Source organism: Kitasatospora sp. NPDC058032 (assembly GCF_042885845.1).
GTDB lineage: Bacteria > Actinomycetota > Actinomycetes > Streptomycetales > Streptomycetaceae > Kitasatospora.
The window spans coordinates 1-57,671 of the sequence record NZ_JBHVRK010000018.1; the positions used below are offsets into that span (position 1 = coordinate 1).

The 57,671-nt window shown below is 74.2% G+C and carries 42 protein-coding genes and 1 rRNA gene (1 of these 43 running past the window's edge); 32 read left to right on the forward strand and 11 right to left on the reverse strand.

All coding sequences use genetic code 11. The annotated features are described in order from the left end of the window. A 5S ribosomal RNA gene (gene rrf, locus ACFVUH_RS25900) occupies positions 1–92 on the forward strand; the annotation flags it as partial. A gap of 95 nt (positions 93–187) precedes the next feature. Then, positions 188–1,024 carry a phosphatase PAP2 family protein gene (locus tag ACFVUH_RS25905; protein ID WP_355365239.1) on the forward strand — a complete coding sequence of 279 codons (837 nt, stop codon included), beginning with the start codon at positions 188–190 and terminating at the stop codon, positions 1,022–1,024. A gap of 81 nt (positions 1,025–1,105) precedes the next feature. Here ACFVUH_RS25905 and ACFVUH_RS25910 read toward each other — a convergent pair whose 3' ends face one another. Both ACFVUH_RS25910 and ACFVUH_RS25915 read right to left on the reverse strand, forming a co-directional pair. Next, a complete protein-coding gene (locus ACFVUH_RS25910; RefSeq protein ID WP_380685960.1) occupies positions 1,106–1,669 on the reverse strand; it encodes an acetate uptake transporter in 564 nt (187 codons plus the stop codon). Between the two features lie 299 nt (positions 1,670–1,968). Next, entirely contained in the window at positions 1,969–4,527 is a 2,559-nt protein-coding gene (locus tag ACFVUH_RS25915; protein ID WP_387915584.1) for a SpoIIE family protein phosphatase, read from the reverse strand. 572 nt (positions 4,528–5,099) lie between these two features. On the opposite strand from ACFVUH_RS25915, the gene ACFVUH_RS25920 reads away from it, so the two are divergent. From ACFVUH_RS25920 to ACFVUH_RS25960, 9 genes are all read left to right on the forward strand, one after another. Then, the gene (locus ACFVUH_RS25920; RefSeq protein ID WP_387915712.1) at positions 5,100–9,671 is read left to right on the forward strand and encodes a HAMP domain-containing protein; all 4,572 of its coding nucleotides are present in this window, start codon (positions 5,100–5,102) and stop codon (positions 9,669–9,671) included. Between the two features lie 344 nt (positions 9,672–10,015). Next, entirely contained in the window at positions 10,016–10,654 is a 639-nt protein-coding gene (locus tag ACFVUH_RS25925) for a response regulator (protein ID WP_344332370.1), read from the forward strand. Between the two features lie 121 nt (positions 10,655–10,775). Continuing rightward, positions 10,776–13,469, forward strand: a complete 2,694-nt coding sequence (locus ACFVUH_RS25930) for a DNA translocase FtsK (protein WP_387915586.1) — start codon at positions 10,776–10,778, stop codon at positions 13,467–13,469. Between the two features lie 283 nt (positions 13,470–13,752). Beyond that, entirely contained in the window at positions 13,753–14,625 is an 873-nt protein-coding gene (locus ACFVUH_RS25935) for a RodZ domain-containing protein (protein ID WP_355365226.1), read from the forward strand. Between the two features lie 95 nt (positions 14,626–14,720). Continuing rightward, positions 14,721–16,193, forward strand: coding sequence for a 30S ribosomal protein S12 methylthiotransferase RimO (gene rimO / locus ACFVUH_RS25940; RefSeq protein ID WP_355365223.1), 1,473 nt, complete (start codon positions 14,721–14,723; stop codon positions 16,191–16,193). Further along, positions 16,190–16,828, forward strand: a complete 639-nt coding sequence (pgsA, locus tag ACFVUH_RS25945) for a CDP-diacylglycerol--glycerol-3-phosphate 3-phosphatidyltransferase (RefSeq protein ID WP_355365220.1) — start codon at positions 16,190–16,192, stop codon at positions 16,826–16,828. The genes rimO and pgsA overlap by 4 nt, the downstream gene beginning before the upstream one ends. 94 nt (positions 16,829–16,922) lie before the next feature. Continuing rightward, positions 16,923–17,447 (forward strand): CinA family protein, encoded by a 525-nt coding sequence (locus ACFVUH_RS25950; protein WP_355365217.1) that lies wholly within the window; start codon positions 16,923–16,925, stop codon positions 17,445–17,447. 387 nt (positions 17,448–17,834) lie between these two features. Further along, positions 17,835–18,203: a helix-turn-helix transcriptional regulator gene (locus tag ACFVUH_RS25955; RefSeq protein ID WP_350551437.1), complete on the forward strand. Its 369-nt coding sequence runs from the start codon at positions 17,835–17,837 to the stop codon at positions 18,201–18,203. A gap of 103 nt (positions 18,204–18,306) precedes the next feature. After that, the gene (locus tag ACFVUH_RS25960) at positions 18,307–18,558 is read left to right on the forward strand and encodes a hypothetical protein (protein WP_355365213.1); all 252 of its coding nucleotides are present in this window, start codon (positions 18,307–18,309) and stop codon (positions 18,556–18,558) included. 96 nt (positions 18,559–18,654) lie between these two features. Here ACFVUH_RS25960 and ACFVUH_RS25965 read toward each other — a convergent pair whose 3' ends face one another. Next, positions 18,655–23,367 (reverse strand): ATP-dependent helicase, encoded by a 4,713-nt coding sequence (locus ACFVUH_RS25965; protein ID WP_387915589.1) that lies wholly within the window; start codon positions 23,365–23,367, stop codon positions 18,655–18,657. A 232-nt stretch (positions 23,368–23,599) separates the two neighbouring features. On the opposite strand from ACFVUH_RS25965, the gene ACFVUH_RS25970 reads away from it, so the two are divergent. The 7 genes from ACFVUH_RS25970 to rny all read left to right on the forward strand — a co-directional run bounded on the left by ACFVUH_RS25970 (position 23,600) and on the right by rny (position 31,435). After that, positions 23,600–25,174, forward strand: coding sequence for a S8 family serine peptidase (locus tag ACFVUH_RS25970; protein ID WP_387915591.1), 1,575 nt, complete (start codon positions 23,600–23,602; stop codon positions 25,172–25,174). 56 nt (positions 25,175–25,230) lie between these two features. Then, on the forward strand, positions 25,231–25,779 hold the full coding sequence (locus tag ACFVUH_RS25975; protein ID WP_387915593.1) for a GNAT family N-acetyltransferase: 549 nt from the start codon (positions 25,231–25,233) through the stop codon (positions 25,777–25,779). Between the two features lie 43 nt (positions 25,780–25,822). Then, positions 25,823–26,017 carry a DUF3046 domain-containing protein gene (locus ACFVUH_RS25980; protein WP_350551423.1) on the forward strand — a complete coding sequence of 65 codons (195 nt, stop codon included), beginning with the start codon at positions 25,823–25,825 and terminating at the stop codon, positions 26,015–26,017. Between the two features lie 78 nt (positions 26,018–26,095). Continuing rightward, positions 26,096–27,400, forward strand: a complete 1,305-nt coding sequence (locus ACFVUH_RS25985; RefSeq protein ID WP_387915596.1) for an AI-2E family transporter — start codon at positions 26,096–26,098, stop codon at positions 27,398–27,400. A gap of 244 nt (positions 27,401–27,644) precedes the next feature. Continuing rightward, entirely contained in the window at positions 27,645–28,760 is a 1,116-nt protein-coding gene (recA, locus tag ACFVUH_RS25990; RefSeq protein ID WP_387915597.1) for a recombinase RecA, read from the forward strand. A 4-nt stretch (positions 28,761–28,764) separates the two neighbouring features. After that, complete coding sequence (recX, locus tag ACFVUH_RS25995; RefSeq protein ID WP_387915599.1) at positions 28,765–29,763, forward strand: recombination regulator RecX; 999 nt, start codon at positions 28,765–28,767, stop codon at positions 29,761–29,763. 220 nt (positions 29,764–29,983) lie between these two features. Beyond that, a complete protein-coding gene (gene rny, locus ACFVUH_RS26000; protein WP_387915601.1) occupies positions 29,984–31,435 on the forward strand; it encodes a ribonuclease Y in 1,452 nt (483 codons plus the stop codon). Positions 31,436–31,464: 29 nt separating this feature from the next. Here the strand turns inward: rny and ACFVUH_RS26005 are convergent, their stop codons facing one another. The 5 genes from ACFVUH_RS26005 to ACFVUH_RS26025 form a co-directional block, all read right to left on the reverse strand. After that, a complete protein-coding gene (locus ACFVUH_RS26005) occupies positions 31,465–33,201 on the reverse strand; it encodes an FAD-dependent monooxygenase (protein ID WP_387915603.1) in 1,737 nt (578 codons plus the stop codon). A 134-nt stretch (positions 33,202–33,335) separates the two neighbouring features. Next, positions 33,336–34,187 carry an amino acid ABC transporter permease gene (locus tag ACFVUH_RS26010; RefSeq protein ID WP_355365188.1) on the reverse strand — a complete coding sequence of 284 codons (852 nt, stop codon included), beginning with the start codon at positions 34,185–34,187 and terminating at the stop codon, positions 33,336–33,338. Beyond that, positions 34,184–34,834 (reverse strand): amino acid ABC transporter permease, encoded by a 651-nt coding sequence (locus tag ACFVUH_RS26015; RefSeq protein WP_355365185.1) that lies wholly within the window; start codon positions 34,832–34,834, stop codon positions 34,184–34,186. Before ACFVUH_RS26015 ends, ACFVUH_RS26010 begins: the two co-directional genes overlap by 4 nt. Positions 34,835–34,880: 46 nt before the next feature. Next, complete coding sequence (locus tag ACFVUH_RS26020) at positions 34,881–35,786, reverse strand: glutamate ABC transporter substrate-binding protein (protein ID WP_355365182.1); 906 nt, start codon at positions 35,784–35,786, stop codon at positions 34,881–34,883. A 118-nt stretch (positions 35,787–35,904) separates the two neighbouring features. Continuing rightward, positions 35,905–36,678, reverse strand: a complete 774-nt coding sequence (locus ACFVUH_RS26025) for an amino acid ABC transporter ATP-binding protein (RefSeq protein ID WP_355365179.1) — start codon at positions 36,676–36,678, stop codon at positions 35,905–35,907. Positions 36,679–37,141: 463 nt separating this feature from the next. Here ACFVUH_RS26025 and ACFVUH_RS26030 point away from each other — a divergent pair, with 463 nt between their 5' ends. Then, positions 37,142–37,891: a response regulator transcription factor gene (locus ACFVUH_RS26030; protein ID WP_387915606.1), complete on the forward strand. Its 750-nt coding sequence runs from the start codon at positions 37,142–37,144 to the stop codon at positions 37,889–37,891. 6 nt (positions 37,892–37,897) lie between these two features. Then, complete coding sequence (locus tag ACFVUH_RS26035) at positions 37,898–39,337, forward strand: ATP-binding protein (RefSeq protein ID WP_355365173.1); 1,440 nt, start codon at positions 37,898–37,900, stop codon at positions 39,335–39,337. Between the two features lie 28 nt (positions 39,338–39,365). Here ACFVUH_RS26035 and ACFVUH_RS26040 read toward each other — a convergent pair whose 3' ends face one another. Then, entirely contained in the window at positions 39,366–40,373 is a 1,008-nt protein-coding gene (locus tag ACFVUH_RS26040; RefSeq protein ID WP_387915607.1) for a TAXI family TRAP transporter solute-binding subunit, read from the reverse strand. Between the two features lie 73 nt (positions 40,374–40,446). Between ACFVUH_RS26040 and miaB the strand changes: the two genes are divergently transcribed. After that, positions 40,447–41,949, forward strand: a complete 1,503-nt coding sequence (miaB, locus tag ACFVUH_RS26045; protein ID WP_355365167.1) for a tRNA (N6-isopentenyl adenosine(37)-C2)-methylthiotransferase MiaB — start codon at positions 40,447–40,449, stop codon at positions 41,947–41,949. 95 nt (positions 41,950–42,044) lie between these two features. Further along, complete coding sequence (locus tag ACFVUH_RS26050) at positions 42,045–42,743, forward strand: class III extradiol dioxygenase subunit B-like domain-containing protein (RefSeq protein ID WP_355365165.1); 699 nt, start codon at positions 42,045–42,047, stop codon at positions 42,741–42,743. An 81-nt stretch (positions 42,744–42,824) separates the two neighbouring features. Here the strand turns inward: ACFVUH_RS26050 and ACFVUH_RS26055 are convergent, their stop codons facing one another. Beyond that, a complete protein-coding gene (locus ACFVUH_RS26055; RefSeq protein WP_355365162.1) occupies positions 42,825–43,112 on the reverse strand; it encodes an antitoxin in 288 nt (95 codons plus the stop codon). Between the two features lie 138 nt (positions 43,113–43,250). Here ACFVUH_RS26055 and miaA point away from each other — a divergent pair, with 138 nt between their 5' ends. The 5 genes from miaA to hflX all read left to right on the forward strand — a co-directional run bounded on the left by miaA (position 43,251) and on the right by hflX (position 50,150). Continuing rightward, positions 43,251–44,210 (forward strand): tRNA (adenosine(37)-N6)-dimethylallyltransferase MiaA, encoded by a 960-nt coding sequence (gene miaA, locus ACFVUH_RS26060; protein ID WP_387915610.1) that lies wholly within the window; start codon positions 43,251–43,253, stop codon positions 44,208–44,210. 228 nt (positions 44,211–44,438) lie between these two features. Beyond that, positions 44,439–44,993: a hypothetical protein gene (locus ACFVUH_RS26065; protein ID WP_355365157.1), complete on the forward strand. Its 555-nt coding sequence runs from the start codon at positions 44,439–44,441 to the stop codon at positions 44,991–44,993. An 80-nt stretch (positions 44,994–45,073) separates the two neighbouring features. Beyond that, positions 45,074–45,985, forward strand: coding sequence for a diaminopimelate epimerase (gene dapF / locus ACFVUH_RS26070; RefSeq protein ID WP_387915612.1), 912 nt, complete (start codon positions 45,074–45,076; stop codon positions 45,983–45,985). A gap of 205 nt (positions 45,986–46,190) precedes the next feature. Next, positions 46,191–48,431, forward strand: a complete 2,241-nt coding sequence (locus tag ACFVUH_RS26075; protein WP_387915614.1) for a RelA/SpoT family protein — start codon at positions 46,191–46,193, stop codon at positions 48,429–48,431. A gap of 210 nt (positions 48,432–48,641) precedes the next feature. Next, positions 48,642–50,150, forward strand: coding sequence for a GTPase HflX (hflX, locus tag ACFVUH_RS26080; protein WP_355365148.1), 1,509 nt, complete (start codon positions 48,642–48,644; stop codon positions 50,148–50,150). 104 nt (positions 50,151–50,254) lie between these two features. Here the strand turns inward: hflX and ACFVUH_RS26085 are convergent, their stop codons facing one another. Next, positions 50,255–51,445, reverse strand: coding sequence for a trypsin-like serine peptidase (locus ACFVUH_RS26085; protein ID WP_380684127.1), 1,191 nt, complete (start codon positions 51,443–51,445; stop codon positions 50,255–50,257). 329 nt (positions 51,446–51,774) lie between these two features. Here ACFVUH_RS26085 and ACFVUH_RS26090 point away from each other — a divergent pair, with 329 nt between their 5' ends. The 5 genes in view from ACFVUH_RS26090 to ACFVUH_RS26110 are tightly spaced (at most 15 nt apart) and all read left to right on the forward strand, a layout consistent with a single transcriptional unit that may run on beyond the window. Continuing rightward, positions 51,775–53,610, forward strand: a complete 1,836-nt coding sequence (locus ACFVUH_RS26090) for an IucA/IucC family protein (RefSeq protein ID WP_387915617.1) — start codon at positions 51,775–51,777, stop codon at positions 53,608–53,610. Continuing rightward, positions 53,502–54,230, forward strand: coding sequence for a GNAT family N-acetyltransferase (locus tag ACFVUH_RS26095; protein WP_387915714.1), 729 nt, complete (start codon positions 53,502–53,504; stop codon positions 54,228–54,230). The genes ACFVUH_RS26090 and ACFVUH_RS26095 overlap by 109 nt, the downstream gene beginning before the upstream one ends. Positions 54,231–54,245: 15 nt before the next feature. After that, complete coding sequence (locus ACFVUH_RS26100) at positions 54,246–55,634, forward strand: lysine N(6)-hydroxylase/L-ornithine N(5)-oxygenase family protein (RefSeq protein ID WP_387915618.1); 1,389 nt, start codon at positions 54,246–54,248, stop codon at positions 55,632–55,634. Further along, positions 55,612–57,438, forward strand: a complete 1,827-nt coding sequence (locus ACFVUH_RS26105; protein ID WP_355365133.1) for an IucA/IucC family siderophore biosynthesis protein — start codon at positions 55,612–55,614, stop codon at positions 57,436–57,438. Before ACFVUH_RS26100 ends, ACFVUH_RS26105 begins: the two co-directional genes overlap by 23 nt. 12 nt (positions 57,439–57,450) lie before the next feature. Beyond that, a protein-coding gene (locus ACFVUH_RS26110) for an ATP-dependent DNA helicase (RefSeq protein WP_355365130.1) crosses the window boundary here: on the forward strand, positions 57,451–57,671 show its start. Its footprint extends 1,912 nt past the window's final position; the window shows 221 of its 2,133 coding nt (coding positions 1–221); the start codon lies at positions 57,451–57,453; its stop codon lies off the right edge, out of view.

Genomic DNA, 57,671 nt, shown 5'->3' on the forward strand with positions numbered 1-57,671 from the left:
CGCCCGGTTACATTCCGAACCCGGAAGCTAAGCCTCACAGCGCCGATGGTACTGCAGGGGGGACCCTGTGGGAGAGTAGGACGCCGCCGAACAATCATTCCAAAAAGACCCCCTCCGGTTCAGGAGGGGGTCTTTTTGCGTTAACGTCTCCCCACCACATCGGAGCTCGGTGGAGAGGCGCGAACCGTTGCAGAACCTGACCCTGACCTGGCAGTCCGCCGGGGGTACCGCTGTCGCTCTCTACGGCGGCGCGTACGCGGCCGCCCGGGTGCGGCGGACGGGTCTCTCGGCGATCCTGCGGGAGGCCGGCACCCTGCTGGCACTGTTCGCGCTCTGGCAGCTCGTCGGGCGGCTCTCGCTGATGAGTACCGAGCACGCGCTGGACCGGGCGCGCTGGATCCACCGGACGGAGTTGGCGGTCGGACTGCCCGACGAGGCCTCCTGGCAGGCCGCGGTGACGCCGTACCCGGCACTGGTGAAGCTGGCGAACTACTACTACGCGTCCATGCACTTCACGGTGATGATCGCGGTGCTGCTCTGGGTCTTCCTGAGACATCGCGAGCGGTACGCGTGGGTGCGGACCACGGTGGTCGTCACGACGGCGGTCTGCCTGGCCGTCCAGTTCCTGCCGGTGGCGCCGCCCCGGATGCTGCCGGAGAACGGGTTCGTCGACGTCGCGGCGGAGTACGGGCAGTCGGTGTACGGCAACGCGGTCGGCGGGGTGGTCAAGGCGGCGCAGCTGTCGGCGATGCCGTCGGTGCACGTGGCCTGGTGCGTGCTGGTGGCGGTCGCGGTGGTGCGGGTGTCGAGGAGCCCGCTGCGCTGGCTGATCGTGCTGCACCCGGTGCTGACGATCACGGTGGTGGTGGTGACGGCCAACCACTTCTGGGCGGACGGCCTGGTCGCGGTGGCGATCCTGCTGCTGGCCTACGCGGCGCAGAGCGGCGTCGCCCGGTGGCGGGCCCGGCGCGCGGGGGACGTCCGGCCGGCGGAGGAGCAGGAGCGGCTGGCCGTTCGCGGCTGAGGAGTGCGGGGGACCGGCGCACGGCATGCCGGTGGGCCGGGCCCCGTGGGGGGAGGGTCCGGCCCACCGGTGTGCCTGCCGTTACTTGACCGGCAGGGCTTCGCGGCCCCACGCGCTGTTGGTCAGCGACGCGGTGGCCCAGTACCAGGCCGCCAGGCCGGAGGCGGCGGCGATCCAGCCGGCCGTCTTGGCGAGGCCGCCGGAGGTGCTGAAGGTCGCGATCGCGGAGAGCACCAGGGAGAGCGTCAGCAGCCCGTAGACGGCGCGGCTGAACAGGCCCGCGTTCCAACTGGCCGCGGTCAGGGTGAGGGCGAGCAGGGCCCACAGGAGCAGGAACAGGCCGGCCGCGTTCTTGCCGGCGCCGGAGGCCGTGGACCAGGTGGCCCAGAAGGCGCCGAGGCCGGTGAAGGCGGTGCCGGTGAAGCCCTCGCCGCCGCGGAACTGCCAGAGGCCCGCGATGAACAGGGTCAGGCCGCCGAGGATGTGGGCGAGGTGGGCCGAGTTCCCGGCGGCGGTGCCGCTGAGAATGCCGGTCGAGAGCAGACCGTAGGCGAGGAGGGTCAGGCCGAGTGCGAGGTAACCGAGGTTACCCGCGTCGGCGCCGGTGGAGCGGGCGTTCAGTGCCCCGGTAGCTTCGTTGCTCACCGGAGGCTCCTTTCACTCATGGGCGCGCGCAGGGCGCAGTGAACGCGGGTGAGTGTCGATGAGGTGAAGGCGCGTGACCGCTCCGGGCGCGCACGGCTGGAGCGTGCGACGGCTGCGGTCGGAATGCTGGGCCAGCGGGAGAGCCGCTGGTCACGTCCCTGCCGGGGGATTCCCCGGTGAGATCGGTGTACCCAGGGTGAGCGGGCTTGTACCCTTGTGAATAGCACATTTTGTGACGGCGTCCGACACGGTTCGGTCAGGCTCGGACAGCCGGAGCGACAGCGGTCGCACCGATGTGCTCAGACGGTCCGCTGGGTCGGCACCCGCAGGGTGAGGATCGCCATGTCGTCGGAGGGCGGCTCCGGGGCGAACCGCTCGACCGCCCGCTGCACGCGCAGCGCGACCGCTCCGGCGGTGAGTCCGGTGCAGCCGGTGAGCACCTCGGCGAGGCCGTCGTCGCCCAGCATCCGGCGGCCCTCGCGGCGTTCGGTGACGCCGTCGGTGACGCAGAGCAGGACCTCGCCGGGGTTGAGCACCAGGCGCTCGGCGGTGAGGTCGAGGTCGTCCATGACGCCGAGCAGCGGCTGCGGGGTGGCGGCCCGGTCGACCTGGCCGTCGGTGCGCAGGCGCAGCGGCAGCGGATGGCCGGCGCAGACCAGGGAGAGTTCGGTACTGCCGTCCGGACGGGGTGTCAGTTCGCCGTACAGCAGGGTGAGGAAGCGGCTGCGGGCGCCCTCGTCCAGGATGGCGGTGTTGAGCCGGCTGAGGACCTGTGGGGCGTCCAGGCCCTCGCGGGCGAGCAGTCGCAGCGAGTGCCGGGCGAGGCCGGTGACCGAGGCGGCTTCCGGGCCGGTGCCGCAGACGTCGCCGATGGCGAAGCCGTAGGTGCCCTCGCGGATCGGGAAGAGGTCGTAGAAGTCGCCGCCGACCTCGTTGCCCTCGCCGGCGGCCTGGTAGAAGACGTCCACCTCGACGCCGGGGATGTCGGGCAGGTCCGGGGGCAGCAGGCTGCGCTGCAGGGCCTGGCTGGTGGCGGTGCGCTCGGAGTAGAGGCGCGAGTTGTCGAGGGCGAGGGCGGCCCGGCGGGAGAGGTCCTCGGCGAGCTCCAGGACCTCCTGACGGAACCGCACGCCGGCCGCGGTGCCGAGGGCGAGCAGGCCGATCACCCGGTTGCGGGCGGTCAGTGGCAGGACGACGGTCTCGCCGAGCAGGCCGGTGAGGCCGGGGTCGTCGGTGAAGCCGTTGCCGTCGGCGGTGTCGGACGGGGCGTCCCAGAAACGGGTGCCGTGGGTGGGGCCGGACTCCGGGGCGGGCGTCTTGTCCAGCAGGGCGCGCAGCGGGTCGATGAGGTCCTCGTCCTCGTGCAGGACGAAGGCGAGCGAGGCGGGGGCGCCGTGGTCGCCGTTGGTGTAGACGGCGCACCAGGAGGCGAGGGTGGGGACGGCCATCTGGGCCATCAGGGCGAGCGTCTGCTCGTGTTCGAGGGTACCGGCCAGCAGGTCGGAGGCCTCGACGAGGAAGGAGAGCGAGCCCCGGCGCAGTCGTTCGAGTTCGGCGAGCCGGGTGGACTCGACGGCCAGGGCGAGCCGGTCGGCGGCGAACTGGAGGCGCAGCGCGTCCTCGTTGTCGTAGCGGCCGGGGGCGCCGGTGGCGATGCCGAGCGAGCCGATCAGCCGGCCCTCGACCTTGAGCGGCACGGTGAGCAGCGAGCGCAGTCCGCTGTTGTCGAGGACGGGCAGGCCGGTGGGCCGGGTGGCGAGGTCCTCGTGGACGGAGGGGAGTCGGGGTGAGTCGTAGCGGTTGCCGGTGTCGACCGGGAAGCGGCTGTGCGGGCGCGGCGCGGTGGGCAGGCCGGTGCTGGCGCGCAGTTCGAACTCGGCCTCGTCCTCGGTGGTGAGCAGCAGGTAGGCGGCGTCGGCGTCGAGCAGGTCGCGGGCGCGTTCGACGGTGTGCTGCAGCAGGGTGTCGAGGTCCTCGCCGGCACCGAGGCCGGCCAGCAGGTCGAGCCGGGTGCCGGGTTCGCCGCGGTCGCCGGGAAGGGCGCGGGCGGGGGAGCGCAGGACGGCGCGGTCCTCGTCGAGGACGAGCAGGCAGAGCGTGCTGGGGGTGCCGTCGGTGTCGCGCAGGCGGACCTGGACGCCGTAGACGTCGACGGTGGTGCCGTCGGCGCGGCGCAGCGCGTAGCCGCCCTCCCAGCGGGCGAGCCGCAGGACGGCGGAGAGGCCGAGGCCGCCGTCGGCGGGCTGCGGCCAGAGGGCGAGGTCGGCCCAGGGGCGGCCGAGCACGGTGTCGGCGGGGTGCTGGAAGAGGGCTTCGGCGTCGGGGTTCCAGGCGAGCACCCGGCCGTCGTCGTCGAGCTGGACGACGGCAACGTGGACCGGGCCGTTGCTGCGCGGCAGTTCGCCGCCGGGGGCGGCGGGCAGGGCGTAGCGGGTGCCGGCGGTGTGTGCGGGCAGGGCGAGCCGGAACCAGACGGTCTTGCGGCCGGAGCCGTACTCGACGCCCCAGCGTTCGGCGAGCGCGGCGCACATCAGCAGGCCGCGGCCGCCCTCGCCGTCGGCGTCGGCGTAGTGGTCGGAGGCGGTGGCGGGGACGTCGGCGAAGCTGGGCAGGCCGCGTTCGGGGTGGTGGTCGGTGACCTCGATCCGGACGGTGCCGTCCTCGCGCAGGCAGCACACCTCGGCGGCGGTTCCGGCGTGCACGACCGCGTTGGTGACGAGTTCGCTGACCAGGACCACGGCGTCGTCGACGACCTCGGGCAGGCCCCACCCCAGCAGGGCGTCCCGGACGAAGGATCGGGCGGCACCGGCCGACCGACCCACGGGTTCGAAGGTGGCGGCTGCGCGCGCGGTGACCACGTTGCCACGTCTCCTCTGCTCTGGCCCTGGCTGTCCGGGGGTGTGGCGCCGCGTCCCTGGTGCGCGCCGACGGCGTGGGCGGCGGCGCCGGGGGCGGTTGTGGCCCGGTGCAGCGCTCCACCCTACTTTCCGCTTGGTTCCCCGTGGGGGCGGGGAGTCGAAACAGGCACCGGAGGGTGATTCTGCCCACCCGTTTCGGACGGGCCGGTACCAACCGAGTGCAACCGCGCTTGTACCGGGCGCGAGTGCTGTCAGACTGGGGGGTCCGCGATGTCCGGTCCGAGCAGTACCGTCGTCGTGGGTCCCGGTGGGCCGGACCGGCCGTCGGGACGGTAGCGCCGGGACGGTGCTGCGCGGCGGGCTCCGATGGGCTGCCGCGGGCGCCGGACAGTTCACGATCTGGGAGGGGCCCGTTGAGTTCGGCCACCAAGGACGCAACCGGTACGACGCCGCCCACTCAGCGTGGCGGGCGCCCCGGGGCCGCGCCGCGGAGCGCGGCCGGCCGGCGTGTCAACCACAGCCGCGGCGCCGAGCCGGCCGAGCTGCGCAAGCTGCTGGCCGCGTTGACGGCGATGCGGGACGGAAACTTCCGGCGCCGCCTGACGGTGCCCGGGGACGGTCCGCTGGCGGAGATCGCCGCGGTGTTCAACGAGGTGGCCGAGCGCAACCAGCACCTCACGGGTGAGCTGGCCCGGGTGCGGCGGGCGGTGGGCCGCGAGGGGCGGTTGAACGAGCGGCTGGAGACGGGTGCCGGTGAGGGCGCCTGGATGGCGGCGGTCGACAACTGCAACGCGCTGATCGACGACCTGGCGCGGCCGATGGCCGAGGTGGGCCGGGTGCTGACGTCGATCGCCGAGGGCGACCTCGACCAGAAGATGGAGCTGCGCTCGCTGCACAGCAACGGGGTGAGCCACCCGCTGCGCGGCGAGTACCTGAAGATCGGCCGGACCGTCAACGGGCTGGTGGACCAGCTGTCGGAGTTCACCGACGAGGTGACCCGGGTGGCCCGCGAGGTCGGCACCGAGGGCAAGCTGGGCGGCCAGGCGAAGGTCCGCAGCGTGTCCGGCAGCTGGAAGGACCTCGGGGACTCGGTCAACACCATGGCCGGCCGGCTGACCGCGCAGGTGCGCAACATCGCGCAGGTGACCACCGCGGTGGCCAAGGGCGACCTGTCCCGCAAGGTGACGGTCGAGGTGGCCGGCGAGATGCTGGAGCTGAAGAACACCGTCAACACGATGGTGGACCAGCTGAACGGCTTCGCGGCGCAGGTGACCAGCGTGGCCAGGGACGTGGGCACCGAGGGTCGGCTGGGCGGTCAGGCGCAGGTGCCGGGCGTCGCCGGTGTCTGGCGCGACCTCACCGATTCGGTGAACTTCATGGCGGACAACCTGACGGGCCAGGTCCGCAGCATCGCCCAGGTGACCACGGCGGTGGCGCGCGGCGACCTCTCGCAGAAGATCGAGGTGGACGCCCGCGGGGAGATCCTGGAGCTGAAGAACACCATCAACACGATGGTCGACCAGCTCTCCGGCTTCGCCGAGCAGGTGACCCGGGTGGCCCGTCAGGTGGGCACCGAGGGACGGCTCGGCGGGCAGGCGCAGGTGCCGTGGGCGGCCGGCGTCTGGCGGGACCTCACCGACAACGTCAACTTCATGGCGAACAATCTCACCGATCAGGTGCGCAACATCGCCCAGGTGACCACCGCCGTCGCCCGCGGCGACCTCTCGCAGAAGATCCAGGTCGACGCGCTCGGGGAGATCCTGGAGCTGAAGAACACCATCAACACGATGGTCGACCAGCTGGGCGCCTTCGCGGACGAGGTGACCCGGGTGGCCCGGGACGTCGGTACCGAGGGCATCCTCGGCGGCCAGGCGAGCGTGCCGGGGGTGTCCGGCACCTGGAAGGACCTGACCAACAGCGTCAACCTGATGGCCAACAACCTGACCAGTCAGGTCCGCAGCATCGCCGAGGTGACCACGGCGGTGGCCCGGGGCGACGTCTCGAAGAAGATCACCGTCGACGCCCGGGGCGAGATCCTGGAGCTGGTCACCACCGTGAACACCATGGTGGACCAGCTGTCGGCGTTCGCCGACGAGGTCACCCGGGTGGCGCGCGAGGTGGGCACCGAGGGGAACCTGGGCGGCCAGGCCCGGGTGCGCGGGGTGTCGGGCATCTGGAAGGACCTGACCGACAACGTCAACTTCATGGCGTCGAACCTGACCAGCCAGGTGCGGAACATCGCCGAGGTGGCGGCCGCGGTGGCCTCCGGCGATCTCTCCAAGAAGATCACCATCGAGGCCCAGGGCGAGGTCGCGGGGCTGGCCGGGACGCTCAACACCATGGTGGACCAGCTGTCGGCGTTCGCGGTCGAGGTGACCAGGGTGGCCCGCGAGGTGGGTACCGACGGCACCCTGGGCGGCCAGGCGAGCGTGCCGGGCGTGGCCGGGATCTGGAAGGACCTGACCGACAACGTCAACCTGATGGCCAACAACCTCACCGGTCAGGTGCGGAACATCGCGCTGGTGATCACGGCGGTGGCCCGCGGTGATCTGTCGCAGAAGATCGACGTCGACGCGCGCGGCGAGTTCCTGGAGCTCAAGACCAGCATCAACACCATGGTGGACCAGCTGTCGGCGTTCGCCGACGAGGTCACCCGGGTCGCCCGTGAGGTGGGCACCGACGGGCGGCTCGGCGGTCAGGCGCGGGTGCCCGGCGTGGACGGCACCTGGCAGGACCTCACCGAGTCCGTCAACGAGCTGGCCAACAACCTCACCCGGCAGGTGCGTGCGATCGCGCAGGTCGCCACCGCCGTGACCAGGGGCGACCTGTCGCTGCGGATCGACGTGGACGCCGCCGGCGAGCTCGACGAGCTCAAGGACAACATCAACCAGATGATCGCCAACCTGCGCGAGACCACCCGCACCAACCAGGAGCAGGACTGGCTGAAGACCAATCTGGCGCGGATCTCCGGACTGCTGCAGGGCCGGCGCGACCTGGAGGCGGTGGCCTCGCTGATCATGACCGAGCTCACCCCGGTGGTCTCGGCGCAGCACGGCGCCTTCTTCCTCGCCCAGCCGGCCGGCCGCACCGCCGAGCTGATCACCGAGGACGACGACGAGAACGACACCGTGCTGCGGCTGATCGGCAGCTACGGCTACCAGCGGCGGGCGATGCCGACCACCTTCCGGCCCGGCGAGTCGCTGATCGGCCAGGCGGCGGTGGAGAAGCGGGCGATCATCCTCAAGGAGGCGCCGCCCGGGTACCTGAAGATCGCCTCCGGGCTGGGCGAGGCCTCGCCGGCCCACATCGTGGTGCTGCCGGTGCTGTTCGAGGGCCGGCTGCTGGGCGTGATCGAGCTGGCCACCTTCAGCTCGTTCACCACCGTCGCGCTGGACTTCCTCAACCAGATCGCCGACCTGATCGGCGTCACCGTCAACACCATCAGCGTCAACACCAAGACCGAGGGCCTGCTGCTGGAGTCCCAGCGGCTGACCGCCGAGCTCTCGATGCGGTCGGCCGAGCTGGAGGCGCGCCAGGAGGAACTGGAGCGCACCAACGAGGAGTTGCAGGAGAAGGCCGAGCAACTCGCGCAGCAGAACCGGGACATCGAGATCAAGAACAGCGAGATCGAGGAGGCCCGGCAGGTCCTGGAGGAGCGCGCCGAGCAACTCGCGCTGGCCTCCCGGTACAAGAGCGAGTTCCTGGCCAACATGTCGCACGAGCTGCGCACCCCGCTGAACTCGCTGCTGATCCTGGCCAAGCTGCTGTCCGACAACAACGAGGGCAACCTGTCGCCCAAGCAGGTCGAGTTCGCCGACACCATCCACGGCGCCGGTTCCGACCTGCTCCAGCTGATCAACGACATCCTGGACCTGTCCAAGGTCGAGGCGGGCAAGATGGACGTCCGGCCGGCCCGGATCGCCCTGGTCCAGCTGGTCGACTACGTCGAGGCGACCTTCCAGCCGGTCGCGCTGGACAAGAACCTGGAGTTCGGCGTGCGGGTCTCGCCGGCCCTGCCGGTCACCCTGCACACCGACGAGCAGCGGCTCCAGCAGGTGCTGCGCAACCTCATCTCCAACGCGGTGAAGTTCACCGACACCGGCGCCGTCGACTTCTCGATCAGCCCGGCCGGGAAGGGCGCGCCGCAGCACGTGCGCGAGCAGCTGCTGGAGGCGGGCGCGATCCAGGACCCGGACGACCCGCTGATCGCGTTCACGGTCTCCGACACCGGGATCGGCATCCCCGGCAACAAGCTGCGGGAGATCTTCGAACCGTTCCGGCAGGCCGACGGCACCACCAGCCGCAAGTACGGAGGCACCGGGCTCGGGCTGTCGATCAGCCGGGAGATCGCCCGGCTGCTCGGCGGCGAGATCCACGCCGAGAGCGAGCTGGGCAAGGGCTCGACCTTCACCCTGTACCTGCCGCTGCGCGCCGAGGCGCCGGACGCCGCCGGGCAGGCCGCGGCCGCGCTGCGCGCCTCGGTCGGGGTCACCCCGGCCGGGACCCCGGTGCCGGTGGGCGAGAGCCCGGCCGACCACTGGGCCCAGGAGGTGCGCGAGCTGGTCGAGGTCCGCCGCCGGGGCGCGGTCGAGCGCCGCCGCACGGCAGCCCTGGACGCGGCGGCGGACGACCGCGCAGCCGGGGCCCGCGGGGCCGTCGGCGGCCCCGTCGAGGGGCGCGTGGCCGGGGGCCGGGCGGTGGAGGGGCGGATGCCCGAGGCGGCCCCGGTGGCCCGCCCGTCGGGGCGCACCGACACCCGCTTCGGCGGCGAGCAGGTGCTGATCGTCGACGACGACGTCCGCAACGTGTTCGCCCTCACCAGCGTGCTGGAGCAGCACGGCCTGACCGTGCTGTACGCCGAGAACGGCCGCGAGGGCATCGAGATGCTGGAGCAGCACGAGAACGTCGCGCTGGTCCTGATGGACATCATGATGCCGGAGATGGACGGCTACGCGACCACCGAGGCGATCCGCCGGATGCCCCAGTTCGCCGGGCTGCCGATCATCGCGCTGACCGCCAAGGCGATGAAGGGCGACAAGGAGAAGTCCCTGGAGGCCGGCGCCACCGACCACATCACCAAGCCGGTGGAGACCGACCACCTGCTGTCGGTGATGCACGAATGGCTCACCGTCCGGAGGCCCTGAGGGGCCGGAACCGGTGTCCAGCGGGCCCCGGACCCGCCCGAGTTGGGACCGATCGGATGACGGGGGCGTGAATCCCGGAGTACGCTCCAGGATTCACGCCGGTGGGGCGCGCGGTTTGCTGGCGGGGAGGGCCGGGAACCGGGTAGGGTCACCGATCGTTGCGAACAGTGACCGAGTGACAACTCGCTGGTGAGCGTACGCCGGGGCACTGACTGCGCGCCGCTCCGGATCCGGACGCGACGGAGCGATGTGCCGGGCGAGGGGGTGCGGCTAGCATGACCGGGGTAGTGGTGGGCAGTACGCGGGTGCCTTCCCCAGGTAGGCAGGCGACAGGAGGGCGCGTCGTGATGCAGAAGGCGAAGATCCTCCTGGTCGACGACCGGCCGGAGAACCTGCTCGCGCTGGAGGCGATCCTCTCGGCGCTGGACCAGACCCTGGTCCGGGCGGCGTCCGGCGAGGAGGCGCTCAAGGCGCTGCTCACGGACGACTTCGCGGTGATCCTGCTGGACGTCCAGATGCCCGGGATGGACGGCTTCGAGACCGCCGCCCACATCAAGCGCCGTGAGCGCACCCGGGACATCCCGATCATCTTCCTCACCGCGATCAACCACGGCCCGCACCACACCTTCCGCGGCTACGCGGCCGGTGCGGTGGACTACATCTCCAAGCCGTTCGACCCCTGGGTGCTGCGCGCCAAGGTCTCGGTCTTCGTCGACCTCTACATGAAGAACTGCCAGCTGAAGGAGCAGGCCGCGCTGCTGCGGCTGCAGCTGGAGGCGAGCGGTGCCGAGCCGGCCATCGGCGGCGCGCTGCTCGGCGAGCTGTCGGCCCGGCTGGCGGCGGTCGAGGAGCAGGCCGAGTCGCTCACCAAGCAGCTGGACGGCACCGAGGACGGCGGGGTGGCGGCCACCGCGGCGCACCTGGAGCGCAAGCTGGCGGGCCTGCGGCGCGCACTGGACGCGCTGCGCCCCGGCACGGACTGAGCGCGGTCCCACTCGCCCGTCCGGGTGAAACCGGACGGGGTGACGGTGTGTCGGCGACACGTCCCGGGGCCCGGGCGCACGACGTGGGCACAGGTCGTGCGCCCCGGTAGGCTGCTGACCCATGGCCACACGTACGCCCGGAAGCGCGGCACGCAACTCGAGTCCGGGACCGTCCAAGAAGGCCGCGGCGAAGGCTCCGGCCAAGCCGCCCGCCAAGAAGGCGGCCGCGAAGAAGGCCGCCCCGGCGAAGAAGACGGCGGCCAAGGCGCCCGCCCCGCCCTCCGCTCCCGCGCCCCGGCCGATACTCTTCCGCGCCGTGCGCGCCGTCTGGCTCGGCATGGCGCACGGCATCGGCGCGGTCTTCCGGGGCTTCGGCGACGGCGCCAAGAACATGGACCCGGCGCACCGCAAGGACGGCATCGGCCTGCTGCTGCTCGCGCTGGCGCTGGTCACCGCCGCCGGCACCTGGTTCAGCCCGCAGGGCTGGCTGGGCGAGGCGGCCACCAACGTGGTCTCCGGCCTGTTCGGCCGGCTCGACGTGCTGGTCCCGTTCCTGCTGGCCGCCGTCGCGGTCCGGCTGATGCGCCACCCGGAGCTGCCGGAGGCCAACGGCCGGATCATGATCGGCCTGACCACCCTGCTGGTCGGTGTGCTCGGCCTGGTCCACATCGGCTGCGGCGCGCCCGTGATGGGCAGCGGCGCGACCCGGATAAGGACGGCCGGCGGGATCATCGGCTGGGCCGCCTCCACACCGATGATGGCCGCCGCCGGGCCGGCCCTCGCGGTGCCGCTGCTCCTGCTGCTGGCCTTCTTCGGCCTGCTGGTCACCACCGCCACCCCGGTCAACCGGATCCCGGAGCGGATGCGCGCGGTGGGCGTCCGGCTGGGCGTGGTCGAACCCGGCCCGCTGGACGGGACCGGGGAGCGCACGCCGGAGCGCGAACTCTCCAACGAGCCTCCCGAGGACGCCGATCCCTCCGCGCTGCCCTTCACGGTGGACACGGACGGTGACGACCCCTCGGACGAGGTGGCCGCCCGTCGGCGCCGCCGCAAGCGCAAGGCGCCCGACGAGGAGCCCGCCGCCGAGCCGGACATGTTCGCCAAGGAGCCGCTGGACCCGTACACCACCCGCAACCTCGCCGCCGGCGCCGCCGCCGACCTGGACGGCGCGCTGGTCTACGGCGTGCCCGCCTCCTCGGCGGTGGCCGACATGATGCACCAGGTGCAGGACCGCACCGCCCCGCCGGAGGAGCCCGCCGTCCCGGCCGCCCGCACCGGCGGCTCGGACCCCGGAGCCCCGGACGAGCACGGCCCCGCGCCGGTCCGGATGGAGCAGCTCCAGCTCGCGGCGGGCCTCAGCTACGCGCTGCCCCCGCTCGACCTGCTGGAGCGCGGCGGCCCGGCCAAGGCCCGCAGCGCCCTCAACGACGAGGTGGTGGCCCAGCTCACCGGCACCTTCTCCGAGTTCAAGGTGGACGCCCGGGTGACCGGCTTCACCCGTGGCCCGACGGTCACCCGCTACGAGGTCGAGCTCGGCCCCGCGGTCAAGGTCGAGCGGATCACCGCGCTCGCGAAGAACATCGCGTACGCCGTGGCCAGCCCGGACGTGCGGATCATCAGCCCGATCCCGGGCAAGTCCGCGGTCGGCATCGAGATCCCGAACCGGGACCGCGAGATGGTCAACCTCGGCGACCTGCTGCGCTCGCGCACCGCCGCCGAGGACACCCACCCGATGGTCGTCGGCATGGGCAAGGACGTCGAGGGCCACACCGTGATGGCCAACCTCGCCAAGATGCCGCACATCCTGGTGGCCGGCGCGACCGGCGCGGGCAAGTCGTCCTGCATCAACTGCCTGATCACGTCGATCCTCGCCCGGTCCACCCCGGACGAGGTGCGGATGGTGCTGGTCGACCCCAAGCGGGTCGAGCTGACCGCCTACGAGGGCATCCCGCACCTCATCACGCCGATCATCACCAACCCGAAGAAGGCCGCCGAGGCCCTCCAGTGGGTGGTCCGCGAGATGGACATGCGCTACGACGACCTCGCCGCGTTCGGCTTCCGGCACGTCGACGACTTCAACGCGGCGGTCCGGGCCGGCACCGTCACCCCGCCGCTCGGCAGCGAGCGCGAGCTGACGCCGTACCCGTACCTGCTGGTGATCGTCGACGAGCTGGCCGACCTCATGATGGTCGCCCCGCGCGACGTCGAGGACTCGGTGGTCCGGATCACCCAGCTCGCCCGCGCGGCCGGCATCCACCTGGTGCTGGCCACCCAGCGGCCCTCGGTCGACGTGGTCACCGGTCTGATCAAGGCCAATGTGCCGTCCCGGCTCGCCTTCGCCACCTCCGCGATGGCCGACTCCAGGGTCATCCTGGACCAGCCCGGGGCCGAGAAGCTGATCGGCAAGGGCGACGCCCTGTTCCTGCCGATGGGCGCCAGCAAGCCGATCCGCATGCAGGGCGCGTTCGTCACCGAGGCCGAGATCGCCGCCGTGGTCAAGCACTGCAAGGAGCAGCTGTCCGCCGTCTACCGGGACGACGTGATGGTCGGCGGCGGGCCCAAGAAGGAGATCGACGAGGAGATCGGCGACGACCTGGAGCTGCTGATCCAGGCGGCCGAGCTGGTCGTCTCCACCCAGTTCGGCTCCACCTCGATGCTCCAGCGCAAGCTGCGGGTCGGCTTCGCCAAGGCCGGGCGGCTGATGGACCTCATGGAGTCGCGCGGCATCGTCGGACCGAGCGAGGGCTCCAAGGCCCGCGACGTCCTGGTGAAGCCGGACGAGCTGGACGCGGTGATCGTCACCATCCGTGGCTGAGAGCGGCCCGGCACTGATGGGTGTTCACCCGTTGGGACGGGGGTAGGCGGGCGGTGCGGAACCGATCGGATGGGCACCGCGTCCCACGATCGACACCGGACGCGCGGGCGGCGGTGCGGGGACCCCGGGGACGGCGGCCCCCGCACTGACGGGCGGTCAGTGCACGCCCGGCCCCGGGCCGGGGCGGCCGAGCGCATTCGGGCCTGTTCCGCTTGAGAAACGATCCGCCCACGCCCCTAGACTGTTCCCCAGCAGGTGGCCAACCGCTCGAAAGGCGTGCACCGTGACCATCGGCAAGTCCCCCGACCGCGAGAACGCCCCGTCCTCCGCCCAGCCCGCCGGCGCCGCGGAACAGGCGGCCGATGCCCCGAGCATCGGCCGGGTGCTGTCCGCCGCCCGGATCGAGGCCGGACTCACGGTGGACCAGGTGAGCAGTGCCACCCGGGTCCGGGTGCCGATCGTGCACTCCATCGAGGAGGACGACTTCGGCCGGTGCGGTGGCGACTTCTACGCCCGCGGCCACATCCGCGCGATCGCCCAGCTGGTCGGCGTCGACGGCGAGGCGCTGGTGGCCCGCTACGACGACGCGCACGGCGGCTCGCCGGCCTCCAAGCGGCCCACCGAGCTGATCGAGAGCGGCCCGATCAAGGTCCCCGGCCGGGGCCGGCCGAACTGGACGGTGGCGATGGTCGCGGCGATCGTCGCGGTGGTCGGGATCATCGGCTTCAACCTGGTGAACGGGAAGACCGTCCCCGGCACCACCGGCTCGGCCAGCGCCCCGCTGCCCTCCGGCTCCGGCACCGGCTCGGTCGCCCCGGTGGCCCCCGCGTCCACCCCGGCCGTGCAGCCGCCCGCGCCGGCGCCCAGTGCCCCCGCGATCGCCGCCGCCCCCGCCGACAAGGTCACCGTGAAGCTGGTCGCCGAGAAGGACACCAGCTGGGTCTCGGCGGTGGACGGCACCGGGAAGTCGCTGTTCCAGAACAACATCGAGGAAGGCCAGGACCAGACCTTCACCGACCCCAAGCAGATCAAGCTGGTGATCGGCAACGCGGGCGCCGTGCACGTGTACGTCAACGGCAAGGACCTCGGACCGGCGGGCAAGAACGGCCAGGTGGTGCACGTCACGTACACCCCCGGCGACCCGCAGGCGGGCTGATCGCGGGGGCCGGCCGCCCCGGGCGGAACTGGTCGAACGGGGCGCGCGGCCTCCGGGGCGAACGGCTCCGGCGGTCGCGCGTTAATCTTGGCCCTATGCCTGAACGCCGTACTGTCGCCCTTGTCACGCTCGGATGCGCCCGCAACGAGGTGGACTCCGAGGAACTCGCCGGGCGACTGGAAGCCGACGGCTGGTTGCTCGTGGACGACGCCGCCGAAGCCGACGTCGCCGTCGTCAACACCTGCGGCTTCGTCGAAGCCGCCAAGAAGGACTCCGTCGACGCCCTGCTGGAGGCGAACGACCTCAAGGACCACGGCCGCACCCAGGCCGTGGTCGCGGTCGGCTGCATGGCCGAGCGCTACGGCAAGGAGCTGGCCGAGGCGCTGCCCGAGGCCGACGGAGTGCTCGGCTTCGACGACTACGCCGACATCTCCGACCGCCTGCAGACCATCCTGTCCGGCGGCCACCACGCGCCGCACATCCCCCGCGACCGCCGCAAGCTGCTGCCGCTGAGCCCCGTCGAGCGCCAGGCGGCCGCCGCCGAGGTCGCCGTGCCGGGCCACGGCGCCCCCGAGGACCTGCCGGAGGGCGTGGCGCCCGCCTCCGGGCCGCGCACCCTGCGCAAGCGCCTGGACGACAGCCCGGTCGCCTCCGTCAAGCTCGCCTCCGGCTGCGACCGGCGCTGCTCGTTCTGCGCCATCCCGGCCTTCCGCGGCTCGTTCATCTCCCGCCGCCCCTCCGACGTGCTGCACGAGGCCCAGTGGCTGGCCGAGCAGGGCGTCCGCGAGGTCGTGCTGGTCAGCGAGAACAACACCTCGTACGGCAAGGACCTCGGCGACATCCGGCTGCTGGAGACCCTGCTCGGCGAGATCGCCGCGATCGACGGCGTCGAGCGGGTCCGGGTCTCCTACCTGCAGCCCGCCGAGATGCGCCCCGGGCTGATCGAGGCGATGACCGGCACCGAGGGCGTGCTGCCCTACTTCGACCTGTCGTTCCAGCACTCCGCCCCGGCGGTGCTGCGCCGGATGCGCCGCTTCGGCTCCACCGACCAGTTCCTGGAACTGCTCGGCACCATCCGCGGCAAGGCCCCGCAGGCCGGCGCCCGGTCCAACTTCATCGTGGGCTTCCCCGGCGAGACCGAGGAGGACTTCGCCGAGCTGGAACGGTTCGTCACGCACGCCGGGCTGGACGCGATCGGCGTCTTCGGCTACTCCGACGAGGAGGGCACCGAGGCCGCCACCTACGGCGACAAGCTGCCCGAGGACGTGGTCGCCGACCGGCTGGCCCGGCTCAGCCGGCTCGCCGAGGAGATGACCGCCCAGCGGGCCGAGCAGCGGATCGGCACCGAGGTCGAGGTGCTGGTCGAGTCGGTCGACGGCGACCTGGTGGAGGGCCGCGCCGCCCACCAGGCGCCCGAGACGGACGGCCTCACCACGCTCGTCGGCGTCGAGGACCCCGAGGTCGGGCGGTTCTACCGGGCCAAGGTCGTCGCCAGCGAGGGCGTCGACCTGGTCGCCGAGGCGCTGGAGCAGGTGCGGGTCCTCCGGGCACCGGGAGCCGGGGAATGACCCAGGGGCCCGGCGCCCCGACCGCGGCCCACCCGGGCAGGCCGGCGGCCGCGGTGCCCCCGGCGCCGGGGATCTGGAACATCGCGAACGTGCTGACCATGGTCCGGCTGCTGCTGGTCCCGGTCTTCGTCGCGCTGCTCTTCGCCGAGGGCGGCCACGACCCCAAGTGGCGCTCGGTGGCCTGGGCCTCCTTCGCGATCGCGATGATCACCGACCTGTTCGACGGCGAGCTGGCCCGGCGCAAGGGCCTGGTCACCGACTTCGGCAAGATCGCCGACCCGATCGCCGACAAGGCGATCATGGGCGCGGCGCTGATCGGCCTCTCGGTGCTGGGCGACCTGCCGTGGTGGATCACCGTGGTGATCCTGGCCCGCGAGCTGGGCATCACGCTGATGCGGTTCTGGGTGATCCGCTTCGGGGTGATCCCGGCCAGCCGGGGCGGCAAGCTCAAGACGCTCACCCAGGGCATCGCGGTCGGCATGTACGTCCTGGAGCTGACCGGCTGGATGGCCACCGCCCGGGCCGTGCTGATGGGCGTCGCGGTGCTGCTGACCGTCGGCACCGCGCTGGACTACGTGGGGCAGGCCGTGCGGCTGCGCCGGGAGGGCCTGGCGGCGCAACGCCCGCGCGGGTGACACGGCGCGGATCCGGGCCCCGGCCGCTCCCCGGGCCCCAGAATGGCGGGTACTCCGGGACGGGCCCGGGGGAGCGCGAGGGAGGGACGTCGGGATGAGTGGTGCAGCCGAGGCCGCGGGGACCGGGGCCGCCGACTACCGGCTGGCAGAGCGGGCGCACACCGCGCTGCGGGCCCGGGGCGGCACGGTGGCCGTCGCGGAGTCGCTGACCGGCGGGCTGCTGGCGGCCGCGCTGGTGGACGTCCCCGGGGCGTCGGCGACCTTCCGGGGCTCGGTGACCGCCTACGCGACCGAACTGAAGGCCTCGGTGCTGGGCGTCGACGAGGGGCTGCTGGACGTCCACGGCCCGGTCCACCCGGTGGTGGCCCGGCAGATGGCCGAGGGCGTGCGCAAGCTGCTCGGGGCGACCTACGGGGTCGCGACGACCGGGGTGGCCGGCCCGGAGCCGCAGGACGGCCGGCCGGTCGGCACGGTACACCTCGCGGTCGCCGGTCCGGGGGGAACTCTGGTCAGTTCGCCACGGTTGTCCGGAGGGCGTGCCACAATCCGTCACAGGGCGGTGACCGCCGCTCTGGAGCTGCTCGTCGGGCGGCTCCCGTCCGGTACGCCCGCGCACTGAACCGTCGTCCGCACCTCCGTCACCGTCCTTCCCGCCGGTCACCCGTCACCCCCGTCCCCGGTCCTCGTCGGGGGCCGTCCGCCGGGATCCCGGCCGAACCGGGATCCGCCGAACCGGCGTGCGGGCATCGCACATCTGGAGGATCGTGTTACATCGGAGTGCCTGGTTGGGCAGAAACCAGGTGGCGAGCGAGTGGCGTAGCGGTGGCCGAGTGCCGCCCGGAGGGTACGACGACGTGCCCGCCGACCCGGGTGCGACACCGAAACAGGGGAGGGGACAGCCTTGCAGCCCAGAGTGAACACGACCATGGTCCCCGCACGCGAAGCGGGCAAGGCGGTACGGTGGGGGCGTGACATCTCGATCCGCAGTCCGAGGAGGGAGGCACCGATGATCCTGCTCCGTCGCCTACTGGGCGATGTACTGCGTCGGCAGCGCCAGCGCCAGGGCCGCACACTCCGCGAGGTGTCGGCGGCCGCCAGGGTTTCGCTCGGATACCTCTCCGAGGTCGAGCGGGGACAGAAGGAGGCCTCCTCGGAGCTGCTCTCCGCCATCTGCGACGCGCTCGACGTCCGGATGTCCGAGGTCATGCGCGAGGTCAGCGACGAACTGTCGCTCGCCGAACTTGCGGCGATGGCCACCCTCTCCGAAGGTGAACTGCTGAGGCCGGTGCTCGAACCGGTTCCGCTGCCGGCTCCCGGCACCGACCGGGCGAACATGTCGCCCAAGGCCGCCGCGATGGACGTGGTCGCCGCCTGACCTGGCCTCGGTACGGGCCCCATCCGGCCCGGGTTGAGCGAAGGAGGCGGTCGTGCGCAGTGCGGCGGTGACGTGTGCCGGGGCCCGAATACGGTCCCGGCGGGTGCGGTTCCGGCCGGTCCGCTCGGGCCTGGCGCTGCTGGCGGTCCTGGCCGGCGGGTTCGGTTGGTGGCTGGCGGACGGCTCAGGGCACCTGCCCGGCGGTGCGGCGCTCGGCCTGCTGGCGGCCGGCGGCTGGGGGCTCGGACTGATCCCGGTCCACGCCGACTGGCGGTCCACCGGGCCGTCGCGGCAGCGGACGGACGAGCCGGACGCCTTGGCGGAGACACGGTGGGAGGCGCCCCGGACGGGGTGAACAAGACGCGGACGAGGGCCGTGGGACCGATCGGTCCCACGGCCCTCGTCGTCCTTCCGGCCCCCGGTTGCCTTCCGGCCTCCGGGAGTTCCTGGCTCAGGGGCGCAGCCGCAGGCCGCGTGGAGTGGCGTGGAAGCCCGCCTGCTCCAGGGCGGCGCCGAGCGCCGACCCGAGGGCCGGTTCGCCGTTGGCCCGCTCGACGGTGACGCTGCCCAGCGCCCCGGCCCGGGCCGCCCCGGCCAGCGCCTGCGCCGCCGCGGCCAGGAGGGCCTCCTCCTGCGCCCAGGCCAGCAGCGACTTCCCGCCGCGCTCCACGTACAGGCACAGCTCGCCGTCGACCAGCACCACCAGGGCACCGGCCTTCCGGCCCGGCCGGTGCGCCTTGCCCGTCGCCTCGGCGGACCCGGCGGGCGGTTCGGGCCAGGGCAGCGCGGCGCCGTAGGCGTTGGCCGGGTCGGCGGCGGCCAGCACCAGGGCCTGCGGGGGCTCGGCGGACGGGGCGGCCGGCCACTCGGTGCCCCGGGCCCGGTCCAGCCGGCCGCTGACCGAACGCAGCCGGTCGGCCGCGCCCTCCATGGCGAACTGGGCGCCGCCCAGCCCCTCCACGAAGTAGCCCCGGCGGGTCCGGCCGCGCTCCTCCATGGCCGCGAGCACCCGGTAGACCCCGGCGAAGCCGCCCGGGATCCGCTCGGCGGCGACCGTGCCCCGGGTGAGCAGGCCGTGCCGGTCCAGCAGGTTCTGCGCCTGGGCGGTGGCCCGGACGGTCGGGTCGGCGGCGAACGCGGGCAGCAGCGACCACCGGCCGCCGACCGTCGGGGGGCCGCTGCGCAGCGCGCCGCCGACCCGGCCGAAGGGGCGCCCGGCGCCGCCGAAGCGGCCGCGCGGGGTGGCCCGGGGCGCCCGGTGGGCGGTGGCTCCGGCCGTCCGGCCGGAGCCGAGCAGGGCGCGCAGCGGGGCCAGGGTGTCGTTGCTGACGTAGCCGGCCCAGACGAGGTCCCACAGGGCCTCGACGACCTCCGGCTCGGGCGTCTCCGGGAGGTGGGCGGTCAGTTGGCGGAAGAACAGTCCGTAGCCGCCGGTCAGTGCCTCCAGCAGGGCGGTGTGCACCGGGGTGACGGTGGGCGGCACCGGTTCGGGGCGCAGCAGGTGGGCGTTCTCGGCCAGGTGCAGGCTGATCCAGCCGTCCTTGCCGGGCAGCGCGCCGGCGCCGGCCCAGCCGATCTCGCCGGCCGCCATCAGTTCGTCGAGCAGGCCGGGGGAGTAGTCGGCGAGCCGGGCCGGGAGGATCAGCTTCTCCAGGGCGGAGGCGGGCAGGGCGGTGCCCTGGAGCTGTTCGACCACCCGGAGCAGGCCGTCCGGGCCGCGCAGCCGGTGGCCGGCCAGGTGCTGCCACTGGGGCAGGAAGGCGGCCAGGGCGCGCGGCGGGACGGGTTCGACCTCCTGGCGCAGCGCGGCCAGTGAGCGGCGGCGCAGGCGGCGCAGGACCTCGGCGTCGCACCACTCGACCGTGGCGGTGTGGCTCTCCACCGGGGTGAACTCGCCCTGGACCAGGCGGCCGGTGGCGGTCAGGCGGTGCAGGGTGCCGGTGACCACGGCGGTGCCCAGGCCGTAGCGGGCGGCGGCCTCGGCGGCGGTGAACGGGCCGTGGGTGCGGGCGTGCCGGGCGAGCAGGTCGCCCAGCGGGTCCTTGACCGGTTCGGTGAACGCCTCGGGCACGCCGACCGGCAGCGGGGTGCCGAGGGCGTCGCGCAGCCGGCCGGCGTCCTCGATGGCGGCCCAGCGCTGCTCGCCGCCGATCCGGACCTGGATCACCCGGCGGGCGGCCTCCAGTTCGAGGGCCCAGAGCGGTTCGGCGCCGCGGGCGGTCAGTTCGGCCTCGCTGAGCGGGCCGAGCAGGCGCAGCGCGTCGGCGACGCCCTCGGCGTCCTTGATCCGGCGTTCGGGGGTGAGCCGCTGGAGTTCGGCCTCCAGCTCGGCGAGGACCTGCGGGTCGAGCAGTTCGCGCAGCTCGGCCTGGCCGAGGAGTTCGGACAGCAGCCGGGAGTCCAGCGAGAGGGCGGCGGCGCGGCGTTCGGCGAGCGGGGAGTCGCCCTCGTAGAGGAACTGGGCGACGTAGCCGAAGAGCAGTGAGCGGGCGAACGGGGAGGGTTCGGGGGTGGTGACCTCGACCAGCCGGACGGCGCGGGATTCGAGGTCCCCCATCAGCTCGACCAGGCCGGGCACGTCGAAGACGTCCTGGAGGCACTCGCGGACGGCCTCCAGCACGATCGGGAAGGAGCCGTACTCGGCGGCGACCTCCAGCAGTTGGGCGGCGCGCCGGCGCTGCTGCCAGAGCGGGGTGCGCTTGCCGGGGTTGCGGCGCGGGAGCAGCAGGGCGCGGCCGGCGCACTCGCGGAAGCGGGAGGCGAACAGGGCGGAGCCGCCGACCTGGTCGGTGACCAGCTGTTCGATCTCCTGCGGGTCGAACAGGGCGGCGTCGGCGCCGACCGGGGCGTCGTCGGTGACCGGCTCGTCGGGCTTGGCGGAGGGGAAGTCGAGAAGGTCGGCGTCCGGGAGCCGGAGCACGATGCCGTCGTCGGCGTGCATGACCTGCGGGTCGAGGCCGTGCTTCTCGCGCAGCCGGGCGGCGAGGGCGAGCGCCCAGGGGGCGTGCACCTGGGCGCCGAAGGGGGAGTGCACGACGATCCGCCAGTCGCCGAGCTCGTCGCGGAAGCGCTCGACCACGATGGTGCGGTCGTCGGGGAGGTGGCCGCAGGCGGCGCGCTGCTCGGCGAGGTAGTCGAGGAGGTTGCCGGCGGCCCAGTCGTCCAGGCCGGCCTGCTTCAGCCGGGCGGTGGCGGTCTGCGGGTCGAGCGCGCCGAGTTCGCGGGTGAAGGCGCCGAGGGCGCGGCCGAGTTCGAGCGGGCGGCCGAGGCTGTCGCCCTTCCAGAACGGGAGCCGGCCGGGGATGCCGGGGGCCGGGGTGACCATCACCTTGTCGTGGGTGATCTCCTCGATCCGCCAGGAGGTGGTGCCGAGGGTGAAGACGTCGCCGACCCGGGACTCGTAGACCATCTCCTCGTCCAGCTCTCCCACCCGTCGCCCGCCACCACCCTTCTTGGAGTCCGTGCCGGCGATGAAGACGCCGAACAGGCCCCGGTCGGGGATGGTTCCGCCGGAGGTGACGGCGAGCCGCTGGGCGCCGGGGCGTCCGCTGACGGTGCCGGCCACCCGGTCCCAGACCAGGCGGGGGCGCAGCTCGGCGAAGGCGTCCGAGGGGTAGCGGCCGGCCAGCATGTCGAGCACCGCGTCGAAGGCGGACTGCGGGAGGGTGGCGAACGGCGCGGCCCGGCGGACGGCGGTGAGCAGCTCGTCGACCTGCCAGGTGTCCATCGCGGTCATCGCGACCAGCTGCTGGGCGAGCACGTCGAGCGGGTTGCGCGGGATGCGCAGCGCCTCGATCCGCCCGGCCCGCATCCGCTCGGTGACCACCGCGGACTGCACCAGGTCGCCCCGGTACTTGGGGAAGACCACGCCGGTGGAGACCGCGCCGACCTGGTGGCCGGCCCGGCCGACCCGCTGGAGGCCGGAGGCGACCGAGGGCGGGGACTCGACCTGGACCACCAGTTCGACGGCGCCCATGTCGATGCCGAGCTCCAGGCTGGAGGTGGCGACCACGGCGGGCAGCCGGCCGGCCTTGAGCTCCTCCTCGACCAGGGCCCGCTGTTCCTTGGAGACCGAGCCGTGGTGGGCGCGGGCGATCACCGCCGGGGCGCCCTTGGTGGCGCCGGAGCCGCCCATCAGCTGGGCGGGGGCGTGCGCCTCGGGCAGCGCGGTGCCGGTGGCGCGTTCGTGGGCGATCTCGTTCAGCCGGTTGCAGAGCCGCTCGGCGAGGCGCCGGGAGTTGGCGAAGACGATGGTCGAGCGGTGGGCCTGGACGAGGTCGACGATCCGTTCCTCGACGTGCGGCCAGATCGACGCGCCCCCGGCCTGGCGGCCGGGAGGTGCCCCCGGGCCCTGCGGGTCGCTCTCGGCCGCGCCGCCGAGTGCGGGGGCGGTGGGCAGGTCGTCGAGGTCGGGGACGGGGACGACCACGGAGAGGTCGAACTCCTTGGCGGCGGGCGGCTGGACCACCTCGGCGCCGCGTCCGGGGCTGAGGAAGCGGGCCACCTCCTCGACCGGCCGGACGGTGGCGGACAGGCCGATCCGGCGGGCCGGGCGGTCGAGCAGCTCGTCCAGCCGCTCCAGGGAGAGCGCGAGGTGGGCGCCGCGCTTGGTGCCGGCGACCGCGTGCACCTCGTCCAGGATCACGGTGTCGATGCCGCGCAGGGCGTCCCGGGAGGCGGAGGTGAGTAGCAGGAAGAGCGACTCGGGGGTGGTGATGAGGATGTCCGGCGGGTGGGTGGCGAAGCGGCGGCGGTCGGCGGCGGGTGTGTCGCCGGAGCGGATGGCGACCTGGACGTCGGGTTCGGGCAGGCCGAGCCGGACGGCGGCCTGGCGCAGGCCGGCCAGCGGGGCACGGAGGTTGCGCTCGACGTCGACCGCGAGGGCCTTGAGCGGGGAGACGTAGAGGACCCGGCAGCGGCGTCTGGATTCGGCGGGGGGCGGGGTGCTGCTGAGCCGGTCCAGGGCGGACAGGAAGGCCGCGAGGGTCTTGCCGGAGCCGGTGGGGGCGACCACCAGGACGTCGGTGTCCCGGGCGATGGCGCGCCAGGCCTCGGCCTGGGCGGTGGTGGGCGCGGAGAAGGCGCCGCCGAACCAGGCCCGGGTGGCGGGGGCGAAGCCGGCCAGCGGGTCGGCCGGGGGCGGGGTCGGGTGCGCGGTCGCCATGTCCCCATGGTGCCCGGTGGCACCGACAAGGGGGCGGGTCCGACGGGGCCGGTGGCCGGTCCGGGGTCGTGGCCGCCGGGGACGGTGGCCGTTCGGGGCAACCGGGAAGGCGGAGCGGACAATCGGCTCATATCGTGATGATTCAGTCATTGTGATGCTCCTGTGAAGACCAGCCCTCCGGTGGCCGGCCGCCCCGGTGCGGCCGCCGGGACCGACGAGCGGAGGCCGTGCCATGGCGCAGGCGGACCCGTCCGGCTCCCGTCCCGCCCCGGTCCCCGTCCGGGTGGCCGGGCCGGCCGGGGGCGCCCGGCGCCGGGGCCGGGGCCGGGGGCCGCTGCGGGTCCTGCTCGTGATGCTGCTCACCGCGCTGGTCGCCGGCGGCGCCGTGCCGTACGTCGCCGGGCCGGGGCGGGCCTACCTCAGCTACCTGGTCCTCGCCGAGCGGGCGGACGCCGAGGGGGCCGGCCGGGCGGCGGAGCAGGCCCGGGCGGCCGGCGGGCAGGTCGTCCAGGAGTACCCGCAGATCGGGGTGGTGCTGGCGTACGCCGCCGGGGGCTTCGCCGAGAAGGTGCGCGGGCGGCCCGGGGTGGCCGCCGTCGGGGCCACCCGCACCGCGCCGGTGCCCGGCCCGCCCCGGTCGGTGGACGGCGCGGGCGACTTCCGGACCGGCGGCGGCGCGGGACGCGGTGCGGGCGACGGCGTCGAGGGCGGGGCCGGCGAGGCCGACACCACCGTCACGGTCCCCGACCCCGGCGAGCGCGACGCCTGGAACCTCGCGCTGCTCGGCGCCGCCCCCGGCGCGGCCGCGGACACCACCCGCCCGCCGCACGGCCCGGACACCCCCGGCGCCGACGCCCTGCGGAAGGTGCTGGTCGCCGTCCTCGACTCCGGCGTCGACGACACCCACCCCGACCTGCGCGCCGCCGTCGACCCGAAGAGTTCCGCCTCCTGCACCGACGGCCGTCCCGACGCCCGCACCGGCTCCTGGCGACCCGACGCCGGGGTCGGCGAGAGCGGCCACGGCACCCACGTCGCCGGGATCGTCGGCGCCGCCCGGGACGGCCGCGGTGTCAGCGGGGTCGCGCCCGGCGTGCGGATCGCCGCCGTCCGGCTGCTCGGCCCGCTCGGCCAGTACTACGCCGAGAACATCGTCTGCGGCATGCTCTGGGCCGCCGACCACGGCGCCCGGGCGATCAACAACAGCTACTTCGCCGACCCGTGGAAGTACAACTGCCCCGACGACCCCGACCAGGCGGCGCTGACCGCCGCCGTCGGCCGGGCCGTCGACTACGCCCGCCGGCGGGGCGCGGTGGTGGTCGCCTCGGCCGGCAACGACGCGCAGGACCTCGGCGCCGGCCGCACCGACGAGCGCAGCCCCAACGACCGTACCGGCGGACCGCCGTTGTCCCGCTCCCTCGGCCCCGAGTGCGTCCGGCTGCCCGGCGAGCTGCCCGGGGTGGTCACCGTGACCGCCCTCGACCGGGACGGCCGCCCGTCCGCCTACACCAACCACGGGCGCGGCCGGGTCTCGCTGGCCGCCCCCGGCGGGAACCCGGACGGCGGGGTCCAGGGCGCGGTGGTCTCCGACTGGCCCGGCGGCCGGTACGCCGCGCTGGCCGGCACCTCGATGGCCGCCGCACACGTCACCGGCGCGGTCGCGGTGGCCGCCGCGCTGCACCCGGACTGGGACTCCGACCGGCTCGCCGCCCTGCTGGCCGCCACCGCGGACGCCGCCTGCCCGCCCGGCCCGCACGCCTGCGGCGACCGCGAGTACTACGGCGCCGGGGCGCTGGTCCTGCCGCGCTGAGCCGGCGGCCCGGAAAACCGGGTGACGGACCGGGACGGACGGGCGACGATCGGGGGATGGACGTCTTCCTCACCACCGAGCGGCTGGTGCTGCGCCGCTTCACCGCCGCCGACGTGGACGCGCTGGTCGACCTGGACGCCGACCCGGAGGTCACCCGCTACCTCACCGGCGGGCGGCCCACCCCGCGCGAGGTGGTCGAGTCCGCGCTGCTCCCGCTCTACCTCGAGCACTACCGCCGCTACGGCGACCTCGGCTGGTGGGCGGCCGAGGAGCGGGAGGGCGGGGCCTTCCTCGGCTGGTTCGAGTTCCGGCCGCTGGACGGCCGCACCGAGGTCGAGCTGGGCTACCGGCTGCGCCGCCCGGCCTGGGGGCGGGGCTACGCCACCGAGGGCGCCCGGGCGCTGATCCGCCGGGGCTTCACCGGGCTCGGCGTGGAACGGGTGGTGGCGTACACCATGGCGGTCAACCGCGGCTCGCGGCGGGTGATGGAGAAGGCCGGGCTCTCGTACGTGCGGACCTTCCACGAGGACCACCCGGAGGCGATCCCGGGCAGCGAGCACGGCGAGGTCGAGTACGCCCTGACCGCGGCCGACTGGCACCCGTAGGAGGGGCGGCGGGGCCGTCCGGCGGTCCGGGATACTGGTGGGCATGAGGCTGACGGAGTTCTGGCGGCGGATGTACGCGCACTTCGGCGAGGCGTACGCGGAGTCCTTCGCGAGCGACCACGTGATGAGCGAGCTCGGCGGGCGGACGGTCCGCCAGGCGCTGGAGGCGGGCTGGGAGGCCAAGGACGTCTGGCGGGTGGTCTGCGACACCCAGGGCGTCTCCTCTGTGCTCCGCTGACCCGGTCCGGCCCCGGACACCGTCCGCGGTTCGCGTCCGATGCTCGAACACGCGTCGGGCATGGGTCAGACTGTGCGGGTGGCAAGCAGTGCAGAACAGCAGAATTCGGACAGGTCGGCGCAGGTCGTCGACGAGGTCGCGGGCCCTACGCCCGCCTCCCCGCCTCCCGGGCCGGCCCCCGCCCGCACCCCGGGGGACGGCCTCTGGGGTTCCGGGATGCCGCGGTGGCTGCCCCGGGCGATGGTGCTGGCGCTGGTCATGGTCGGGCTCTTCCAGCTCGCCGACTGGGCCTTCCACGAGCTGATCGACCTCTTCGTGATGCTGCTGGTCTCCTTCTTCCTGTCGCTGGCGCTGGAGCCGGCGGTGGACCGGATGGCCGCGCGCGGAGTGCGCCGCGGGGTGGGCACCTTCCTGGTCTTCGTCGCGGTGGCGATCGCCGTCGGCGGCTTCCTGACCGCGCTCGGCACCCTGCTGGTCGACCAGGTGGCGAAGATCGCGAGCGACCTCCCGCACCTGCTCGACAACCTGATCGCCTGGATCAACAGCACCTTCCACCAGGACCTCTCGGTGGACGAGCTGCAGAAGAAGCTGCTCAAGGACTCCGGCGCGATCGAGAACTACGCGCAGCAGGCCGCGGACAACGTCTGGGGCGTCTCCTCGACCCTGATCGGCGGACTGTTCCAGGCGTTCACGGTCGGTCTGTTCACCTTCTACTTCACCGCGGACGGCCCCCGGGTGCGGCGGACCGTCTGCTCGATGCTGCCGCCCGCCAAGCAGGCCGAGGTGCTGCGCGCCTGGGAGATCGCGCTGGCCAAGACCGGCGGCTACCTCTACTCCCGGGCCCTGCTCGCGGTCGCGTCGGCGCTCGCGCACTGGGTGATGTTCGCGCTGCTGGACCTGCCGTACGCGGCGGCGCAGGCGGTCTGGGTCGGCGTCATGTCGCAGTTCGTGCCGACCATCGGCACCTACCTGGCGGGGGCGCTGCCGGTCCTGGTGGCGCTCACCACCGACCAGCCGGTGGACGCGGTCTGGGTGCTGGTGTTCGTGGTGGTCTACCAGCAGATCGAGAACTACCTGCTGCACCCGCGGATCACCGCGAAGACGGTGGACGTGCACCCGGCGGTGGCGTTCGGCGCGGTGATCGCGGGCGCGGCGCTGCTGGGCGGGGTCGGCGCGCTGATCGCCATCCCGGCGGCGGCCACCCTGCAGGGCTTCGTCGGCACGTACGTGCGGCGGTACGAGGTGACCGACCCGCGGATCGACCGCGGCGAGCAGCGCCGGCAGCGGCGGGAACTGCGCCGGGAGGCGGCGCGCAGGCTGCGTCGGATGGTCGGCGCGGACTCCGGGGACTCCGGCGACTCCGGGGGCGCGGAGCGGCCGTAGGGCTCGAACGGGCTCGAACGGGTCCGGAGCGGGGCCGGAGCGGGGCCGGAGCGGGGCCGAAGTGGGTCCGGAGTGGGTCCGGACCGACGGCTCGAACGGCCCCGGCTTGATTCGAACACTTGTTCTTTGTACTCTCCGGCGCAGAGTTCTCCCCAGGCTGAGCCCGGTCGGAGCCGATTGTCGGTGGGACGCGCTAGCGTCGAGGACGATGAAGCGCACAGCACAGAACCCGAGGGTGGAAGCCATGGCAGGTACGGACCGCGAGAAGGCCCTTGAGACGGCGCTCGCCCAGATCGAGCGGCAGTTCGGCAAGGGCTCGGTGATGCGCCTCGGCGAGAAGGCCAACGAGCCCGTCGAGGTGATCTCCACCGGGTCCACCGCCCTGGACGTCGCCCTCGGGGTCGGCGGCATCCCGCGCGGCCGAGTGATCGAGATCTACGGCCCCGAGTCCTCCGGAAAGACCACGCTGACCCTGCACCTGGCGGCCAACGCCCAGAAGGCCGGCGGCACGGTCGCCTTCGTCGACGCGGAGCACGCGCTCGACCCGGAGTACGCCAAGAAGCTCGGCGTGGACACCGACGCCCTGCTGGTCAGCCAGCCGGACACCGGTGAGCAGGCCCTGGAGATCACCGACATGCTGATCCGCTCCGGCGCGATCGACCTGGTGATCATCGACTCCGTGGCGGCGCTGGTCCCGCGCGCGGAGATCGAGGGCGAGATGGGCGACTCGCACGTCGGTCTGCAGGCCCGTCTGATGAGCCAGGCGCTGCGGAAGATCGCCGGTGCGCTGAACCAGTCGAACACCACCGCGATCTTCATCAACCAGCTGCGCGAGAAGATCGGCGTGATGTTCGGCTCGCCGGAGACCACGACCGGTGGCCGGGCGCTGAAGTTCTACGCCTCGGTCCGTCTGGACATCCGCCGGATCGAGACCCTGAAGGACGGCACCGAGGCGGTCGGCAACCGCACCCGCGTCAAGGTCGTCAAGAACAAGGTCGCCGCGCCGTTCAAGCAGGCCGAGTTCGACATCCTCTACGGCGTGGGCATCAGCCGCGAGGGCGGACTGATCGACATGGGCGTCGAGCACGGCTTCATCCGCAAGTCGGGCGCCTGGTACACCTACGAGGGCGACCAGCTCGGCCAGGGCAAGGAGAACGCCCGCAACTTCCTGCGGGACAACCCGCAGCTGGCCGACGAGATCGAGCGCAAGATCAAGGGCAAGCTGGGCATCGGCCCGAAGGTCGAGGAGCCGGCCGGGGCCGAGGCCGCGGATGCCGGCGAGGGCGCGGCCAAGCCGATCACCGCGACCGCCGCCAAGACGGCCGCGGCGAAGAAGACGGCGGCGGCCGCCAAGGCCTGAGCCGTTGACGCAGCACAGTGGGCCGACCGGCCCGGAGGACGACGACTACGGGCCGCCGGACTGGTTCGCGGCCGTGGCCGAACCGGAACCCGCTTCGGAGCCCGCGCCCGAGCGCGCGGCGGGGCGCGTCCGGTCCGCGCGGCGGCCTGCGGCGCGCCCGGCGGACGTCGGCGAGCTCGGGCTCGTCTCCGCCTCCGAGCTGCCGGCCGGACGGCGTCGGCGCCGCTCGGCGCTGGTGGCGGAGCAGCCCCCCGGCCGGTCGGCCGGTGAGGGCGAGGGGGCCGACGGGGGCGACGGAGCGGGGGCGGCCGGTCACGGGGGTGCGGCCGCCCCCGCCCCGGCGTTCCCCGCGGAACGGCCGAGGCGGCGCTCCGGCCGTACCCGGCGCGGGGGGACCGGGGAGGGCGCCGGAGGCGACGACGACGGCGCGGGCGCGGACGAGCGATCCGGCGGTGGGTCCCGGCGCGGCCGGGCCGAGGAGCCGGCCGATCCCGAGTCCCGGGCCCGGGACATCTGCCTGCGGCTGCTCACCGGCGCGGCCAAGACCCGCAAGCAGCTCGCCGACGCCCTGCGCAAGCGGGAGATCCCGGACGAGGTCGCCGAGGAGGTGCTGACCCGGCTGGAGGAGGTCGGGCTGATCGACGACGCGGCCTTCGCCCGGGCCTGGGTGGAGTCCCGGCACAGCGTGCGGGGCCTGTCCCGGCGCGCGCTGGCCCAGGAGCTGCGGACCAAGGGGGTTTCCGGCGAGCTCGCCGAGCAGGCCCTCGCCCAGCTCGACCCGGACGACGAGACCGAGGCGGCCCGCGCCCTGGTCGAGCGCCGGCTGCGGACCACCCGGGGCCTGGAGCGGCAGACCCGCACCCGCCGGCTGGTCGGCGTGCTCGCCCGGCGCGGCTACTCCGAAGGGCTGGCGTTCCGGGTCGTCCGGGAGGCGCTGGACGAGGAGGAGAGCGGTGCGGGGGAGTGGGACGGGGCGCACGGGGACACGGCGTACGAGGACTGAGGCCCGGGTCGCCCGGGGTTACCCGAGGGTTGGTCAACTGCCTGGCCAGTCTTGACCGTTTCGTAACCCGCGCCTAGCCTCGCACTCAGTGCGGGAGCACGTCGATCATCCCTCGGCCACCCCCGGCCGCGCTCCCGGCCGTGCCTGCACCCGTGTGGTTCCGGGCCGGTCGCGCGACGGTCCCGGGCGGCGTGCCGCGACGGGACGGGGAGTGGGCAGCATGAGGACCGCGGTGAGCGCCGGATCGGCCGCCTCCTTGCTGGCGGTGGCCGTGCTGGCGGCCCTGGTGACGGCCTGGCTGCTGGCCCGGCGGTTCCGCGGCGCGCAGCGCCGGGCCGCCGCCGAGACCGAGCGGGCGCGGCGGCAGGCCGAGCGGCAGGCGGACCGGCTGCGCGCCGAACTCGACCGGCGCGAGGAGTGGTTGGCCGGGGAGCTGGACCGGCTGCGGGTCCGCGAGGGCGAACTGGCCGAGCGGACGGCCGAGGTGACGCGTTCCAGGGTCGAGGCGGAGGAGCTGGTCCGGCACCGGGCGGCCGAGTTGGAGCGGGCCGCCGGGCTCTCCGCGGCGCAGGCCCGCGCCGAAGTCGTCCGCGAGGCCGAGGCGCAGGCCCGCCGGGAGGCGGCGGTCACCGTCCGGGAGATCGAGCGCGCCGCCCGCGAGGAGGGCGAGCAGCGGGCCCGGGGCATCGTGGCCGGGGCGGTCCAGCGCCTGGCGGCCGAGCAGACCGCCGAGACCGCGGTGTCGGTGTTCCGGCTGCCCACCGAGGAGATGAAGGGCCGGGTGATCGGGCGCGAGGGCCGCAACATCAAGACCTTCGAGGCCGTCACCGGCGTCAATCTGATCATCGATGACACCCCGGCGGTGGTGCAGCTCTCCTGCTTCGACCCGGTCCGCCGGGAGACCGCCCGGCTCACCCTGGAACAACTGGTCGAGGACGGCCGGATCCACCCGCTGCGGATCGAGCACGTCCACGCCCGCAGCCGCGCGGAGGTCGAACGCCGCTGCGTGCGGGCCGGTGAGGACGCGCTGCTCGCCGTCCGGGTCGGCGGCATGCACCCGGAGCTGGTCCGCACCCTGGGCACCCTGCGCTACCGGGCGTCGTACGGGCAGAACGTGCTCGGGCACCTGGTGGAGTCGGCGCACCTGGCCGGGATGATGGCCGCCGAGCTCGGAGTGGACCCGGAGCCGGTGCGGCGCGCGGCGCTGCTGCACGACATCGGCAAGGCGCTGACCCACGAGGTCGAGGGCAGCCACGCGGCGGTCGGCGCGGACTTCGCCCGGCGGCACGACGAGTCGGCGGACGTGGTGCACGCGATCGCCGCGCACCACGGCGAGGTGGAGCCGCGGACCGTGGAAGCGGTGCTGGTGCAGGCCGCCGACGCCTGCTCGGGCGGCCGGCCGGGCGCGCGCAAGGAGTCGCTGGAGGCGTACGTGCGCAGGCTGGAGCGGCTGGAGGAGATCGCCCGGGCGCACGACGGCGTGGCCGACGTCTACGCGATGCAGGCCGGCCGGGAGGTCCGGGTGATGGTCCGCCCGGAGGTGGTGGACGACCTCGGGGCGCAGGTGATCGCCCGCGAGGTCGCCAAGCAGGTCGCCGAGGAGCTGACCTACCCGGGCCAGATCCGGGTCACGGTGGTCCGGGAGAGCCGGGTCACCGAGGTGGCCCGCTAGCGGCATCCGGCCCTGCGACGCGTCGGGCCCTACGGAGCGTCGGCGCCCTGGGCGCCCGCCGGCCGGCCGGCCGACCGGGCGGCCGGGGGCTCCGGCTCGGTCCCGCCGGTCAGCGAGGCCGGTCCGCCGCGGGCCCGGTCGGCCAGCGCCTGGAGGTCCTCGGTGTCCGCGCCCTGGGTGACCCCGACCAGGTGGCCGTCGGGCCGGATCAGCAGCACGGTGTGCGGGCCGGCGCCGGGGTAGGCCTCGGTGACCAGGACCTCGGCCGGAACCGGCAGCGCGGCCGCGACCTCGGCCAGCCGGGGCATCAGCCCGGCGCCCAGCCAGTGCTCCGCGGACCAGACGGCGGTGCCGGGAGCGACCAGCAGCAGCAGGAAGCCCGCGCCGAGCCGGGCGTGCAGCTGGTCCGGGGTGCCGTCGGCGGCCAGCACCGGCAGGTCCGGGACGAGCACGCCGGCCGCGGTGGCCGGCAGCAGTTCGCTGAGTGAGGTGGCACTGCGCGTCCCGCGCTGGACCGGCACCCGCCCGGGCCCGCCGGAAGGGGCGGCCGGGTACGCCGGGGCGCCGCCGAACCGTCCGGTGCCGAGGTGGCCGTCGGCGAGCAGCGGCGCGTGCTTGCGGAAGGAGCCGGTGAACAGCGAGCGCCGGGTCTGCGCCCAGCCACGCAGCGGGCGCAGCAGCGGCATGGACTGGTCGACGGCGCGCAGCCGGGCGCCGACCGCGCCGCGCCGCTCGGCCTCGTAGCCGTCGAGCAGGGAGCCGCCGGGCTGCGGGCCGCCGGAGCGGAAGTGCCAGGCGAGGGCGAGCCGCCAGGCGAGGTTGTCGGCGTCGCGCAGGCCGTCGGTGAGGTTCTGCATGCCGAGGGCGCCGTGCAGATGGGCGGCGTCGCCGGCCAGGAAGCAGCGGCCGCTGCGGAACCGGGCGGCCAGTCGCTGCTGGGCGGTGTGGTCGGCGGCGGCGAGCAGGTCGAACCTCGGCAGTTCCCCGCACCAGCCGGTGAGGGTGGCGGTGACCCGGGTGAGCAGGGTGTCGCCGGTGACGATGCCGGGCCAGGTGGCGTGCGGGTCGACCGGCTCGGTGACCGCCGGCCGGCCCGGGGGCAGCCGCCAGTCGAGCCGCCAGACGCCGTGCGGCAGCGGGCGGGCGGTGGCCTCGCGGTCACCGCGCCACGGCGGCTCGCGGTGCAGCCGGGCCTCGGTGAACGGCAGGTCGACCCGGACGGTGGCGACGGCGCTGCGGTCGACGGCCGGCCGGCCGGGGAAACGGATCTTCAGCAGTTTGCGGACCGCCGAGCGGGCGCCGTCGCAGCCGACCAGGTGGCTGCCGCGCCACCGGGTCTCGGTGCCGTCCTTGGGGTTGCGGGTGAGCACGCTGACGCCGTCGCGGTCCTGGTCGAGCCCGGTGACCCGGCTGAGCGGCACCAGCCTGACCAGCGGGGTGCCGCTGAGGGCGTCCTGCAGTCCGCGCTGCAGACGGTGCTGGGGCAGGTGCAGGACGGGGGCGTCGGCGAGGTCGATCCGGAGTACCTCCTGGCGGCGGCGCCAGACGGTGAAGGCGTCCCAGCGGGCGGCGTCGGCGACGGCCCGGGGGTAGCCGATCCGGGCCAGGAAGGCAGCGGTGTCGGCGCCGAGGACGACGCTGCGCGGGCTCTCGGGGCAGAGCCCGGAGCCCTCGTCGAGGACGACGGTCGGCACCTCGTGCCGGGCGAGCGCGAGGGCCAGGGCGAGGCCGACCGGCCCGGCCCCGACCACGATCACCGGGTCCATGCCGGTCCCTCCGGGCACGGACGGGTGCCGTGGATCTCGGAGCCCGGGTCGGCCCTCAGGCTGCCGTCATATGCCGCGTGCTTGCTCCCGGGTGGTGTCACGAACAGCAATGCAACAGTTCACCTGCGTGTCCGTCAAGCAGCAGGTGAAGTGCGCCGGTTCGCGCCGCCTCGTCCACGTGCCTCGATCCACCGGGCGAGCGCGGTGAGCAGCAGGCACATCGCGATGTACAGGGGACCGATCACCAGGACGACGGGGATGTAGGGGAAACCCGCGGCGTTCAGCGGCTGGCTGGCGATGGCCTTACCGACGAAGAGCAGCTCGTGGTAGGTGATGACGAAGCCGAGCGAGGTGTCCTTGAGCGTGACGACCAGCTGGCCGATCATCGAGGGCAGCATCGAGCGGACCGCCTGCGGGACCAGGACGGTGGTCATCACCTGGGTCTTGCGCAGGCCGAGCGCGTACGCCGCCTCGCCCTGGCCGCGCGGGACCGCGTTGACACCGCTGCGGATGATCTCCGCCTGGACCGAGCCGTTGTAGAGGGTGAGGCCGAGGACCAGCGCCCACATCGGCTGCTTGGCGAAGAACGCGTAGTAGAGGGCGACGATCAGGATCAGCAGCGGCATCGCCCGGAAGAACTGGACGAAGGAGGCCGCCGCCCAGCGCACCGGACGGTGGTCGGAGAGCTGACCGGCCGCCAGCAGCGCGCCGAGGGCGAGCGAGAGGACGGCCGCCAGCCCGAAGGCCTGGAGGGTGGAGACCAGGCCGTCGACGATCCGCTGCTGGATGGCCGTGTACTGGAAGGCGTCCCAGAGCTCGGCGTCGAACTGGCCGTTGTCGCTGAGCGTGCTGAAGACGTACCAGAGCAGCCCGGCGATCCCGAGCAGCGACAGCACGCCGAGGATCCGGTAGCGGGCGCGGGCCCGCGGGCCGGGGGCGTCGTAGAGGACGCCGGCCGTGGTCGAGCGGGTGAACAGCGAACTCATCGGGCCACCGCCAGTCGGTCTTCCAGGAAGCGGAACAGCAGGGCGACGGTCGCGCTGATCACCAGATAGGCGCAGGCCACCCAGAAGAAGATCGCGAAGATCGAGTAACCGCGCTCGGAGAAGGTCTGCTGAGCGCTGTACAGCTCGCTGACGCTGAACGCGCCGGCGATCGCCGAGTTCCTCGGCAGGGCGATGAAGACGCTGCTCATCGGCGCCATCACGGTCCGGGCCGCCTGCGGCAGGACGACCTGGGTGAGGGTCTGGCCGAAGGTCATGCCGAGGCTGCGGGCGGCCTCCGCCTGACCGAGCGGCACCGTGTTGATGCCGGAGCGCAGCACCTCGCAGACGAACGCCGCGGTGTAGCCGCCGAGCGCCAGCACCGCGAAGACGAGGTGGCTGAAGTGCACCCCGAGCGGCGGCAGGCCGAAGGTCACGGCGAAGAACAGCACGGTCAGCGGGGTGTTGCGGAAGAGCGTGACCCAGCCGGTGCCGAAGGCGCGCAGGACCGGGATCGGGGAGACCCGGAAGGCCGCCAGCAGGGTGCCCAGCAGCAGGGCGAGCAGCGCGCTGAGCGCGCTCAGCTCGATCGTCTGCAGGAAGCCGTCGCGGAACAGCGCGAAGTTGCCGTCCTCGAACAGGAAGCCCATCCGGCGGCCCTCCTCTCAGGGGTTCGTCGACTCGGGAGCGGGCGGATCAGTAGCGGTCGAGGGCCGGCGGCTGCGGCGCGGAGGAGCCGGAGAGGCCGAGGGTGGCGTCGTAGGCCTTCTTCCAGTCGCCGTTGTCCTGGTGGGCCTTGAGCGCGTCGTTGATCGCGTCGCGCAGCGCCTTGTCGTCCTTGTTCAGGCCGACGCCGTAGTTCTCCTTGGTGAAGGGCTGGCCGACGACCTTGAGCTTGGGCGCGTACTTGGAGGCGTAGCCCTTGAGGATGGCGTCGTCGGTGGTGACCGCGTCGACCTCGCCCGAGCTCAGCTTCTCGACGCAGGCCGAGTAGGTGTCGAACTGGGTGATCTTCGGCGAGTACTTCTCGATGTTCTTGATCGAGGTCGAGCCGGTGGCGGTGCAGACGTTCTTGCCGTTGAGCGAGTCCGGGCCGGTGATCGCGGTGTTGTCGGCCTTGACCAGCAGGTCCTGGCCGGCGACGTAGTACGGGCCGGCGAAGGAGACGGTCTTCTTGCGCTCGTCGTTGATGCTGTAGGTGCCGACGTAGAAGTCGATCTGGCCCTTGGAGATGGCCGGCTCGCGCTGCGAGGAGACCAGGGTCTGCCACTTGATCTGCTGCGGGGTGAAGCCGAGGTCGGCCGCGACCATCTTGGCGATCTCGATGTCGAAGCCGCTGCGGTCGTTGCTGGCGAGGTCCTCCCAGCCGAGGAACGGCTGGTCGGCCTTGGCGCCGATGATCAGCTGGCCGCGCTTCTTGGCCTCGGCCAGGACCGGCGAGTCCACCTTGACGTCGGTCTTCACGGTGTAGGTCGGCAGCGCCGGGGCGGCGGTGCCGCCGGACGAGGCGCTGCCGCCGGGCGTGCCGTCCTTGCCGCAGGCGGCGGTGGCGGTGAGCGCGACGGCACAGAGCGCGACGGCGAAGGTGCGACGGGTCCTCATGAGGGTCTCCTCGGGCTGGGCCACGGGTCAACCGGGCTGTGGCGAAGGCAGGGGGGCGGACGGGCACACGGGTGTACGGCGGCGTCCTTGCCGCCGCGGCCGGGGACCGGCCCGGGGATCAGTGGTGCAGGATCTTGGAGAGGAAGTCCTTGGCGCGGTCGGAGCGCGGCGCGGTGAAGAAGGCCTCCGGGGTGTTCTGCTCGACGATCCGGCCGTCGGCCATGAACAGCACCCGGTTGGCGGCGGAGCGGGCGAAGCCCATCTCGTGGGTGACGACCACCATCGTCATGCCGTCGGCGGCCAGCCGGCGCATGACCTCCAGCACTTCGTTGATCATCTCGGGGTCGAGCGCCGAGGTGGGCTCGTCGAAGAGCATCACCTTCGGGTTCATCGCCAGCGCCCGGGCGATCGCCACGCGCTGCTGCTGGCCGCCGGACAGCTGGGCGGGGTACTTCGCGGCCTGGGCGCCGACACCGACCCGGTCCAGGAGCTCCTCGGCGGTCGCCACCGCCTTGTCCTTGGCGATGCCGCGGACCTTCACCTGGCCGAGGACCACGTTCTCCAGCACGGTCTTGTGCGCGAAGAGGTTGAAGCTCTGGAACACCATGCCGACCTCGGCCCGCAGCCGGGCCAGCTCCCGGCCCTCGGCGGGCAGCGGGCGGCCGTCGATGGTGATCGTTCCGGAGTCGACGGTCTCCAGCCGGTTGATCGTCCGGCACAGCGTGGACTTGCCCGAGCCGGACGGGCCGATCAGGACGACCACCTCGCCCTGGTGGATCTCCAGGTCGATGTCCTGGAGCACGTGCAGCGCACCGAAGTGCTTGTTCACGTTGCGCAGGACGACCAGCGGAGCGGCGTCGGCGCGGGAGTCCTTGTCGAGGCTCGTGGTCATCGCGCCGGCTCCCTCTGGTCGGCCCCCGGGAGTGAACTCCCTTGGGCAGCAATGGTGGTAGGAATACGAGGGCCGCGACCGGCGGAGTCGCGACCCTCGGTGGGGCGACCATAGGAGGCCTGACGATGCCACGTCAGCCGATCTGAGCGGAACTTGAGGATCACGATCCGGCCACACGATCGGCGGGTGCTGTTCACCGAGGGCCGATCCGGGCACAGTGGCAGCGTTCGCGGCCGCGGCGGTCGTCGTCGCGGAACCCCGGCGGAACCCCCGGCGGAACCCCGGCGGGGTACCGGCGCGGGCCGGAAGCCCCCGCCGCCGGCACCGGCCGAGCCTGGCGTCCGGGCCGTCCCTGGCCCATACTGCGCAGAACCGGGGCCTGCCCGGCAGGGGGAGCCGGCGCGACCGCAGGACGGCCGCGCGAGAGACCCCCGGAGAACCGTCCGGGAGAGGAGGGAGACAGATGCGACTGCTGCTCGTCGAGGACGACGAACGCGTGGCCGCCGCGCTGGTCGCGGTCCTGGGCCGGCACGGATTCCAGGTCCGGCACGCCCGCAGCGGCCACGAGGCGCTGGACGCCCTGGTGCCGGACGGCAGCGATCCCTACCGGGTGGTGCTGCTCGACCTCGGCCTGCCCGACCGGGACGGCTTCGAGGTCTGCAGCCGGATCCGGGCCGGCAGCGGCGTGCCGGTGATCATGGTGACCGCCCGCGCCGACATACGCTCCCGGATCCACGGCCTCAACCTCGGTGCCGACGACTACGTCACCAAGCCCTACGACATGGGCGAGCTGCTCGCCCGGATCCACGCGGTGGCCCGCCGCGGCGCCGCGCCCGCCGCCGTCGCCGTGCCCGCGCCGGACACCGTCCCGCAGCAGCGCGGCCCGCTGGAGTCCCGCGGCATCGTGATCGACCGCGAGCGCCGCCGGGTCAGCGTCGACGGCCGGGACGTGCCGCTCACCCGCAAGGAGTTCGACCTGCTGGCGCTGCTCGCCCAGAGCCCCGGCGTGGTCTACCGCCGCGAGCAGATCTTCAGCGAGGTCTGGCGCAGCGGCTGGGAGGGCAACGGCCGCACCCTGGAGGTGCACATCGGCTCGCTGCGCACCAAGCTCGCCCTGCCCGGCCTGGTCGAGGCCGTCCGGGGCGTCGGCTACCGGCTGATACCCGAGTGCCCCGCCGCCGACACCCCGCCCCCGGCCCGCGCGGAGCACTGACCGCACGTGCGCACCCGCCTGCTCGGCATCCTGCTCGCGCTGATGCTCTGCGTCCTCGCCGCGCTCGGACTGCCGCTCGCGGCGGCCTTCGCGGCCGCCGAGCAGAGCCGGGTGGTCGTCGACCGGCTCGACGACGCGGCCCGGTTCGCCCAGGACCTGCCGACCTCCGGCCTCTCCGGCCTGGAGTCGGCGCTCAAGGGCGACCCGCGGCCCGCCCCCGGCGAGCTCAGCCGCCGGCACGCGCTGGACGCCGAGGTGGCGCGCTACCACGAGCTCTACGGGGTGCGGATCGGCATCTTCCAGCGCGACGGCCTGCCGATCGCGGTGGCCCCGGCCGACTGGCGGGTGCCCGTCGACGGCTGGGCCGACCAGGCCTTCCAGGAGGCGCTGGACGGCCGGCGAAGCCACAACCCGCCGCAGGTCTGGCCGTGGACCCCGGACCGCACGCTCACCGTCGCCACCCCGGTGGTCCGCGACGGCGACGTGGTCGCCGTGGTGCTCAGCGAGTCCCCGACCGGCGCGCTGCGCGCCCGGGTGGTGCGCAAGTGGCTGGTGATCGGGGCCGGCGAGGCCGCCGCGATGATCGTCGCGGTGCTGCTCGCCGCCCGGCTCACCGAGTGGGTGCTGCGCCCGGTCCGCACCCTGGACCGGGCCACCCACGACATCGCCACCGGCCGGATGAACGCCCGGGTGGCGCCCGGCGGCGGGCCGCCCGAGCTGCAGCGGCTCGCCCACTCGTTCAACGAGATGGCCGACCACGTGGTGCTCGCCCTGGACCAGCAGAAGGCCTTCGTCGCCGACGCCTCGCACCAGCTGCGCAATCCGCTGGCCGCGCTGCTGCTGCGGGTCGAGCTGCTGGGCCTGGAACTGCCGGAGGGGCACGAGGAGGAGCTCGGCGGGGTCCGCGAGGAGGGTGCCCGGCTGGCCCGGGTGCTGGACGACCTGCTCGGGCTGGCCACCGCCGAGCACGCCCGCCCCGAACCCGAGCCCACCGACCTGGCCGCGCTCAGCCTGGAGCGGGTGGACGCCTGGCGCCCGCTGGCCGGCAGCCGCGGGATCGAGCTGGCCTGGGAGGGGCCGGCGCTGGCCCTCGGCCTGGCCGACCCGATCGGCTTCGGCAGCGCGCTGGACGCGGTACTCGACAACGCGCTGAAGTTCGGTCCCGAGGGGAGCCGGGTGCGGGTGCTGGTCGCCGCGCGGCGCGAGGAGGCCGCGGTGACCGTCTCGGACCAGGGCCCCGGCCTCACCGAGGAGGAACTGGCCCGGGCCGGTGACCGCTTCTGGCGCAGCACGCGCCACCAGAACGTGGACGGATCGGGCCTCGGCCTGTCCATCGCCCGTACCCTGCTCCAGGCCGCCGGCGGCTCGCTCACCTTCGGCACCGCCACCCCGTCCGGCCTCGCGGTCACCCTCGCGGTGCCCCGGGCGGACCGCAAGAAGCCCTAGCGGCCGGGCTCCTCCTGGCGGCCGGGCCTCAGGGCTTCACCGAGCGGTAGTAGCGGGCCGCGCCCTCGTGGAGCGGGAGCGGGTCGGTGTAGACGGCCGTGCGCAGGTCGACCAGCTGGGCGGCGTGCACCTGGGCGCCGATCTGGTCGCGGCTGTCGATCACCGCCCGGGTCATGCCCTGGACCAGGTCGTCGTTCACATCGGACCGGGTGATCAGCAGGTTGGGCACGGCGACGGTGGCGACCGCGTCCTGCGGTACGGCGTCGGGGTAGGTGCCCTTCGGCATGGTGGCCGCCCGGTAGGCGTCCGTTCCGCCGCCCTCGACCAGGTGGATCGACTCGGTGAGGTCGCCCAGCGGCACGATCCGGATCCGGACCTGCTCGGACAGCGTGGTGAGCGCGCTGGTCGGCAGCCCGCCGGACCAGAAGAAGGCGTCCAGCTTCCCGGCCCGCAGCTCGTTCGCCGCGTCGCCGATGCCCAGGAACGCCGGCTTGATGTCGCGGTCCGGATCCAGCCCGGCCGCCGCCAGCAGCCTGCGGGTCACCAGGTTCACGCCGGAGAGCGACTGGCCGACGCCCACCCGCAGGCCCTTGAGGTCGGCGGCGCGGAGCACCGGGGAGCCGGCCGGCACGATCAGCTGCAGGTAGTCGTCGTAGAGCCGGGCGATGGCCCGCAGCTTCTCCCGGCCGGGGCCGGTGTACTGGGCCACGGCGTCGGCGGTGGCGATGGCGAAGTCGTCCCGGCCGGTGGTGACCCGGGCCAGGTTGTCGAGCGAGCCCTCGGAGTTGTCCAGCTCCAGCCGCACCCCGGGCATGGTCCCGGCGAGGTGGGGGACCAGCAGCTGCCCGTAGCGGTCGTAGACGCCCTGCTGGACGCCGGTGGCCAGCCTGGTCGTGCCGCGCGGGTAGCGGGCCGAGCCGCCCGCCGACAGCCACCAGCCGCCCAGGCCGGTGAGCACCAGCACCAGGGCCAGCACGATCCGCCACAGCGGCCGGCGGGCCGCGGCGCGCAGACGGGAGGGAGTGCCGGGATCCATGGAAGGGATAGTGCCAGGCGCACCGGTGGAACGGGAGGGAAAAGTCGTTCGCGGCTGCCCGTACCCTGGTTGGGTGAGCGGTGACAGCGGATCGAAGAGCTACAAGGTCGTCACGTACGGCTGCCAGATGAACGTCCACGACTCCGAGCGGCTCTCCGGGCTGCTGGAGGACGCGGGGTACGTCAAGGCGGGGCAGGACGGCGACCCCGACCTGGTGGTGTTCAACACCTGCGCGGTGCGGGAGAACGCCGACAACAAGCTGTACGGCAACCTCGGCCAGCTGGCCCCGGTCAAGGGCCGCCACCAGGGCATGCAGATCGCCGTCGGCGGCTGCCTGGCGCAGAAGGACCGCGACACCATCGTCCGCAAGGCGCCCTGGGTCGACGTGGTCTTCGGCACCCACAACATCGGCCACCTGCCGGCCCTGCTGGAGCGCGCCGCGGTCGAGCGGAAGGCCCAGGTCGAGATCCTGGAGTCGCTGGAGACCTTCCCCTCCACGCTGCCCACCCGCCGCGAGTCCGCCTACGCCGCCTGGGTCGCGATCTCGGTCGGCTGCAACAACACCTGCACCTTCTGCATCGTCCCCGCGCTGCGCGGCAAGGAGGAGGACCGCCGCCCGGGCGACGTCCTCGCCGAGATCGAGGCGCTGGTCGACGAGGGCGTCATCGAGGTCACCCTGCTCGGCCAGAACGTCAACGCCTACGGCTCCGACCTGGGCGACCGCGAGGCCTTCTCCAAGCTGCTGCGCGCCGCCGGGCAGGTCGAGGGCCTGGAGCGGATCCGCTTCACCTCGCCGCACCCGCGCGACTTCACCGACGACGTGATCGCCGCGATGGCCGAGACCCCGAGCGTGATGCACCAGCTGCACATGCCGCTGCAGTCCGGCTCCGACCGCGTCCTCAAGGCGATGCGCCGCTCCTACCGGCAGGAGCGTTTCCTCGGCATCATCCGCAAGGTGCGGGAGGCGATGCCCGACGCGGCCATCTCCACCGACATCATCGTGGGCTTCCCGGGCGAGACCGAGGAGGACTTCGAGGAGACCATGAAGGTCGTCCGCGAGGCCCGCTTCACCAACGCCTTCACCTTCCAGTACTCCAAGCGCCCCGGCACCCCGGCCGCCGAGATGGACGACCAGATCCCGAAGGCGGTCGTCCAGGCCCGCTACGACCGGCTGATCGCCCTCCAGGAGGAGATCTCCTGGGAGGAGAACAAGAAGCAGGTCGGCCGCACCCTGGAGATCCTGGTCGCCGAGGGCGAGGGCAAGAAGGACGACCGGACCGACCGGCTCTCCGGCCGCGCCCCGGACAACCGCCTGGTGCACTTCAGCCGGCCCGCCGAGCCCGTCCGCCCGGGCGACATGGTCACGGTGGAGATCACCTACGCCGCCCCGCACCACCTGCTGGCCGAGGGCCCGGCGCTCGCGGTGCGCCGCACCCGGGCGGGCGACGCCTGGGAGAAGCGCCAGGCCAAGCCCGCCGCCAAGCCGGCCGGCGTGATGCTGGGCCTGCCGTCGATCGGCGCCCCGGCGGCGCTCGCGCCGGCCGCCCCGGCCGGCGGCGCCTGCTGCGGGGACTGACCCGCCGCGGGGAGCGACCCGCTCGTCCGTGAACGGCCCGGTGGGACTCCGCAGTCCTGCCGGGCCGTTCCGCGTTCTTGGTTAGAGTGATCCACATGCTGGTTGCCGCCGCCGTGTGCCCCTGTCCGCCGCTGCTCGTCCCGGAGGTCGCCGCCGGGGCGGCGGCCGAGCTGGAGCCCTTGCGCGCGGCCTGCGACGAGGCGCTCGGGGTGGTGCTCGCGGCCGGGCCGGAGCTGCTCGTGGTGGTCGGCACCGGGCCGGAGGCCGAGGTGTGGACCGAGGGCGGGGCCGGTTCGTTCCACCGCTTCGGCGTGCCGCTGGTGGCCGCGCTGCCGGGCGGGCGGGCCGAGGGGCCGGAGCTGGCGCCCTCGCTGACCGTCGGCGCCTGGTTGCTCGGCCGGGCCGGGGTGACGCTGCCGACGCACGCCTGCGCGGTGCCGGCCGACGCGCCCGCCGACCGGATGCTCGGGCTGGGCCAGGGCCTGGCCGGGCTGGCCGACCGGGTCGGACTGCTGGTGATGGGGGACGGCAGCGCCTGCCGGTCGCTGAAGGCGCCGGGTTACCTGGACGAGCGCGCCGAGGGCTTCGACGCCGGGCTCGCGCGGGCGCTGGGCTCGGCGGACACCGCGGCGCTGGCCGCCCTGGACGTGGCACTGGCCGCCGAACTGCGGGCCGAGGGCCGGGCGCCCTGGCAGGTGCTGGCCGGCGCCGCCGAGGGCGCCGGCCTCACCGCGAGGCTGGGCTACCAGGACGCGCCGTACGGCGTGGGGTACCTGGTCGCCTCCTGGAGCTGAGCCCTCCCTGAGCCCTTCCTGAGCCTTCCCGAAGCCGGATCGGGCGGGCCGGGCCGGGCGGGCCGGGCCAGGCGGGCCGGGTCAGGCGGGCGGGGTGGTGCCCGAACCGGTGCCGGCGTCCGTGCCGGGGGCCGAACCGGGGTCCGTGCCGGGCTCCTGGGGCTTGTGGGCGAAGTCGTCCACGGCGCCCTTGGCCTTGCTGGTGCCGTGCTCGATCTTCTCCGTGTACTTGCCCTTGGTGGCCTTGTCGATCGCGCCGCCGGCCTTCTCCACCGCGCTCCCGATCTGGTCGCTGTGCTTGCCGGCGAACTCGCTGGCCTTGTCCTTGAGCTCTTCGGCCTTGCCCTTGAGGTTGTCCATCAGACCCATGGCGCCTCACCTTTCCTCTGCTGTCTCTCTCACAACGTCCGTCAGGGCGGAACCGTTCGCAACGGGACGGTCCGGTGGAAACCGGGTGCGCCCGGCCGGTCCGCCCGGCCGGTCCGCGTTTCCTGGCAGACTTGACCGGTGAGCAGCTCCACCACCGCCCAGTCCGCCCGCCCCCGCGTCGTCTCGGTCGTCGGCGCGACCGCCGCCGGGAAGTCCGACCTGGCCGTCGCCCTGGCCCGCGCCCTCGGCGGCGAGGTGATCAACACCGACTCGATGCAGCTCTACCGGGGCATGGACATCGGGACGGCCAAGCTCACCGAGGAGGAGCGCGGCGGCGTCCCGCACCACCTCATGGACATCTGGGACGTCACCGAGGCCGCCAGCGTGGCCGAGTACCAGCGGCTGGCCCGGGCCGAGATCGACCGGCTGCTCGCCGCCGGCCGCACCGCCGTCCTGGTCGGCGGCTCCGGCCTGTACGTCCGGGCGGCGATCGACGAGATGGAGTTCCCGGGCACCGACCCGGCGGTCCGCGCCCGGCTGGAGGAGGAGCTGGAGCGGGTCGGCCCGTACGTGCTGCACGGGCGGCTGGCCGGGCTGGACCCGGCCGCGGCGGAGGCGATCCTGACGAGCAACGGCCGGCGGATCGTCCGGGCGCTGGAGGTCATCGAGATCACCGGGCGGCCGTTCACCGCCAGCCTGCCGAGCAACACCGCCGTGTACGACGCGGTGCAGATCGGCGTCGCCGTGCCGCGCCCCGAGCTGGACGAGCGGATCACCCTGCGGGTGGACCGGATGTGGCGGGCCGGGCTGCTGGACGAGGTGCGGGAGCTGGAGGCGGTGGGGCTGCGCGAGGGGCGGACGGCCTCCCGGGCGCTCGGCTACCAGCAGGTGCTGGACCACTTCGCCGGCGAGTGCACGGAGGACGAGGCGCGCGCCGAGACCGTCCGGGCCACCAAGCGCTTCGCCCGGCGGCAGGAGTCCTGGTTCCGCCGGGACGACCGGATCCACTGGCTCGCGCGGCCGGCCGGCACCGACCCGGTGGAGCTGCTGGACCGCTCGCTGGAGCTGATCGACCGTCAGGAACTCGCCGTCCGGTAGGCGCTTTCCGGCCATCGGGTGGTGCAGTTGCGCGCGCAGACGGGCGTGCAGGACGGCATGGCGGTCACGGCCGGATCACGTGATGGCCACGGATCACCCGTCGGCCCCGGTCAGGCCCGGAACGCCCCTCTGGACATGCCATCATCGATGTCATAAGGGTCGGCCCGGGCGGGTCGACCGTGCCCGGCCGCGAGTCCGCACTCGTGTCGAACTGTCAGGGGAGGCCGCGTGTCCACGGGTACCGGCCCCGAAACCGGCCAGAGCGCCAGGCCCGCCAACGGCGCGCCCGGCAGCAGCGGTGGCGGCAGCGCCACGGCACAGGCCGGCGGTCTCGACGCCTCGACGCTGCCCGACCTGCCGGTGCTGCCCGGCCTCGACGTGCCCACCTCCTACGCGGTCGCGCTGCCGGCCCTGGACACCCGCGCCCCCGCCGGCGCGGTGCACGAGCGGGAGATCCGGCCGCGCCGCCGGCTCCGCTGGTGGCAGATCCTGCCGATCGCCCTGGTGGCCACCGCCGGCTCGCTGATGTTCGCCTTCCCGCTGGCCTTCGGCTCGGCCGGGACCGGCTCGGCGATGGTCGGGATGCTCGGCCTGCTGCTCACCGCGGCCTCGCTCGGCTGGGGCGCGATGGCGGCCCGGCACGCGGGGTACAAGTGGCCCGGCCTGCCGCGCCGCGGCACCGGCGAGCGGGCCGGCTGGAAGGCGATCGTGGTCTACACGCTGATCGTGCTGGCCGCCGCGGCGCTGGCCCTGTACCGGGTCGTCCGGCTCTCCGGGAGATAGCCCTCCCGGACGGGGGCCGGGAGGGCCCGGGGCCGGAACCGGAAGGCGGCGGTCCACCGTGCCTCGGTACCATCGGGAGGGTGACCGCATCCTTCGCGCAGCCCGTCGGCCTCCCCTTCCTCAAGGGGCACGGCACCCAGAACGACTTCGTGATCGTCCCCGACCCCGACGGCCGGCTGGCCATCGGCCCCGAGGCCGTGGCCGCGCTGTGCGACCGCCGGGCGGGCATCGGCGGTGACGGGCTGCTGCGCGTGGTGCGCTCCGCCGCCGACCCGGTGGCGGCCGACCAGGCCGACCGCGCCGAGTGGTTCATGGACTACCGCAACTCCGACGGCTCGATCGGCGAGATGTGCGGCAACGGCATCCGGGTCTTCGCCCGCTACCTGGTCGAGGCCGGGCTGGCGAAGCCGGGCGAGCTGCCGGTGGCCACCCGGGCCGGCCTGCGGACCGTGCGGGTCGCCGAGGACGCCGAGGACGGCACGCCCGGCGAGATCACCGTCGACATGGGGCGGGCGAAGCTGCCCGGTCCGGACGCGATCGAGGTGACGGTCGGCGGGCGCAGCTGGCCGGCCCTGAACGTCAACATGGGCAATCCGCACGCGGTCGCGTTCGTCGAGAGCCTGGATCACGCCGGCGATCTGCTGAGCGCGCCGCCGGTGAGCCCCGAGGGCGTCTACCCGGAGGGCGTCAACGTCGAGTTCGTGGCGGACCGGGGTCCGCGGCACGTCGCGATGCGGGTGCACGAGCGCGGCTCCGGCGAGACCCGCTCCTGCGGCACCGGCGCGTGCGCCGTCGCGGTGGCCGCCGCCCGTCGGGACGGTGTGGACCCGGCGGTCACCGGCGAGGCGGTGACGTACACGGTGGACGTGCTGGGCGGCCGGCTGACGATCACCGAGTACCCGGACGGCCGGGTGGAGAAGACCGGGCCGGCGGTCGTCGTCGCCCGCGGTGAGCTGGCCCCGGCCTGGTCGGCGCTGATCCGGGAGGACTGACCCGCCGTCATTCACCGTTGCCCGCCCGGCTGGGCGGGCCGGTGGTGCGACGGCCCCGCGTTTCCCCAATTCGTACGGGATCGAATCCCCCCGTTCGGGTGATACCACTGACGGACGGGAAGCGGGGCCTCGCGGAACGTGCTCTGCTCGGTAGCATGGACCACCGGGTCGGCCCACGCCCCCGGTACTGCTGCCGGAGGTGCCGATGACCATCGAAGCCGGGCAGCCCCTGGCGGGGCAGCCGACGTCCGCACGGCAAGCCGGGCCCAGACGCCCGCTCGGCGGGTTGGGCCGGGCCGCGCTCGGCCGGGCCGGCCGGGCCGCGCTGCTGGCCACCGGCCGCCCGCCGGTGCCGGACGCCCTCGAACCGCTGGTCCAGGCGCACCGCCGGCACCATCCGCAGGCCGACCTCGGCCTGCTCGGCCGCGCCTACCGGCTGGCCGAGGCGAGCCACCGCGGCCAGAAGCGCAAGAGCGGCGAGCCGTACATCACCCACCCGCTGGCCGTCACCGTGATCCTGGCCCAACTCGGCGCCGGGACGACCACCTTGGTCGCCTCACTGCTCCACGACACGGTCGAGGACACCGAGTTGACGCTGGAGCAGGTGGCCGAGGAGTTCGGTCCCGAAGTCGCCTACCTGGTCGACGGGGTGACGAAGCTGGAGAAGGTCGACTTCGGCGCGGCGGCCGAGGCGGAGACCTTCCGCAAGATGCTGGTCGCCACCGGGGACGACGTCCGGGTGATGGTCATCAAGCTCGCCGACCGGCTGCACAACATGCGCACCATCCGGCACATGAAGCCGGCCAGCCAGGTCCGGATCGCCAAGGTCACCCGGGACGTGCTGATCCCGCTGGCCGAGCGGCTGGGGATCCAGGTGCTCAAGGCGGAGCTGGAGGACATCGTCTTCGCCACCCTGCACCCCGAGGAGCACGCCCGCACCCGCGCCCTGCTGGGCCGGCACGAGGCCGGTCCGGACACCCTGCTGGCCCCGTTCGCCCACAGCCTGGCCCGCCAGCTCGCCGAGGCCGGGGTCGCCGCCGAGGTCACCGTCCGTCCCCGGCACTGCGTCTCGCTGCACCGGGTGCTGCTCAAGCGGGCCGCCGCCCCCGGGCCGGACGGCAAGCCGCAGGGGCCGCAGCCGGCCGACTTCGGGCGGCTGCTGGTGGTGGTCGAGGAGAACGCCGACTGCTACGCGGTGCTCGGCGAGCTGCACACCTGCTGGACGCCGCTGCCCGGGGAGTTCAAGGACTTCGTGGCCGCGCCGAAGTTCAACCTCTACCAGTCGCTGCACACGGCGGTGGCGCTGGCCGGCGGCGAGGTGGTCGAGGTGCTGGTGCGCACCCGGCGGATGCACGAGGTCGCCGAGACCGGGGTGGTCGCGCTCGGCGACCCCCGGCAGCCCGGGACCGGTGGCGAGCAGGGCCGGGACGAGCTGGACCGCACCGACCCGGCCCGGCCCGGCTGGCTCTCCCGGCTGCTGGAGTGGCAGCAGGAGACCCCGGACCCGGACGCCTTCTGGTCCGCGCTCACCGCCGACCTGGCCGGGGACCGCGAGATCACGGTGGTCACCGAACGCGGCGAAACGCTTCAGCTCCGGGCCGGCGCCACCTGTGTGGACGCCGCCTACCTGCTCGGCGAGGAGACCGGCCACCGCTGCATCGGGGCCCGGGTGAACGGCCGGCTCGCCGCGCTCTCCACCGTGCTCCACGACGGCGACCGGGTGGCCGTCCTCACCGAGGAGGCCGCGGGCCCGGCGCCCGAGTGGCTCGCGCACGCCCGCACCCCGGGCGCCCGGCTCGCCATCGAGCGCTGGCTGGCCGACCACGCGCCCCGCCGCCCGGTGGTGCGCACCGGCCCGTCCGCCGGGCAGCCCGCGCCGCCCGACCGCCCGGTCGCCGCCGGCCGCCGGGCCGCCCCGGTCACCGTGGCCGGCCGACCCGGGGCGCCCGTCCGGCTGGCCCGCTGCTGCACCCCGGTACCGCCGGACGAGATCGTCGGCTACCCGATCCGCGCCGGCGCGGTCGCCGTGCACCGGGCCGGCTGTCCGGCGGGGGAGCGGATGCGGGCCGACGGACGCGGCGCCCTGGAGGTCCGCTGGCGGCCCGGCGGCGCCCCGGCGGCGGGCTTCCGGGCCACCCTGCGGGCCGAGGCGCTGAACCGGCCCCGGCTGCTGGCCGACCTGACGGCCGCGATCTCGGCGGAGGGCGTCGGGATCGCCTCGGCGGAGGTGGAGCCGCCGCAGGAGCTGCGGGTGCGGCACACCTACACCGTCGAGCTGCCGGACCCGGCCGCGCTGGCCGCCGTGCTGCGGGCCATGCTGCGGGTCTCCGGGGTGTACGACGTGGAACGCCCGTACGCCCCGGCGGGCGGCGGTCCGGGCCGCGCCCCCGCCGCCCCGGCGGGCGACCCGGCGGAGGCGCCCGGGCCCCGGCGGAAATCCGGGTGACCCGCACGACCCCGGCGTGCGACCATCATGGGGAATTCACGGCCGGACCGCGGCGTTGACCGGGCGGAGGAGTCTCAGCCCGTCCCGCGGCCCCGAGGGGTAGCTCACACCTCGCCCGAGTGCTAGACGGGGCGGCAGCTGGGCAGACTCCGGGCACGACCGTCCGTACGGTCGCGCACAGGCCACCCGTTCCAGCAGCCAAAGGACAGAATGACCTCCACGTCCGACACCCGCGACCACGCCGACGCCCCGCGCCGCTTCGACGGTCTGCGGGCGGAAGCCCTCATGGACGAGGACCTCGCGGCCATCGACGAGGACCTCGGCCACCACTACGACGGCGACCAGTACGACCGCAGCGAGCGCGCCGCGCTCCGTCGTGTCGCCGGCCTCTCCACCGAACTCCAGGACGTCACCGAGGTCGAGTACCGCCAGCTCCGGCTGGAGCGCGTGGTGCTCGTCGGCGTCTGGACGGACGGCACCCTGGAGGAGGCGGAGAACTCGATGGCCGAGCTCGCCGCGCTGGCCGAGACGGCCGGCTCCGAGGTGCTGGACGGCGTCATCCAGCGCCGCGACAAGCCCGATGCGGCCACCTACATCGGCTCCGGCAAGGCGCAGGAGCTGCGCGACATCGTCTCCTCCACCGGAGCGGACACCGTGGTCTGCGACGGTGAGCTCACCCCGGGCCAGCTGATCCACCTGGAGGACGTGGTCAAGGTCAAGGTCGTCGACCGGACGGCCCTGATCCTGGACATCTTCGCCCAGCACGCCAAGTCCCGCGAGGGCAAGGCGCAGGTCTCGCTCGCGCAGATGCAGTACATGCTGCCGCGGCTGCGCGGCTGGGGCCAGTCGCTCTCCCGGCAGATGGGTGGTGGCGGCTCCGGCTCGTCCGGCGGCGGCATGGCGACCCGTGGTCCCGGTGAGACCAAGATCGAGACCGACCGGCGCCGGATCCGCGAGAAGATGGCGAAGCTCCGCAGGGAGATCGCCGACATGAAGAAGGGCCGCGACACCAAGCGCCAGGAGCGCCGGCGCCACCAGGTGCCGTCCGTGGCCATCGCCGGTTACACCAACGCCGGCAAGTCCTCCCTGCTCAACCGGCTCACCGGCGCGGGCGTGCTGGTGGAGAACGCGCTGTTCGCCACCCTCGACCCGACCGTGCGCCGGGCGCAGACCCCGAGCGGCCGGGTCTACACCCTGGCCGACACCGTCGGCTTCGTCCGGCACCTGCCGCACCACCTGGTCGAGGCGTTCCGCTCCACCATGGAGGAGGTCGGCGACGCGGACCTCATCCTGCACGTGGTGGACGGCTCGCACCCCGAGCCGGAGACGCAGCTGGCCGCCGTCCGCGAGGTCGTGGTCTCGGTCGACGCGCAGAACGTGCCGGAGATCGTGGTGATCAACAAGGCCGACGCGGCCGACCCGCACGTGCTGCAGCGCCTGCTGCGCCGCGAGCCGCACGCCATCGTGGTGTCGGCCCGCACCGGCGAGGGCATCGACGAGCTGCTCAAGCTCATCGACGACGAGCTGCCGCGCCCGGCGGTCGAGGTGCACGTGCTGGTCCCGTACACCCAGGGCGCGCTGGTGTCCCGGGTGCACGCCGAGGGCGAGCTGCTGGGCACCGAGCACACCGGCGAGGGCACCCTGCTGCACGCCAAGGTGCCGGCCGAGCTGGCCGCCGAGCTGGAGCACTTCGCGGTGGCGCTGACGCCGCAGGGCTGAGCCGCCGCCGTACGGTCACGGGCCCCGGTCCCCTCGTGAGGGGGAACCGGGGCCCGTTCGCGTGCCCGGTGCCGGGAGTCCCGGGGGAGGCCCGGGGCCGGGGGCTACTTCTTCTTCGAGATCCAGTCCAGCGCCTGCTTGGCGACCGTCTCCAGGTACGGCCCGCTCAGCGAGGTGTGGTCCTGGGTGCCGATCGAGGTGTTGGAGACCAGCGCGAGCTTCCCGTCCGGCATCGGCGCGAACCAGCCGCCGCCGCTGGAGCCCTGGGTCATGTTGCAGCCGATGGTGAGCATCGACGGGCGCTTCGGGTCGAAGGAGAGCCTGGTCGGCTTCCCGCCCTCGCACTTGTAGAGCTCCTGGCCGTCGAACGGCTTGTAGAGCGGGTAGCCGATCGCGGCGACCGCGAGCTTGTCGCGCGGGGCGTCGAACCAGACCGGGACGGCCCCGCCGACCGTCTCCTCCAGCGACTTGCCGCTGTCGTTCTGGTTGCTCACCCGCATGATCGCGAAGTCGTACTGGTTCGCGGCGTCACCGGTGCCGCCGCCCTCGACCAGCCACTGCGGTGAGGTCACCACGTCCTTGGCCCACCAGGTGCCGAGCGGCGCCAGCTCGGACAGCGGGGCCTTCTTGCCGCCGCTGGAGGCACCCGAGTTGTTGTAGGCCGGGACGAAGACCAGGTCCTTGAAGTAGCTGCCGCCCTTGCCCGGGTGGACGCAGTGGCCGGCCGTCCAGACCAGGTTGCTCCGGCCCGGGTTCGCCGGGTCCTGGATCACGGTGGCCGAGCAGTTGCCGCGGCCGCCCTCGGCCGAGAAGAAGACCTTGCCGGAGGGCTGCTTGGTGTACGGGCGCGGCACCGGCACGGCCTTGACCACCGGCGGCTCGGGGTCGGTGACCCCGGCGTCGTCGGCGGGCTTGGCGGTGGGCGGCGCCGGGTCGGCCGGCTTGGAGTCGCCCATCTTGTCCGGGTTCCAGAAGTCCTTGACGATCGGGTTGTTGAAGACGTGCTTGGACGCCCAGTTGTCCCAGTCCTCGAACTTCCACTTCGTCAGGTCGTCCCAGCTCTTGGGCAGGCCTTCCAGCAGGCCGGTCGGCAGGCCCGAGGGCAGGGTGATGCCGCCGATCACGCCACTGCCGCCCCCCGCGGCGGTGGCGGAGGCGGACGCGGTGGGGCCGCCGGAGGGCGGCGTCGCGACGGCGTCCCCGCCCGAGGGCCCGTCCGGGCCGCAGGCGGTGACGGCGAGCAGGGTCCCCGCGGCGAGGAGCGCCGCCGCGGCTGACCGGTGGATCGCTGGCATGGTGCTGTCCCCCTGGTAGTTCGGTGTCGGCGGCGGACCGCCGTCCTGGAGTCTGCCACTGGCCACCAGGACGGGCCCGGGCGGCCCCCGGGTTCCGGTTCCGGGCGAAGGTCACCGATCCGTGACGCGCGGACCGACGGCCCGGCCGCGCGACGGACCCGCTTTCCCTCCCGGGCGGGACAATCACCGATCTTCACCCGGACGAGTGAGCGGTCCTTGTGATCACCCCTCAGGGATAGGTAACCCTTACCTGACGCGAGGGTGCGAGCGCCCGCCAGTTCCCTCCACCCCCTTGCGCGTCGGCACGCCACGCGCTTCAAGGAGCAGCATTGAGCACCGCCCTGACCGGAGCCCCGCCCCGACTCCCGGCCCGCCGCCCCGCCACCACCGCGGCCCCGGCCCCCTGCGACCGGCTGCTCCACCCCGACCCGGTCGTCGCCGCCGAACAGGCCGCCCTGGAGGCCCTGCTGCGCTGCTGGACCCGGGAGACCGGCGCCGTCCCCGGCCCCGACGGCCACCTGCGGATCGCCGTCCTCGGCGGCGCCGCCCGGCTCTCCGCCCCGGTCCGGCACTGGTCGCCGGCCGGCTGGCACCGGTTCGGCCCGGCCACCCTCGCGGCCGGCGAGGCCAGCGCGGCGGGGGACTTCGCCGACGCCCCGGTGGACGCCGTCACCGCCGCCGCCCTGCTCGCCGCCGCGGCCGCCGACCGCCCCGACCCCGGTCAGGTCGCCGACCTCGCCGCCCGGGTCGCCGACTCGGTGGTCCGCACCGCCGACATCCTCGTCCACCACCGCTCCGCCACCGCCCCGGTGCCCGGCGGACCCGAGCGCTCGGAGTTCCTCGCCGCCGAGCAGTCCCTGCTGCTCGGCCACCCGATGCATCCCACCCCGAAGAGCCGCGACGGCCTCGGCCCCGCCCAGAGCGCCGCCTACTCGCCCGAACTGCACGGCTCCTTCCAACTGCACTGGTACGCCGTCGACCGCGAGCTGCTCGCCGCCGGCTCCGCCGTCGCCCGGAGCGCGGACCGGATCACCGCCGGGTTCCTCGACGACCCCGCCCTCCTGCCGCCCGGCACCGCAGCCCTGCCGCTGCACCCCTGGCAGGCCCGCGAACTCGCCCACCGCCCCGTCGTCGCCCAACTTCTCGCCGAGGGCCGGCTGCACGACCTCGGCCCGTCCGGCGCCCCCTGGTACCCCACCTCCTCGGTGCGCACCGTCTACCGGCCCGGCACCCCCTGGATGCTCAAGCTCTCACTGGGCCTGCGGATCACCAACTCCCGCCGGGAGAACCTCCGCAAGGAGCTCCACCGCGGTCTGGAGATGCACCGGCTGCTGGAGAGCGGCCTCGGCGCCGAGTGGCGGGCCGTGCACCCCGGCTTCGACATCGTCCGCGACCCCGCCTGGATCGGCGTCGACCACCCGGACCTCGGCGACCCGGGCGGCCTGGACACCGTGCTGCGCGCCCAGCCCTTCGCACCCACCGACCGCGTCTACTGCGTGGCCGGACTGGTCGCCGAACGGCCGCACGCCGCCCGCGCCGGCGACACCGTCCCGTCCCGGCTCGGCGACCTGCTGCGCACCCTCGCGGCCCGTACCGGCCGCCCGCTGCCCACGGTGACCGCCGAGTGGTTCCTCCGCTACCTGGACGCCGTCGTGCTGCCGGTCCTCTGGCTGGACGGCACGGCCGGCATCGCCCTGGAGGCCCACCAGCAGAACAGCCTGGTACTGCTGGACGCCGAGGGCTGGCCGAGCGGCGGCCGCTACCGCGACAACCAGGGCTACTACTACCGGCAGAGCGCCGCCGACCGGCTCACCGCCCGGCTGCCCGGCCTCGGCGCACACAGCGACACCTTCCTCGACGACCCGGTGATCGACCACCACTTCGCCTACTACCTGGGCATCAACCATGTGCTCGGACTGGTCGGCGCGCTCGGCTCCCAGCAGCTCGCCGACGAGGCCCTGCTGCTGGCCGCGCTCCGCCGCTTCCTGGCCGGGCCCGCCGCCACCGCCACCGGCTCCGCGCTGCCCGGCCTGCTGCTGGACGCCCCGACCCTGCCCTGCAAGGCCAATCTGCTCACCCGGATCAACGGGCTGGACGAACTGGTCGGCCCGGTCGCCACCCAGTCCGTGTACGTCGACATCCCCAACCCGGTGGCCGGCGCGTGAGCGGCCCCGCCGGCCCCGCAGACCCGGCTGACCAGACCGGCCCGGCCCGGCCGGGCGCGGACGAGGACCCGGCCCGCTGGGGTGCCATGCCCACCGCCGCCGGCGAGTTCCGACTGCGCCGCGCCCGGCTCCCGGCCGACCTCGGCCTGCTCACCGGCTGGATGAACGACCCGGAGGTCGCCGCCTTCTGGGAGCTCGCCGGACCGCCCGCCGTCACCGAACTGCACCTGCGCGGCCAACTCGACGGCGACGGAAGCAGCCTGCCCTGCCTCGGCCTGCTCGACGACACCCCGATGAGCTACTGGGAGGTCTACCGCGCCGACCTCGACCCGCTCGCCGCGCACTACCCGGCCCGGCCCCACGACACCGGCCTCCACCTGCTGCTCGGCCCGGCCACCAGCCGCGGCCGGGGCCTCGGCGCCACCCTGCTCGCCGCCCTGGCCGACCGCGTCCTGCGGGAACGGCCGCGCTGCGAACGGGTGGTCGCCGAGCCCGACGTCCGCAACCGGCGCTCCGTCCGCGCCTTCCTGCGGGCCGGCTTCCGGCTCGCCGCCGAACTCGACCTGCCCGGCAAACGGGCCGCCCTGATGGTCCGCGACCGGACCCCGCACCCCGCCTAGGACTGCACCCGCCCCATGGACACCCCAGCACCCCCGCCCGGGCCGTACGACCTGCTCGGCGTCGGCATCGGCCCGTTCAACCTCTCGCTCGCCGCGCTCGCCGAGCCCGTCCCCGGCCTGCGCACCCTCTTCTGCGACCGGCGCCCGGAGTTCCGCTGGCACCCCGGGATGCTCGTCGACGGCGCGCGGATGCAGGTGCCGTTCCTCGCCGACCTGGTCTCCCTGGTCGACCCGACCAACCCGTGGTCCTTCCTCAACCACCTGCGCGAGCAGGACCGGCTGTTCCCCTTCTACTTCACCGAACGCTTCCAGCTCACCCGCCGCGAGTACGACCACTACTGCCGCTGGGCCGCCGAGCGGCTCGCCAACTGCCGCTTCGGCACCGAGGTCACCGCCCTGCGCTGGGCCGGCGACCGGTACCGCGCCGAGCTGCGCGACAGCGCCACCGGGCGCACCCGCACCGTCGAGGCGCGCAACGTCGTCCTCGGTGTCGGCACCCTGCCGGTGCGCCCTGCCGCCTTCGCCGCCCTGGACGGCCATCCGCGGGTCTTCCACTCCGCCGACTACCTCGACCGGCGCGACAGCCTGGCCGGCGCCCGCGACATCACCGTCGTCGGCAGCGGGCAGTCCGGCGCCGAGGTCTTCCTCGACCTGCTGCGCCGCCACGACGGCGACGGCGTCCGGCTGCGCTGGCTCACCCGCACCCGGGCGCTCGCGCCGATGGAGTACTCCAAGCTGGGCCTGGAGCACTTCACCCCCGACTACACCCGCTACTTCCACGGCCTGTCCAGGGAGGTGCGCGACAGCCTGGTCGAGGCCCAGTGGCAGCTGCACAAGGCCGCCTCCGCCGAGACCCTCGCCGAGATCCACGACCACCTCTACGCACGCACCGTCGGCCGGCCGGTCGGCGACGCCCCGGTCGAGATCACCCCCGGCACCGCCGTCACCGACACCCGCTCCGGCCCCTGCGGCGGGCTCGAACTCGACTGCCGGCACACCGACTCCGGCACCGCGCGGGTGCTGCGCACCGACGCGGTGGTGCTCGCCACCGGCTACCGGGCCGCCCGCCCGGCCGCCCTGGAACCGCTCGCCCACCTTGTCGACTGGGACGCCGCCGGCCGCTACCGGGTCGACCTCGACCACCGGGTGGCCACCCTGCCCGAGGTCACCGGCGGGCTCTACGTCCAGAACGGCGAGCTGCACACCCACGGGGTCGGCACCCCCGACCTGGGCCTCGGCGCCCACCGCGCCGCGGTGATCCTCAACGCCGTCACCGGGCGGACCGTCCACCGGCTGCCCGAGCGCACCGCCTGGACCGGCTTCGCGCCGCCGCCCGCCCCCGTCCCCGTACCAGCCCTTCCCCGACCCCAGGAGCCGACCCGTGCCGCAACCGCCGGCCGCTGAACCGCCGCTGTACCTGCCGCCGCAGCTCACCGCCGGGCACTGGCAGCGGGCCGGCCGCGCACTGCTGGCCAAGATGCTCGGCGAGTTCGCCTACGAGGAGCTCGTCACCCCCGTCGAGACCGGCGCCCCCGGCGGGTACGTGCTCAAGCTCCCCGGGGCCGAGTACCGCTTCACCGCCCGCCGCGGCGCCTACGACGGCTGGCTCGTCGACCCCGGCTCGGTGTGCTGCGACGCCCCCGAGGGCCCCGACCCGCTGCGCTTCCTCACCCACGCCCGGCACGCCCTCGGCCTGCGCGGCGACACCACCGGCCACCTGCTGCGCGAACTCACCGCCACGCTGACCGCCGACGCCCATCTGCTGGCCACCGGGCTCACCGCCGCCGAGCTCGCCGACCTCGGCCACACCGCGCTGGAGGGCCGCCAGGGCGGTCACCCGTGGATCGTCCCCAACAAGGGCCGGATCGGCTTCTCCGCCGCCGACGCCGCCCGCTGGGCGCCCGAGGCCCGCGCCCCGCGCCCGCTGCCCTGGATCGCCGTGCACCGCCGGCTGGCCGAGTACCGTGGCGTGGCCGGGCTCACCGACCCCGCGCAGCTGTACCGCCGCGAGCTGGACGACCCGGACGCGCTGCGCGCCCCGCTCGGCGCCGCCGCCGACGACTACCTGCTGCTGCCGGTGCACCCCTGGCAGTGGGACGAGACCGTGCTGCCGCTGTTCGCCCCGTGGATCGCCTCCGGCGAGATCGTCCCGCTCGGCACCGACGGCGACCTGCGGCTGCCCCAGCAGTCGATCCGCTCGTTCTTCAACGAGAGCCACCCGGAGCGCTGTACCGTCAAGCTGCCGCTGGCCATCCTCAACACCCTGGTCTGGCGGGGCCTGCCCACCGAGCGCACGCTCGCCGCGCCCGCCGTCACCGCCTGGATCCACGGGCTGCGCGACGCCGACCCGTTCCTGCGCGACGAGTGCCGGGTGGTGCTGCTGGGCGAGATCGCCTCCGTCACCGTCGACCACCCGCTCTACCGCGAGCTGCCCGAGGCCCCCTACCAGTACAAGGAGCTGCTGGGCGCGATCTGGCGCGAGCCGCTCGGCCCCGCGCTGGCCCCCGGCGAGCGCGCCCGCACCCTGGCCGCCCTGCTGCAGACCGGCAGCGACGGACGGCCGCTCGCCGCCGAGCTGATCGCCCGCTCCGGGCTCGCCCCCGCCGAGTGGACCGCCCGGCTGTTCGCCGCGATGCTGCCGCCCCTGCTGCACTTCCTCTACCGCTACGGGCTGGTGTTCTCCCCGCACGGCGAGAACGCCATCGTCGTCTTCGACGAGCGGGACGTGCCGGTGCGGCTGGCGGTCAAGGACTTCGTCGACGACGTCAACCTCAGCGACCAGGACCTGCCGGAGCTGCGCGGCCTGCCCGCCGAGGTGGACGCGGTGCTGCTGCGGGAGGACCCGCAGGGCCTGTGCCAGTTCCTGCACTCCGGGCTCTTCATCGGCGTGTACCGCTACCTGGCGCCGCTGCTGGAGGCGCGGACCGGCCTGGCCGAGGCGCGGTTCTGGGCGCTGCTGCGCGCCGAGGTGCTGCGCCACCAGGCACGTTTCCCGGAACTCGCCGACCGCTTCGCGCTGTTCGACCTGTTCCGGCCGCGGATCGACCGGCTCTGCCTGAACCGCAACCGGCTGCTGCTGGACGGCTACGGGGACCGCCCGCACCGCCCGCACGCCGCCCGGCACGGCACCGTGCCCAACCCGCTCGCCGCGGACGGGGCGGCGCCGCTGCCCGGACAACGGGACCGGATTGTCACCCCCGCCCCGTAGGGTGGGAGGGTCATGACGAACGACTCCGAATCCCAGCTCCCCGCCGAGGACGCCGACCCGGCCGGGAGTTCCGCGGACGCCCCGGTCGAGGCCGTCCCCCGCGCCCGCGTCCCCGAACTGCTGCACGCCGCGGTCGCGGCCGTCGGCGGCGTCGAACGCCCCGGCCAGCTCCGGATGGCCGAGGCCGTCGCCGACGCCGTCGACAACAACGAGCACCTGCTGGTGCAGGCCGG

What these genes read in the sequence shown, in the direction of transcription:
- ACFVUH_RS25920 (WP_387915712.1), top strand. Translation starts at nt 5,100, where the DNA reads ATGCGGGACGGAAACTTCCGGCGCCGCCTGACGGTGCCCGGGGACGGT.
- ACFVUH_RS25930 (WP_387915586.1), top strand. Translation starts at nt 10,776, where the DNA reads ATGGCCACACGTACGCCCGGAAGCGCGGCACGCAACTCGAGTCCGGGA.
- rimO (WP_355365223.1), top strand. Translation starts at nt 14,721, where the DNA reads ATGCCTGAACGCCGTACTGTCGCCCTTGTCACGCTCGGATGCGCCCGC.
- pgsA (WP_355365220.1), top strand. Translation starts at nt 16,190, where the DNA reads ATGACCCAGGGGCCCGGCGCCCCGACCGCGGCCCACCCGGGCAGGCCG.
- ACFVUH_RS25950 (WP_355365217.1), top strand. Translation starts at nt 16,923, where the DNA reads ATGAGTGGTGCAGCCGAGGCCGCGGGGACCGGGGCCGCCGACTACCGG.
- ACFVUH_RS25955 (WP_350551437.1), top strand. Translation starts at nt 17,835, where the DNA reads ATGATCCTGCTCCGTCGCCTACTGGGCGATGTACTGCGTCGGCAGCGC.
- ACFVUH_RS25965 (WP_387915589.1), bottom strand. Translation starts at nt 23,367, where the DNA reads ATGGCGACCGCGCACCCGACCCCGCCCCCGGCCGACCCGCTGGCCGGC.
- ACFVUH_RS25970 (WP_387915591.1), top strand. Translation starts at nt 23,600, where the DNA reads ATGGCGCAGGCGGACCCGTCCGGCTCCCGTCCCGCCCCGGTCCCCGTC.
- ACFVUH_RS25975 (WP_387915593.1), top strand. Translation starts at nt 25,231, where the DNA reads ATGGACGTCTTCCTCACCACCGAGCGGCTGGTGCTGCGCCGCTTCACC.
- ACFVUH_RS25980 (WP_350551423.1), top strand. Translation starts at nt 25,823, where the DNA reads ATGAGGCTGACGGAGTTCTGGCGGCGGATGTACGCGCACTTCGGCGAG.
- recA (WP_387915597.1), top strand. Translation starts at nt 27,645, where the DNA reads ATGGCAGGTACGGACCGCGAGAAGGCCCTTGAGACGGCGCTCGCCCAG.
- rny (WP_387915601.1), top strand. Translation starts at nt 29,984, where the DNA reads ATGAGGACCGCGGTGAGCGCCGGATCGGCCGCCTCCTTGCTGGCGGTG.
- ACFVUH_RS26005 (WP_387915603.1), bottom strand. Translation starts at nt 33,201, where the DNA reads ATGGACCCGGTGATCGTGGTCGGGGCCGGGCCGGTCGGCCTCGCCCTG.
- ACFVUH_RS26010 (WP_355365188.1), bottom strand. Translation starts at nt 34,187, where the DNA reads ATGAGTTCGCTGTTCACCCGCTCGACCACGGCCGGCGTCCTCTACGAC.
- ACFVUH_RS26015 (WP_355365185.1), bottom strand. Translation starts at nt 34,834, where the DNA reads ATGGGCTTCCTGTTCGAGGACGGCAACTTCGCGCTGTTCCGCGACGGC.
- ACFVUH_RS26020 (WP_355365182.1), bottom strand. Translation starts at nt 35,786, where the DNA reads ATGAGGACCCGTCGCACCTTCGCCGTCGCGCTCTGTGCCGTCGCGCTC.
- ACFVUH_RS26025 (WP_355365179.1), bottom strand. Translation starts at nt 36,678, where the DNA reads ATGACCACGAGCCTCGACAAGGACTCCCGCGCCGACGCCGCTCCGCTG.
- ACFVUH_RS26030 (WP_387915606.1), top strand. Translation starts at nt 37,142, where the DNA reads ATGCGACTGCTGCTCGTCGAGGACGACGAACGCGTGGCCGCCGCGCTG.
- ACFVUH_RS26040 (WP_387915607.1), bottom strand. Translation starts at nt 40,373, where the DNA reads ATGGATCCCGGCACTCCCTCCCGTCTGCGCGCCGCGGCCCGCCGGCCG.
- ACFVUH_RS26050 (WP_355365165.1), top strand. Translation starts at nt 42,045, where the DNA reads ATGCTGGTTGCCGCCGCCGTGTGCCCCTGTCCGCCGCTGCTCGTCCCG.
- ACFVUH_RS26055 (WP_355365162.1), bottom strand. Translation starts at nt 43,112, where the DNA reads ATGGGTCTGATGGACAACCTCAAGGGCAAGGCCGAAGAGCTCAAGGAC.
- ACFVUH_RS26075 (WP_387915614.1), top strand. Translation starts at nt 46,191, where the DNA reads ATGACCATCGAAGCCGGGCAGCCCCTGGCGGGGCAGCCGACGTCCGCA.
- hflX (WP_355365148.1), top strand. Translation starts at nt 48,642, where the DNA reads ATGACCTCCACGTCCGACACCCGCGACCACGCCGACGCCCCGCGCCGC.
- ACFVUH_RS26085 (WP_380684127.1), bottom strand. Translation starts at nt 51,445, where the DNA reads ATGCCAGCGATCCACCGGTCAGCCGCGGCGGCGCTCCTCGCCGCGGGG.
- ACFVUH_RS26100 (WP_387915618.1), top strand. Translation starts at nt 54,246, where the DNA reads ATGGACACCCCAGCACCCCCGCCCGGGCCGTACGACCTGCTCGGCGTC.